Raw genomic sequence first — 57,671 nt, forward strand, 5'->3', positions numbered from 1 at the left:
GGGCGCGTTCGGCGGCCTCGAGCCACCGTCAGCGGTCTTCATCGGCGGCGGACTCACCCAACCCGGCCTGCTCGACGCGTGCCTCGCCAGCCTGCCGACGGGCGGCCGCCTCGTTGTCAACGCGGTCACCGCGGAATCCGAAGCGCTGCTGGCACAATCGCATTCGCGTCTCGGGGGCCACCTGCGACGGTTCCAGCACTACCACGGCGAGCCGCTCGGTGGCTTCACCGGATGGCGCCCGCAGATGCCGGTCACCCAGTGGTCGGTGACGAAATGACGGTGTACTTCATCGGCGCGGGCCCGGGCGCCGCCGACCTGATCACGGTCCGCGGCCAGCGGCTCCTCGAAACGTGCCCGGTGTGCCTGTACGCGGGATCGATCATGCCCGACGACCTGCTGGCGCTCTGCCCGTCCGGGGCGAACGTCATCGACACCGGCCCGCTGACACTCGAGCAGATCATCACCGAAATCGCGGACGCCGACGCCGCCGGCCACGACGTCGCGCGCCTGCATTCCGGTGACCCGTCGCTCTACAGCGCGCTCGCCGAACAATGCCGCCGGCTCGACACGCTGGGCATCGACTACGAAATCGTGCCCGGCGTACCGTCTTTCGCCGCGGCGGCGGCCGCGCTCAAGCGCGAGCTCACGGTCCCCGGTGTCGCGCAGACGGTGACGCTGACCCGGGTCGCCACGCTGTCGACGGCCATGCCGCCCGGGGAAGACCTGGGCACCCTCGCCCGCTCCGGCGCCACGCTGGTCCTGCACCTGGCCGCGGCGCAGATCGATGCCATCGTGCCGCAACTTCTCGAAGGCGGCTATCGGCCCGAAACACCCGCCGCCGTCGTGGCTTTCGCGAGTTGGCCACAACAGGTGGTGCTGCGGGGAACGCTCGCCGACATCGCTGCGCAGACGCACCGGGCCGGCATCACCAAGACGGCGGTGATCATCGTCGGCGACGTGCTGGCCGCCGAGGGATTCACCGACAGCTACCTGTATTCGGCTGGGCGGACGCGGGGGAGCGGGCACTGATGCGCGTGCTGCTGCTCGGCGGCACCGCCGAAGGTCGCGCGCTGGCGACAAACCTCTACCCGCACGTCGACATCGTCAGCTCCCTGGCGGGCCGGGTGCGCGACCCCGCGCTGCCGGTCGGCCCGGTACGCATCGGCGGCTTCGGCGGCGTCGAGGGTCTCCAGCGCTGGCTGCTCGAGGAAGGCATCGACGCCGTCATCGACGCGACCCATCCGTTCGCGGCGACCATGACCGCACACGCCGCGCGGGCGTGCGCCGAGTTACGGATCCCGCACCTGGTGCTGGCCCGCCCGGCGTGGGAGCCTGGCGATGCGATCGTCGTCGAATCCGACACCCAGGCGGCCGAAACCGTTGCAAAGGAAGGCTTCTCGCGGGTGTTCCTCACCACCGGACGTTCGGGGACGAGGGCCTTCGCGGGCAGCAACGCGTGGTTTTTGATCCGAGCCGTCACCGAACCCGATCCCGCGTCGCTGCCCCACCGTCACCAGCTGCTGCTATCCCGCGGCCCGTACCACTACGACGGCGAGGTCGCCGTGCTGCGGGAGCACCGCATCGACGCCTTGGTCACCAAGAACAGCGGAGGAAACATGACGCGGGCGAAAGTGGACGCCGCGGCGGCATTGAGCGTTCCGGTGGTGATGGTGGCCCGGCCGCCGCTGCCGGCCGGGGTGAGCGTGGTGGGCAGCGTCGAGCAAGCCGTCGAATGGCTGACGGGACTGAATTAGCCGGTCAGGTCGTCGCGCTCGGCGTCGGCGGCCAGCAGCGCGTCGCGGGCGCGTGCCACCCGGGATCGGATCGTGCCCACCGGGCAGCCGCACACCGCTGCTGCGTCGGCATAGGACAGCCCGAGCAACTGGGTGAGCAACAAGGCTTCTCGTTGCTCGGCGGTGAGGTTCGCGATCATCGTGGTGACCTCGACCAGGTCTTCGAAACCGCGTGCGTGACGATCGCCGCGCAGAACGAGCTCCGGGTCGGCGCCGAGGGCGGCGCGGGGCCGCGACCGAACGTGGCGGATGTGATCGGCCACGACGCGGCGCGCGATGGAAAGCAGCCAGGTCCGGGCGCTCGAGCGCCCGGAGAACCGCTCGATGGCGCCGATCGCGCGCAAGAACGTCTCTTGGGTCAGGTCGTCGGCACTGCCCGCGTCCGACAGATATGCCACGAACCGCCACACGTCTTGCTGGGTGGCTTTGATGAAAGCCTCGAGCGCCCTGTCGTTCCCGCGCGCGGCTGCCAATGCGAGCTCGGTAACGGCCTCGTCATCGCTGGGCGCGATCATGGCGAACCACCTTTGTCTCGCGGGCTCATCGAGTCTACGACGACCCGTCGTAGCTGCGGCGGCGGGGTCGGAAGCCGATCGGTTGATGGGCCACAGGTGACCGCGCCCTCGTGCGGCGGGCGGCTCTGCCGGCCAGACGGCATCGTCGGTTGCCCCGGACGCGCCCGCTCTGTCCGACCTCACCCGTTCCCGCGCCACCAGTAACGCGAAGGCAAGGCCCAGCAACAGCGGCATGTGACTGGCGATACGCGTCGCGGTGACCTCGCCGGCGAAGGCGTCGACGACCACGTAGCTCAGGAGCGCGACCGAATAGACGCCCGTAATCGCCGCCACCCCAATCGCGGCGACGGGCCAGATGCCGGCGGCCACCATCGCCAGCCCCAGCGCCAGCAACCAGGCGGTGGACTCGTGCATCAGATGTTCGCCGGACATCGCGCCATGCATATGGCTCGACACCATCCCGAAGTCGATGCCGCCGATTTGCGCGGCGGCGATCCCCACCTGGAACAAGCCGACACCGATGAGGCCCCAGCGCCGGTAGTGCTTGCGCAGCCAACGCATCCTGCGCTGGCGCCCGGAGGATTCCTCGCCGATGCTCGCCATGATCTGCGCAACCAGGTCGGGCCCGTCGCCCGGCTCAACGCCGGCCAGCCGGCGGGTCTGGGCCGCGGCGCCGATCAGCCAGGTGCGGCAACGCCGGCACGATTCGAGATGAGCGTCGACCTGCTGCGCGAGCACCTGGGGACGCTCGCCGTCCAGTCGAGCCGAAAGCGCCTCACGCGCCGCGTCACACCGCATCCCTGCATCGTTGCGCATGCCCGGTTCGGGTGCAAAGAGCATTCGAGACGGACCGCCGGGAACTAATCCGTCCGGCAAACCGACCACTGAACATCAGCAGCGCCAGCCCACCTTTGACATTCACCGAAGAGGTATTCGTGCCCGAAGGCCCCCGACGATGACCACCCCGATCTGGATCGCCTTCCCCCCGGAAGTGCACTCGACCTTGCTCAGCAGCGGTCCCGGAGCCGGACCGCTGCTCGCCGCCGCCGCGACGTGGTCCTCGATGAGCGGCCAATACGCCGAGGCCGCAGCGGAACTCGGCGCGCTGCTGGGCGCCGTGCAGGGCGGTGCGTGGGAAGGCTCCAGCGCCGAACAGTACGTCGCGGCCCACGCGCCGTACCTGGCCTGGCTGCAGGAGAGCTCCGCCACCAGCGCGACCGCGGCCGCGTTGCACGAAACGGCGGCCGGCGCGTACACCGCGGCGGTGGCCGCCATGCCGACGATGCCCGAGCTCGCGGCGAACCATGCGACCCACGCGGCGCTAGTGGCAACGAACTTCTTCGGCATCAACACCGTTCCGATCGCGGTGAACGAGGCAGACTACGCGCGCATGTGGGTGCAGGCCGCCACGACGATGACCACGTATCAGGTGGCGGCCGAATCCAGCCTCGCGGCGGTCCCGGCCAGCACGCCCGCACCGCCGATCGTGGCTCCGGGCGCGGAGGCGAGCGTGGCGACCGCGCACGCCGCCGTCACCCAGCAGCAAGCCACCCAGACCTATCCGTCCTGGCAGGACCAGCTCACCGCATGGCTGCAGCAGTACACCAGGAATTTCGCCTGGCCGGTGTCCAAGGACCTCAACCCCGGCGGCTGGCCGTTCCCACCGGTGCCGTTCGTCAACGGCCTCGCCTCGTTCTTCGGTCAGCTGGGATTCTCGCCGGCCCTTTCCAGCGCGCTCGGCTGGGCGATCTTCCACACGCTGATGATCTTCTGGCCGTTCATGCAGGCCGCCATCCAGATGGCCGTCGTGTTGGCGCCGATGGTCGTGTCCGTCCTGGGCGCCGCCGCGGCCGGCGGCGCGGCGGCGGCGGTCACCGCGGTGAGCGTCGCGGCCCCGCTCTCGGTCACCGCGCCGCTGCCCGCGCCCGCGGCCTCCCCGGCGGCGTCCGCGCCGGCTCCGGCCATCACCACCGCTCCGGCGAGCGTGAGCAACGCCCCGACGATGTCCAACACCCCCGCGTCGACCGTGGCCACACCCGCCGGGGGTGGACCGGCCGGCGGGGGACCCGGGGTGGGCTTCGGGCCGACGGCCACGGACGGCATCGGCGCGGGTATGTCGGACGCCCTGTACGCCGCGGCGCTGTCGGGGCTGGCGGCCCGCGGCAGCGCCACCGGCCGGGCGCGGCGCACGGCCGAGGAGCCCGCCCCCGACGACGTCGATGCGCCGGAGGCGGCCGCGGCGGCCGCAGGGGCCAAGAGGAAGGCGCGGGCGCGACGACGCCGCGCCGGTACCGCCACCGACCGCGCCTACCGCTACGAATTCATGGATCTCGAACAGGATTTGGATGCCGACGAGGATGGCTTCGACGCCGTGCGCGCCTCTCCCGAGGACGGGGGGCCGCTCGGATTCGCCGGGGCCGCAGCGAGATCCGGTGTCAGCCAACCGGCCGGGCTGGCGACGCTGACCCGCGGCGGGCTGGGCGACGGCCCCGCCATGCCGATGATGCCCAGCAGCTGGGGTGGCGACACCTAGCCGACGGGATACCGCCGCGGCGTGAACACCCGGTCGCCGGAATCACCCGGGTACCACTGCGTTTGGGAGGAACCGACGATCAGCAGGCAGCGCATGTCCACCTCGGCGGGATCCAGGTCGGCCAGCCGCACCACGCGCACATCCTCGTCGGGGCCGGAAACGTTGCGGCCGACCACCACCGGCGTCCCGGGTTCGCGGTGTTCCAAGAGCAGGTCCCGCATCGCGGCAACCTGCCACGTCCGGGTCTTGGAGGCCGGGTTGTAGATGGCCAGCACGAGGTCGGCGGCGGCCGCGGCGGCCAACCGCTCGGCGATGATCTCCCACGGCTTGAGCCGGTCGGACAGCGAGATCACCGCGTAGTCGTGGCCCAGGGGAGCCCCGACTCGGCTGGCGACGGCCTGCGCGGCGGTCATCGCCGGAATGACCCGCACCTGCACTCCCGGCCATTCCTTGGCCTCTTCCAATACGGCGGTGGCCATCGCGAAGACCCCGGGATCGCCCGATGACACCACCGCGACGGACCGTCCCTGCTCGGCCAGCGCGCAGGCCAGGCGGGCGCGAGCGGGTTCGTCGGTGTTGTCGCTGGGATGACGCCGCTGGCCGTCGCGAACCGGGACGCGGGCCAGGTAGCCGCCGTAGCCGATGAGGTCGGTGGCGGCGGCCAGCTCGCGCCGGCTCTGCGGCGTCATCCAATCGGCGTCGCCGGGCCCCAGGCCCACCACCGCGACGCCGCCGGCCGGCGAAGGCTGCCGCCCACGCCGCCCACCCGGCAGCATGGCCAGCGAGAAGTACGGCACGCCCGCCTCGTCGACGTCGGCGGCGGGCAGGATACGCTGCCCGGCCGTGCTGGCCCGCTCGACGTAATACGCGTCGTCGAGCTGTCCGGAAGCCGAAAGAGCTTCGCGCACAGCGTGATACGAGCGACCGAGCTTCAGCACCACGGCGGCGTCGGCGTCGGCGAGGCGGCGGGTCAGCTCGGCGACGGGCAGGGTGCCCGGCAGCACCGAGAGCACCTCGTCACCGGCGACCAAGGGGGTCGCGATCGCCGCGGAGGCGGCGCTCACCGACGTCACACCCGGCACGATGACGGCGTCGAACCGCTCCGTCAGCCGGGTGTGCAGATGCATATACGAGCTGTAGAACAGCGGATCACCCTCCGCGAGCAGCGCCACATTGCGGCCCGCGTCGAGGTGGGCGGCGATGCGTGCGGCGGCCTCGACGTAGAAGTCCTCGAGCGCGCCGGCGTAGCCGCCGGGATGGTCGGTCACCTCGGTGGTCACCGGGTAGATCAGGTGCTCCTCGATCTGGCCAGGCCGCAGATAGGGCTCGGCGATGCCGCGCGCGATGCTGCGGCCGTGCCGGGCGCTGTGGTAGGCCACCACGTCGGCCTCGCCGATCACCCGGGCCGCCTTGACGGTGACCAGCTCCGGGTCGCCGGGCCCCAGGCCGACGCCCCAGAGCGTGCCTCTCCGATTGGCCTCAGCGGTCATTCGCGGTCGCTCGCGATCGCGTTGACGGCGGCTGCGGCCATCGCGCTGCCGCCGCGGCGGCCCCGCACCACCAGATACGACATCCCGCGGGGACGGTCGATGAGCTCCTGTTTGGACTGTGCCGAACCGACGAACCCCACCGGGCCGCCGAGCACGCCGGCCGGCGGCGGCACCCCTTCGTCGATCAGCTCGAGCAGCCGGAACAGGGCGGTTGGCGCGTTGCCGATCGCCAGCACGGCGCCCGACAGCCGGTCGGACCACAGCTCCACCCCGGCGGCCGACCGGGTAGTGTGCCGGCGCGCCGCCAGCTCCGGGGCGCGCGGGTCGGCCACCAGCGACACCACCTCGTTGCCGGCGGGCAGCCGCGCACCGGTGATCCCGGCCGCCACCATCGACGAATCGCACAGCACCGGGGCGCCGTCGCGCAGGGCGGCGCCGACCCGGTCGACGACATCGTCGGTGAACGCGACGTGCTCGGCGACGTCGACCTGCCCGCAGGTGTGGATCAACCGGACCACCACGCGCGCGACGTCGTCCGGGAACCGGGCCAGGTCGGCTTCGGCGCGGATAGTCGCGAACGACTGGCGGTAGATCTCCGCCGCGTCGCGGATGTAGTCGAGCACCCGATTACCCTAAGGTTTTGGCGGCGACCCGCTGCGCCCGGCTTCGCCGCGCTGGCGATCGCCGCGAAGCTGGCGGTATCCGTCGCCGGTCGCCAGTAGCACCTCACCGGCGAGCGGGCTGCCGCAGGCGCGGTCGCAGCCGACGAAGTGACGATGCACTCCCGAATCCGCGTCCAGCGCGCGGGCGGCGTCGGCCCGGACATCGGCGGCCGCGTGCGCGCACCCGGGGCTGCCGGTGCAGGCGCTGACGTTGAGCCAGGGTGAGTTCTCGTCGAACACCAGACCCAACGGCGCCAGCACCCGCAGCGCGACGTCGGCGACGGCCTCGTCGAGATCACACACCAGCACCGACCGCCACGGCGTGATCACCACCGGCGCCTCGATCGCCGCCAGGTACTCCGCGACGCGGGCGGGCAGCACCCCCAGCGGCACCGCAGCGCCGAGCGCCACTCGGCCCTCTGAACCGGGCCGGTCCTGGTTGATCCAGCCCACCGGCGGCCGGGTGACCGCGGGGAAGGGGGCGGCGCCGAGTTCGACGTCGGGCAGCAGGCTGGCGATATCGTCCAATTCCTTGATGCGCCAAGCGGTTCCACGCGTGGCCGCAAAGCGCGTCGCGATGACGACCAGCGTCTCGACCACCTCGTCGGCGCTGAGCCGGACACCGGTGTCGCGCCCGGCCAGCAGCAGCGCGCAGCCCTCGGGGAACGCGTGCACGCCGACGTCGGCGCACAGGCCCGACACGTCGCCGCGCCCGTCGTCCAAGCCGAACCAGAACCGGCCGCCGAGCCCGGTCAGGCCGGGTTCGGCGCAGATCGCCGCGTCCAGTTCGGCCACCCACGGCCGCACGTCGGCATTGCCGCCGGCCCGGCCGGACAGCGGGGACGCCACGATGTTGCGGACCCGCTCGTGCGTCTCCGAGGGCAACAGGCCGGCCCGGGCGATCGCCTGCGCCGCCGCCGCCACGTCGGTGATTCCACGCACCTGCAGGTTGCCCCGCGCGGTGAGCTCCAGCGTCGCCGAACCGTGTTCGCTGGACACCCGCGCCAACGCGGCGAGTTGAGCGGCCGTCAGCGCACCGCCGGGCAGCCGGATCCGCGCCAGGGCGCCGTCGGCCGCCCGGTGCACCTGCAGCGCGCCCGGGCAGGCGTCGCTGTCGCGCGTCCTGGCCACCCGTCCACGGTACGGGCCAGGGTGCCCAAGGACAGCGCGAAGGTTTACGCCCGGGAATACTCGGGCCGTGCGGACAGTGGAGTACGCCCGGGGACGTTTCGCCGATGTCTACGGCGACCCGACGCAACCGACGGTGCTGATGTGGCATGGCATGCAGACCGACGCCCGCGGCGCCTTCCGTCCGCTCGCCGGCATGCTCGCGCGGCGCGGCGCGGCGGTGGTGGCACCGGACTGGAACTCCCACGCCGACGACGGCGGGCGCGCAGACCTGCTGCGATCGTTGGACTTCGCCCGGCAGCGCGCGGGCGATGGCAACGCGATCGTCCTCGTCGGGTGGTCGATGGGAGGTGTCGCCGCGGCGGCGGTCACCCTCGGCGGCGACGCGCGATTGGCGCACACCGTTTGCCTCGCGGGCGCCTTCATGGTCCCGGACCCGATCTTCGGTCGTCGCGTGACGGAGGGCCTCGCGGCGCGGCGCATCGGCACGCCGTTCACGCTGCTGCACGGGCCGGCCGACGACGTCGTCCCCGTCGCGGCCAGCAGGGACTTCGCCGCCGGCCTCCGACGGGTCGGCTGGCCGGTCGAACTGGTTGAGTTGCCGGCCGATCACGGGTCCATCGCCGGCGCCGACTATGACCGCGCCGCGGATCGCTACGAGCCGGGCACGAGCGAAGAGGCGGTGCGGGTGGCCGGTGAGGTCGCCGCCCGCATCGCGGCGACGCTGCTGTACGAATGAAGAGTGGCTGAGCCAACCATCCTGCTGCTGTCGACATCCGACACGGACCTGATCAGCGCCCGTTCCAGCGGCAAGAACTATCGGTGGGCGAACCCGTCGCGCCTGGATGAAGGCGTGGGGGCACCTCCCGCTTGCGGGGGACTGCCGGATTTGCTGGCCGGCGCCGCGATCGTCGTGGTGCGCATCCTCGGTGGCTACCGCGCGTGGCAGAGCGGTATCGACGCGGTGATCGCGAGCGGCGTGCCGACGGTGCTGGTCAGCGGCGAGCAAGCCGCCGACGCCGAGCTGACCGGCCTGTCGACCCTCGCGGCGGGCATCGCGGTGCAGGCGCACATCTACCTGGCGCACGGCGGCGTGGAGAACCTGCGCCAGCTGCACGCCTTCCTGTCCGACACCGTGCTGATGACCGGGTTCGGGTTCGGTCCGCCGGTGGTCACGCCGACCTGGGGCGAGCTGGAGCGACCCACCGCCGACGCCGGCGGTCCGATGATCGCCGTCCTGTATTACCGCGCGCAGCAGTTGGCCGGCAACACCGGCTACGTCGAGGCGCTGTGCCGGGCCATCGAGGACGCCGGGGGGCGGCCGCTGCCCGTCTACTGCGCGTCGCTGCGCACCGCCGAACCCGGACTGCTGCAACGGCTGGGTGACGCCGACGCGATGGTGGTCACCGTGCTCGCCGCCGGGGGACTGAAGCCGGCCGCGGTGTCCGCCGGTGGAGATGACGACAGCTGGAACGTCGAACACCTGGCGGCCCTGGACATTCCGATCCTGCAGGGGCTGTGCCTGACCAGCGCTCGTGCTCAGTGGAGCGAAAACGACGACGGGCTCAGCCCGCTCGACGTCGCCACCCAGGTGGCGGTGCCGGAGTTCGACGGCCGCATCATCACGGTCCCGTTCTCCTTCAAGGAGATCGACGACGACGGGTTGATCTCGTACGTCGCCGACCCGGAGCGATGCGCCCGGGTCGCGGGTCTGGCGGTCCGGCACGCCCGGCTGCGGCACGTCGCCCCCGCCGACAAGCGGGTGGCCCTGGTGTTCTCGGCCTACCCGACCAAGCACGCCCGCATCGGCAACGCGGTGGGCCTGGACACCCCGGCCAGCGCGGTCGCGCTGCTGCGCGCCATGCGCGAGCGCGGGTACCAGATCGGTGAGCTGCCCGGTGTCGAGGCCAACGACGGTGACGCCCTGATCCACGCCTTGATCGAGCGTGGTGGGCAAGACCCCGACTGGCTCACCGACGGCCAGCTGGCCGGCAATCCGATCCGGGTGTCGGCCAAGGACTATCGCGACTGGTTCTCGACGCTGCCCGCGGAGCTGACCGACGCGGTGGCGCAGCACTGGGGCCCGCCCCCCGGCGACCTCTTCGTGGATCGCACCAACGGCCCCGAGGGTGAAATCGTCATCGCCGCAATGCAAGCCGGCAACCTGGTGCTGATGGTGCAGCCACCCCGGGGTTTCGGGGAGAACCCGGTGGCGATCTACCACGACCCGGACCTGCCGCCCAGCCACCACTACCTGGCCGCCTACCACTGGCTGGACTCCGGTTTCGGCTCGCACGCGATAGTGCACCTGGGCAAGCACGGCAATCTGGAATGGCTGCCCGGCAAGACGCTGGGCATGTCGGCGGCCTGCGGATCCGACGCCGCGCTGGGCAACCTGCCGCTGGTCTACCCCTTCCTGGTCAACGACCCGGGTGAGGGCACCCAGGCCAAGCGGCGGGCGCACGCGGTGCTGGTCGACCACCTGATCCCGCCGATGGCGCGCGCCGAAACGTATGGCGACATCGCCCGTTTGGAGCAGCTGCTCGACGAGCACGCCAACGTCGCCGCGCTCGATCCCGGCAAGCTGCCCGCCATCCGTCAGCAGATCTGGACGCTGATCCGGGCCGCCAAGATGGACCACGACCTCGGCTTGACCGAGCGCCCGCCGGAGGACTCCTTCGACGACATGCTGCTGCACGTCGACGGGTGGCTCTGCGAGATCAAGGACGTGCAGATCCGCGACGGCCTGCACATCCTGGGCCAAAAGCCAACCGGTGAAGCCGAACTCGACCTGGTGCTGGCCATCCTGCGGGCCCGTCAGCTGTTCGGCGGCGAGCACGCCCTTCCCGGCCTGCGGCAGGCGTTGGGCCTGGCCGAGGACGGCACCGACGAGCGATCGGCGGTGGATGACACCGAGGCCGCAGCCCGCGAACTCGTCGCTGCGCTGCAGGCCAGCGGATGGGATCCCGACGCCGCCGAACGGATCACCGGGAACGAGGACGCGGCAAAAGTGTTGCGGTTTGCGGCCACCGAGGTGGTGCCCCGGCTCGCCGGCACCGCCGCCGAAATCGACCAGGTGCTCAACGCGCTCGACGGCCACTTCATCCCCGCCGGTCCCTCGGGCTCGCCGCTGCGTGGCCTGGTGAACGTGCTGCCCACCGGACGCAACTTCTACTCCGTCGACCCCAAGGCGGTTCCGTCGCGGCTGGCCTGGGAAGCCGGTGTGGCGCTGGCGGATTCGCTGCTGGCCCGCTACCGCAACGACCACGGGCGGTGGCCGCAATCGGTTGGGCTGTCGGTGTGGGGTACCTCGGCGATGCGCACCGCCGGCGACGATATCGCCGAAGTGCTTGCACTGCTGGGCGTTCGGCCCGTCTGGGACGACGCCTCGCGGCGCGTCGTGGGCCTCACGCCGATCCCGCCGGCCGAACTGGGCCGCCCCCGGATCGACGTCACCGTGCGGATCTCCGGCTTCTTCCGGGACGCCTTCCCGCACGTGGTGACGATGCTCGACGACGCGGTGCAATTGGTCGCCGGCCTCGACGAGCCGGCCGAGGACAACTACGTGCGCGCACACGCCCAGGCCGACCTGGCCCAGCATGGCGATCAAAGACGCTCCACCACAAGGATTTTCGGTTCCAAGCCGGGCACCTACGGGGCCGGGCTGCTGCAGCTGATCGACAGCCGCAACTGGCGCGACGACGCCGACCTGGCGCAGGTCTACACCGCGTGGGGCGGCTTCGCCTACGGCCGCGACCTGGACGGCCGCGAGGCGATCGACGACATGAATCGCCAGTACCGGCGGATCGCGGTGGCCGCCAAGAACACCGACACCCGCGAACACGACATCGCCGACTCCGATGACTACTTCCAGTACCACGGCGGCATGGTGGCCACGGTCCGGGCGCTGACCGGCCAGGCGCCGGCGGCCTATATCGGCGACAACACCCGGCCCGACGCGATCCGCACCCGCACGCTGTCCGAGGAGACCACGCGGGTGTTTCGCGCCCGCGTCGTCAATCCGCGCTGGATGGCGGCGATGCGCCGGCACGGTTACAAGGGCGCGTTCGAAATGGCGGCGACCGTGGACTATCTGTTCGGGTACGACGCGACCGCCGGGGTGATGGCCGACTGGATGTACGAACAGCTCACCGAGCGCTACGTGCTGGATCCCGAGAACCGGAAGTTCATGGCCGAATCCAACCCGTGGGCGCTGCACGGCATGGCCGAACGGCTGCTGGAGGCCGCCGGCCGCGGCATGTGGGAACAGCCGCAGCCCGACACCCTCGCCCGGCTGCGCCAGGCGCTGTTGGAAACCGAAGGCGACCTGGAGGGCTAGTTCCCCTGGCGAGCAGACGCAGAATCGCACGCGAAGGCACCTTCCGATGCGATTCTGCGTCTGCTCGCCGGACCGGCGTCAGATGAAGTCCGATCCGCCGTCGACGTTTACGGTCGCCCCGGTGACATAGCCGTTTCGCCGCGACACCAGGTAGGCGGTGACGGAAGCGACCTCTTCGGGAAGTCCGGCACGCCCGAGGTCGCAGGGCTGGTGAAAGTTGTTGTCGATCCAGGTCATGACGTCGACCGGATCGGTGGCGTCGAGGCCATCGGCGGCCAGGATGTCCTTGAGGGCCTCCGTGAAGCTGGCCGTCACGATGGTTCCCGGGCACACACAGTTGACCAGAATGTCGTCCTTGGCAAGGCTCTTCGAGAGGTTCTTGGTGACGCTGGCCAGTGCGGCCTTCGATGCGGTGTAGGCGACGATGCGCGGGTTCTGCCGTTGAATCGAGTGTGCGGACAGCGTCACGATGCGCGCCCAGTCGGCGGAGCGCAACAGCGGCAACGAGGCGCGGATCGATCGCACAGCCGACATCGTGCCAAGGGTGAACGCCTCTTCCCATTGGGCGTCGTCCATCTGCTCGAAATAGCCGTCGCCCGGGCCGATCGTGTGAACCAGGCTGTTGAGGTGGCCCCAGCGCTCCGAGACGGCCGTGAAGGCGTCAGCGATGGACTCGGCGTCGGCCATATCCACGCTGATCCCCACGGCGTCGGGAGCGCCAGCCTGGCGCAGCGATTCCACCGCGGCGTCGAGCGCCCCTCTGCCACGAGCCATCACGGCCACCCGGGCCCCCTCGGCCGCGAGGGTTTCGGCGATGGCCAGTCCCATACCCTTACTGCCGCCGGTGACCACGGCCGTCGAGCCGGTGAAACCCAGGTCCATCGATACTCCTTCGGTCAGTCGGTTGAGCAGACTTGATCGACCGCTTCGGGTGCCACGCCCAACGCACGCAGGCAGAAGCGGAGGGCGTCTGCGCGGACTTTGTCACGGTCGCAATTTCCGGTCCGCCACTGCCGGTTGGTGCTCGCCCACACCACACCGTGGATGAACTCGGCGTCGGTCACCGGGTCGATGCGGCGGAACACCCCGGCCTGCTGTCCGCGCTGCAGCACTGCGCTGAGCGGCTTGAGCATTTCCGCGTATGCGGGCTGGACCAGCCCGGGCGAGGCGAAGGTCTGCGATTGAGCTTCCAGCGACAGCCGCCGCAGATCGGATTTGATGTTCTCGTCGAACGCAAGGTCGAGTCGCCCGTCGATCCACGCCGCGACGGCTTCGATCTCTGTTGCGGCGGCCGACATTCGGCGTTGCAGTCGCCGCCGTTCCGCGCGCGCGGTATCGAGGAACACCGCGGCCACCAGCTCATCCTTGGAGTCGAAATGCCGATAGAAGGCGCGGGTGCTCAACTTGGCGCGGTCCAGCACCGCGGCAATGCTCAATCCGCGAACTCCCTGCTCGCGCAGCGTTGTTGACGCGGCTACCAGAATCTCGCGGCGCACCGCCGGGTCCGGGTCCAGCTTGTCGCGTCGCCGCGCCCGGGGAGCGCTCATCGGCTCAGGCGGTTGCATCGTAGGCGGCGAGGTAGTCCGCAAATCGCTCACGGACCCCTGCGGCTGTGAGGCCATATGCGGCCAGGTCATAGTCGTGCGCACCACGAGAGCCGGGTTGGTGCCCTTCCGCCCACTGCTTGACCGAGTCTGTGGTGCCGTCGGTAAAGCTCAAACCCAGGCGCTCATAACTGGATTGCAACGTGCGCACCGGATCAGCTTGCAGATCCGCGAACGAGACGTCGGCGAACCGGTCGTCACCCACCCGGCTGCGGAAATCCATTGCCCGCCGCACAGCTTCGACCCAGCTGTCCAGCTGTTCGGCGCCGAGCTCGTTGGCGTCGTTGCGGTCGCTGCTCCAGCTGCGCACGTACTGGATCAGGCTGCATACCGAGCCCATCACCTTGGCCGGATCTCGGTGACTCCAGAGAAATTTCGCATTCGGGTAGGCCTCGACGAGTGCGTCGAGGGCGAACATGTGTACCGGGGTCTTCAGATGCCACAGCGTCGGCGGGCAATGCCACTGCAACAGCTTGAGGACCCGTCGGTGAAAGGTGTACGTCTCGCGCATGTCGCATTCCATCAGCCATGCCAGGTATCCCGGGGCGCGCACTGCTCCGTCAAAGTGGAAGGTGCGAAAGCTCATTCCCATCAGATCCTGGCATTCGGTCGCGGCCGTCGGCTCCGAGTTGTACAGCGTCCTCATCAACGGGAACATGTCGTCGAGCATCTTCAGCCCCGCCTCGGCCTGCGCGATCCGCGGATCGACGTGTTGGGTGGCGCTCTCCGGCGGGGGTGTGGGCGCCTGCGACTCCCACATCCGCAGCGACCGGAATTGCGGATCGGCGGCCACCAGTTGGCTCAATGCCGTGGTGCCGGTGCGGGGTAATCCGATCACGAAGACGGGTCCGTCAATCACCTCGTCGTCGATCTCGGGATGTTGTCGATAGGTGTCCTCGACCTTCAGGCGCTGAATCAACGCGTTGCTGATCGTCGCGTGCTGGATGACCTGGCCGATGTCGTTGAGGCCCGCCTCGGTGTTCAGCGCGTCGACGATGCGTTCGAGCCCCGCACGGTAGTACGAGGATCCGAAATCGTCGAGACCGGTTGCGGCACGGGCGCCGGCCTCCAACTCGTCGGCGTCAAACATCGTTATCCGAACCTTTCGCGCACGGCGCTGCGGCGCGCGGCGATCACCGACGCACGCTCTCGGGGTGTGACGGTCGCGGTGTCCGGGGGCAGGTGGGCAGGTATGTCGCCGAACGGCACGACGAGCGTCGACGGCGTCGGCGCGGTCTCGGTGCGCACGCAGCGCAGGATGATGGGGCCGTTGCTGTGGCCTGCGGTGTCAAGCCAATTCGCGACGCCGGGGTCTTCCGAGCACAGCACCACACGCACCAAGCCGTCGGAGTCCACCGCCGCCTGATGAGCGTTCAGGCTGGACTGGTGGCGCCCGTAATGGATCGTCTCCCACCACGGATTGCCGATAGAGAAGCTCCAGTAGAGGCCTTGTGGCGGCTCGACTTCCACGATGAGCGCCTCGTCCGGGCGCAGCTCCCACCGACCGATCACCGGCCGGTTCTCCGCGGCCGCCCCCATCGCGGTGCGGTCGATCGGCGGCAAGAACCCGTTCGTCGGCGCCGCGGCACCGAATTGCAGAAAGAACGCCAGGTTGTCTTTGACGAAGTCGCCGAGGGCAACCAACTGTCGCGACACCGCCACCGCGGCGTCGACCGAACGGTGCTCGGCGCCAACCCCGTCGCCGACTCGCTCGATGTGCAGCGATGAAGCCACTTCGGTGTCCCAGTCGTAGAAGAAGTGCCGCACCGTCAACGTGGGATTGTCACCTTCGATCCGCATCCAATTGCCCGGTCGTTCGTCAGGCGACAGCGAGACCTCGAAGTTGCCGTCGGCGTCCACCTCGAGTTCGTCGACCAGTGCGTTGGCCGTTGCGGCGACGCCGTTCATCGTCTGCAGCCCGACGTAGCGTGCGGTGCCTCGATTCCCGAACAGTCGGTAACTGTCTCCGCCGCGCAGCACGGCGCGGGTGTAAATGCAGTCGGGGCATTCCATTCCCCAGGTCACGAGGTCGTCGGTGCTGGTGGGCCGGACAGACAGGATCGGGTCGGTGTCGAACCGCAGCACCTCATCGATACCCGCGGTGAGCAGCACGAGCAGGTGGCGCATTCCCGCGGCGAGATCGAGTCGATTGCGACTGGCCGGATCCGATTGCACGATCTGTGCTGCGTCGCGGAGCCGTGTCTGCAGATATGACCACGCCTGGGAGAGGTCCGCATTGTCGTCGTCGGATCCCGAGAGCGCTGCCTCGGCGATCGAGAACGGCAGCCACGTCATCGGGTTCTTCGGATCGCTCATGCGTTTCCCCACTCCGGTCGCGGCTGCATGCGCTTAAACGAAAACAATGTTTTCACTTAAGGGCTGACTATTGCAGCTGACGTCTGAGAATGTCAACGTCGCCGAGTAGGTTGGTACCGTGACGCCCACCTTCGCCGATCTCGCCAAGGCGCAATACATTCTGCTGACCACTTTCACCAAGGACGGCAGGCCCAAGCCGACGCCGATCTGGGCCGCGGCGGACAAGGACCGGTTACTGGTCATCACCCAGGAAAGGTCGTGGAAGGTCAAGCGGATCCGCAACACTCCGCGGGTCACGCTGGCCACCTGCACCATGCAGGGCCGCCCGACCAGCGAGGCCGCCGAAGGCACCGCCGCCATCCTCGACAAGTCGCACACCGCCACGGTCTATGACGCGATCGGCAAGCGTTACGGCGTGATGGGCAAGGTGTTCAACGTCTTCAGCAAGCTACGCGGCGGCATGGAGAACAACGTCGGTCTCGAGCTCAGGGTGGCGCAGGCCTGACCCTGCGGGGCGCCGCGTTGGTGGGCGACGACGGGGTGGCGGAACGCGCTACGTTCCGGCCGCCAGATGCTCGCCGAAGAAGGCGAAGACGCGGCCCCACGCGTCCTCGGTGGCCGCGCGGTCGTAGCCGAAGCCGGTGATGCGAAGCAGCGGCTGGGCGGGCAATTCGTTGGCGAAGCTGTGCCCGACTCCGGGGTAGACCTTGACGTCGGCGGTGATGTTCTTGCGGGCGACGGTCGCGCGCAGTTTCTCGGGCGCGCCCCGGCCCAGCGGGTCGCGGGCGCCGAAGCTGGCCACGATGGGGCACGCCCCGTCGAGGGTCTCGTCGAGGTGCCGCGGCAGGGGAGCGCCGTAGAACGGCGCGGAGGCACCGAAACCCTTGGGCGCCATCACGAGTGCGAACTGGCCGCCCATGCAGAAACCCGCGATGCCGACCTGGCCGCAACATTCGGGCATGGACTTCAGGTGATCGCGGGCGGCCAGGATGTCGTCGAGGGCGCGGCCGCGCTGCGTCTGCAGCTCCTTCATGACCCGGGTGATGCAGCGGATGCGCCCGCCCCGCGCGTACATGTTCGGCGTGATCGCCACGTAGCCGGCCTGAGCGATGCGCTTGTTGGTCGACTCTTTGTCCCTGCCGTAGCCGAACGCGTCGTGGACCACCACCACGCCGGGCCACGGGCCCTGACCGGTGGGCAGGTCCAGCAGCGCGTCGATCGGTCCATCCGGGGTGTCGATCTCAATCGTCGTCATATCGTCATCTAACTGCAATCGGCCCGGACGCCACCATGGGAACTTCGGCTCGGCCGGCGGACGTTGGCGTGACATGTTGTCACGGCTGTTTCTCGTCTACGCCGTCGTCGAGCTGGCGGCGATCACCGCCCTGGTAGCGACGATCGGGTGGGGTTGGACGCTGCTCGTGCTGCTGGGCAGCTTCGTGCTCGGCTGGGGGCTTTTGGTGCCGATGACGGGCTCGCACCTGCTCCGCCAGATCGGGCACCTGCGGTCCGGCCTCGCCGAGCGGCGCGCGGCGGTGCGGGACGGGACGCTGGTCACGCTGGGCGCCCTGCTGGTCGTGATACCCGGACCGGTCACCACGGTGTCGGGGCTCCTGCTGCTGGTGCCGCCCGTTCGCTCGGCCGTCGGCCCGGGGTTGGCCGCTCTCGCGATGCGCGGTCTGCGGAGGCGCGTGCCGCTGCTCGCCGACACGGCGCTGTTCGGCGCCGGCGAGCGTCAGGGCGCGGCCGCGGGGGACGGCTCCCTCGACGGGTACATCGACGGCGAGGTCGTCGACGTCCGGGACATCCGGCCGCCCGCGCTGCCGAACGAGCCGGCGCGGGGCGGATTCCCGGGCCGGCCCGCCTGGGACTGACCACGGGCCCACCGGCACACGTAGCTTTGCCCTGTGAGCGAGACGTCCACCACGCTGCTGGTCAACGGCCGGGTGCACAGCCCGACCCACCCCGACGCCACCGCGATGGCGGTGCGCGGGGACGTCGTCGCGTGGCTGGGCAGCGATGACGTCGGCCGCAGCCTCTTTCCCGGCGCCGACGTCGAGGACTTGGCCGGCGGTTTCGTGGCGCCGGGCTTCGTGGACAGCCATCTCCACCTCACCGCCACCGGTTTGACGCTCAGCGGCCTGGACCTGGGCGCGGCGCGCTCGCGGGCGCAGTGCATCCAGATGGTCGCCGACCATGCGGCCGCCCACCCCGACCGGCCCGTGTGGGGGCACGGCTGGGACGAGTCGTCCTGGCCCGAGAACAGCCCGCCGCGCACGGCCGACCTCGACGCCGTCCTCGGTGACCGGCCCGCCTACCTGTCCCGGGTGGACGTCCACTCCGCGCTCGCCTCGACCGGGTTGCGCCGGCTGGTCGCGGAGCTCCCGGCGGCGGCCGGCTACACCCCCGACCGGCCGCTCACCGGTGACGCCCATCACCTGGTCCGCGCCGCTGCCCGTGGCCTGCTGACGCCCGGGCAGCTGGCGCAGGCCCGGGCGGCCGCGCTCCGGGCCGCCGCGGCCGCCGGCATCGTCGCGGTGCACGAATGCGCCGGACCCGAGATCGGCGGGCTGGACGACTGGCTGCAACTGCGGGCCCTCGATCACGGCGTCGAGGTGACCGGCTACTGGGGCGAGGCGGTGAGCACGCCCGCGCGGGCGCGCGCGCTCATCGAGGAGACCGGGGCCCGCGGGCTGGCGGGCGATCTCTTCGTCGACGGTGCGCTCGGGTCGCGCACCGCCTGGCTGCACGAGCCGTACGCCGACGCCGCGGACCGGCTCGGCACCTGCTACCTCGACCCCGACGCCATCGAGGCGCACGTCCGGGCCTGCACCGAGGCCGAGGTGACCGCGGGTTTCCACGTCATCGGCGACGCGGCCGTGTCGGCGGTGGTCACCGCCTTCGAACGGGTCGTCGCGCGGCTCGGCGCGGTGGCCGTCGCCCGGTGCGGTCACCGCCTCGAGCACGTCGAAATGGTCAGCGAGGAGCAGGCCGCCCAGCTGGGGCGATGGGGCGTCATCGCCAGCGTGCAGCCCAACTTCGACGCGTTGTGGGGCGGCGCCGACGGCATGTACGCGCGCCGCCTCGGAGCCCCACGAGCCAGCCGGCTCAACCCGCTTGCGCTGTTAGCATCCCAAGGCGTGCCCCTCGCGCTAGGTTCCGACGCCCCGGTAACGGGCCTCGACCCGTGGGCGAGCGTGCGCGCGGCGGTCAATCATCGAACCCCCGGCAGCGCGATCTCCGCGCGGGCCGCGTTCGCCGCCGCCACCCGCGGCGGCTGGCGGGCGGCCGGCGTCCAGGACGGCAGGACCGGGACGCTGGTGCCCGGCGCGCCGGCCTCCTACGCCGTCTGGGACGCCGGGGAGCTGGACGTCCACGCACCCCGCGACGCCGTCGCGCGCTGGTCGACCGATCCGCGCGCCCGGGTGCCGGCGTTACCGCGCCTGGGCCCGACCGATGCCCTGCCGCGCTGCCGTCGAACGGTGCATCGGGGCGCTGTCATCCATGGCTAGGGAGTGGTTCGGCCGACAGGACCGGCCCGGCCGGTCCGACGAACCCGGCGCGGTGGACGACGGCCCCGCGGCGCACCTGGATACCGACCCGATCAGCGACGAAGCCGAAGCCGAGCGCGACGACGAACCCGTCGACGTCCGGCCGGAGCCCGGGCCGCAACCCGAGGACGACGACGGACTCGGCGCCCCGCAGCCGGGCGCGCCACCGCTGACGGACCGCCTGGGGCGCGCGGGGCGCCGGGTGTCGGCGCGGCTGCCCGCCGTCCGGGCCGCCCTGCTGCCCCGCCTGACCCGGCTGGTGTGCGCCGTCGCGGGGGGCGTGCTGCTATTCACCAGCTTCCCGACGCTGAACTGGTGGTGGGGCGCGGTCGTCGCGGCCGCATTGCTGGCGTGGGTGCTCAAGCACCCGGCGACGACGCCGGCGGGCGGCTTGGGCTACGGGTTCCTGTTCGGGCTGGCGTTCTATCTGCCGCTGCTGCCCTGGATCAGCATGCTCGTCGGCGCTGTGCCGTGGATGGCGTTGGCGCTGACGTGTGCGCTGTTCCCCGCGCTGTTCGGGCTGTGCGCGGTGGTCGTGCGCCGGCTGCCGGGCTGGCCCGTCTGGTTCGCGCTGGTGTGGGCGGCCCAGGAATGGCTGAAGTCGGCCGTCCCGTTCGGCGGCTTCCCGTGGGGCGTGGTGGCCTTCGGCCAGGCGCAGGGCCCCTTCTTGCCGTTGGCCCAGCTCGGCGGCCCGGCGCTGCTTTCGACCGCGATCGTGCTGGTGGGGTTCAGCGCGACCGCCATCGAGCTCGAGATCGTGAAGTGGTGGCGCACCGGCAACCGGGCGCATCGCGGCGGCGACGAAGCGGCGAGAGCCGACGCGGCGCCGCCGGCCGTGGTGCTGCCCGGGGTCTGCATCTGCCTGGTCTTGTTCGCGTCCGTCGTCGTCTGGCCCCAGGTTCGCCATGCCGGCGCCGGATCGGGCGGCGAGCCGACGGTCACCGTGGCGGTGGTGCAGGGCAATGTGCCGCGGCTCGGTCTCGACTTCAACGCGCAGCGCCGGGCGGTGCTCGACAACCATGTTCGCGAGACGCTGCACCTGGCGGAGGACGTGCGCTCGGGACAGGCGCCGCAACCTCAATTCGTGATCTGGCCGGAGGACTCATCGGACATCGACCCGCTGGTGAACATCGACGCCGCGCTGGAGATATCGCAGGCCGCGACCGCGATCGGCGCGCCGATCCTGATCGGCACCGTGTCCGAGCTGCCCGGCAGCCCGCCGGAGAATCCGCAATACACCAACACCATGATCGTGTGGAACCCGGCGACCGGACCGGCCGACCGGCACGACAAGGAAATAGTGCAGCCGTTCGGCGAATACCTGCCGATGCCGTGGCTGTTCAGGCATCTCTCCAACTACGCCGACCGCGCCGGGAACATGGTGCCCCGCCCCGGCCGGGACATCGTGCACATCGCCGGGGTGCCGGTCGGGGTCGCCACCTGTTGGGAGGTGATCTTCGACCGTGTCCCGCGCAACGCGGTCCGCAACGGGGCCCAGTTGCTGGCCGTGCCCAGCAACAACGCCACCTTCAACAAGACGATGAGCGAACAGCAGTTGGGCTTCGCGAAGGTACGGGCCGTCGAGCACGATCGATACGTGGTGGTCGCCGGCACCACCGGGATCAGCGCGGTGATCGCGCCGGACGGGGCGGAGCTGGTGCGCACCGACTTCTTCCAGCCCGATTACCTGGACATTCAGGTTCGCCTGAAGACGAAGTTGACGCCGGCCACCCGCTGGGGCCCGCTGTTGCAGTGGCTCATGGTCGCGGCGGCTGGGGCGGCCATCCTGGCCGGGATACGGCACAATGGGTGGTTCCCGCGTCCGGTTCGCCGGAGGTCCGAGGCCACGGACGAATCCCCGGGCGGCGGCATGCCCCCGGGCGAAACCCCACCGGGCGAGGTTGACTCGGACACCCCGCCCGACGGGGGCGGGGACCAGACGCCGCCGGATGACGGCGGTGACTACACTCCGCTCCACGAGGGCGGCCGACGACCGTCGCGTAATTTCGGGCGACACAGAGGAGCTACATGACCACCGGCCAGCCGGCGCCCCGGGACTCGGGCAGTCGCCCCAGCGAGCGCGTCCTGGTGATCATCCCCACCTACAACGAGCTGGAGAACCTGCCGGTGATCCACCGGCGGTTGAAGGACGCGTGCCCCCACGTGCACCTGCTCATCGTCGACGACAGCAGCCCCGACGGCACCGGTGAGCTCGCCGAGGAACTGGCCGCCGCCGACGCCGGTCGCACCCACGTGATGCACCGCACCGCCAAGGACGGGCTGGGCGCGGCGTATCTGGCGGGCTTCGCCTGGGGGCTCAGCCGTGACTACTCGGTGCTGGTGGAGATGGATGCCGACGGCAGCCACGCGCCCGAACAGCTGCACCTCCTCCTGGACGCCATCGACGCCGGAGCCGATCTGGCCATCGGCTCCCGCTATGTCGAGGGCGGGTCGGTGCGAAATTGGCCGTGGCGACGCTGGGCGCTGTCGTGGACGGCCAACACCTATGCGCGGCTCGCGCTGGGTATCGGCGTCCACGACATCACCGCCGGCTACCGCGCCTACCGCCGCGAAGTTCTCGAGGCGATCGGGCTCGACGCCGTGGATTCCAAGGGTTACTGCTTCCAGATCGACCTGACGTGGCGCACGGTGTGCAACGGGTTCGTCATCGCCGAGGTGCCGATCACCTTCACCGAGCGTGAACTCGGCGTCTCGAAGATGAGCGGATCGAACATCCGCGAGGCGCTGGTCAAGGTCACCCGGTGGGGTATCGAGGGCCGCACGAGCCGCGCCGGCACCCAGCGCGCGGACAACCGCAGCTAAGCCGGCGGGATCAGCCCCGGCGGCGTGACCGGATGATTTCGAGCCGCTCCTTGAGCAGCTCTTCGAGCTCTTCGACGCTGCGCCGTTCCAGCAGCATGTCCCAGTGGGTGCGCGGCGGCTTCACCTTCTTGGGCTCGGGCAGGTCACCCTCGATCAGGGTGCCTTCCATGCCGTTGCGGCACAGCCAGGTGCCGGGGATCTCCGCATCGTCGGCGAACGGAACCTCGAACTCCTCGCCGTTCTCGGTGCGGTACCGCGCGATCTGGCGCGGCGCGAGGTCGTGGTTGCGGTCGGTCTCGTAGCTCACGGCTCCGAGACGACTGCCCCTAAGGACGCGATCAGCCATGTTGCTACTCCTCTAGGTGCTTCGAACTTGTGGGCTGCTCTTGTGGGCTGCTGTAGTGCACTTCTGTCCGCTTGGCAAACGTCGTGGCGCTCTGCGTAGTTCCCGGTTCGGTGGCCGGCGTACGCGACGCGACCTTCAATGATACCGGGATCGCCGCGCGAACCCGACTAAAGTCGGCAGGCGTGAGCCGTCGACCCCATCCGCAACCCTGTCGCTGGTGCGGTCGCGACGTGTCCGACGCGGGGATGGGACGTCGCCGCCAGTACTGCCGGCAGTCGTGCCGGCAGCGGGCGTACGAACAACGTGCCTCATTGACCAGGGGCGCCGCCGGGGCCCCATTGGCGCTGCCCCCTGACGCCGTCGTCCTGTCGGCCGACGATGCGGTCGACCTGTCCGACCGCGTCTACCAGGTGCGCTGCGCGGCCGAGGACGTCGTCACCGCCCTCGAAGAGGGAGCCCGGGCCGCCGAACTGCGCGAACTGTGCGACGTGCTGATCCGGGCCGCTCGCGCGGCCGACGGCTGGCGCCGGGCCGGTGTCTGAGCCGTCCTGACCACTGTCGATGCACGGCCGGGTACAGTCGCGCCATGGAAGGCGCGTCAGTTGTATCCCGGTCTGCCCGGGTCGGGGCAGGCCTCGGGACCCACGGGCGCAACGGCGCGTTTTCGATCCCCTTGGACAAGGCGTTCCGCACGCCGAAGCCGGTCCTCCCGTAGCAGCCGGGAGCATCGGACGTTTTGAAATCCCGTCGGAGTTGGCGATACTCACCAGCGACATTCTTGGGCCGGAGCGGCACGACATCGCATCGTGCGGCAATTTCCGTGACTCGGCGAGAGTCGCATCAGGGCAGCTGACGGCCATGTTAGGCGAGAGGTATTGATGGTGGATCAACTCCAGCATGCGACCGAAGCGCTACGTAAAGCGCTGGTCCAGGTCGAACGCCTGAAACGCACCAACCGTGCGCTGCTGGAGCGGTCGAGCGAGCCGATCGCGATCGTCGGGATGTCCTGCCGTTTCCCCGGCGGAGTCCAGACACCGGAAGACCTGTGGCGGATGGTCGCCGACGGCCGCGACGTGATCACGGACTTTCCCACCGATCGCGGCTGGGACCTGGCGAGCCTGTACGACCCGGACCCCGACGCGCGCCACAAGACATACGCGAAGACCGGTGGATTCGTCGACGGTGTCGCCGACTTCGATCCGGCCTTCTTCGGCATCGCCCCGAGCGAGGCGCTCGCGATGGACCCGCAGCATCGGATGCTGCTGGAGCTGTCCTGGGAGGCGCTGGAGCGGGGCGGGATCGATCCCAGCGGGCTGCGAGGCAGCGCGACCGGTGTGTTCGCCGGCCTCATCGTCCAGGGCTACGGCATGCTCGCCGAGGAGATCGAGGGCTACCGGCTAACCGGCATGACCTCCAGCGTCGCCTCCGGCCGGGTGTCGTACGTGCTGGGGCTCGAGGGTCCGGCGGTGTCGGTGGACACGGCATGTTCGTCGTCGTTGGTCGCCTTGCACATGGCGGTGCAGTCGCTGCGTTCGGGGGAGTGCGACCTGGCGCTGGCCGGCGGCGCGACCGTCAACGCCACCCCGACGGTCTTTGTCGAATTCAGCCGTCACCGCGGGCTGGCCCCCGACGGCCGGTCCAAGGCCTACGCCGGAGCGGCCGACGGCGTCGGCTGGTCGGAGGGCGGCGCGATGCTGGTCGTCGAGCGGCTCTCCGACGCCCGGCGTTTGGGTCATCCGGTGCTGGCGCTGGTGCGCGGATCGGCGGTCAACCAGGACGGTGCGTCGAATGGGTTGACCGCGCCGAACGGCCCGTCGCAGCAGCGGGTGGTGCGTGCCGCGCTGGCCAATGCCGGCCTGTCGGCGGCCGACGTGGACGTGGTGGAAGGCCACGGCACGGGCACCACGCTGGGTGACCCCATCGAGGCGCAGGCGTTGCTGGCGACCTACGGGCAGGACCGGTCCGAGCCGCTCTGGCTGGGGTCGATCAAGTCGAACATGGGCCACACCCAGGCCGCGGCGGGTGTGGCCGGCGTGATCAAGATGGTTCAGGGCATGCGCCACGAAATGCTGCCGGCGACATTGCATGTGGACGTACCCAGCCCGCACGTCGACTGGTCGGCGGGATCGGTGTCGTTGCTGACCGAGGCGCAGCCCTGGCCTGCTGGGAGCCGGGTGCAACGCGCCGGCGTGTCCTCGTTCGGGATCAGCGGCACCAACGCACACGTGATCATCGAAGCGGCCCCCGCGCCCGAGCCGCGCGAGGACCACCCGAAACCCGTGGTCGTACCGTGGGCGGTGTCGGCGAAATCCTTGTCGGCGTTGAGGTCTCAGGCTGCCCGGCTGGCCGCGCATGTTCGCGCGCACGATGAGCTGGACGTCGCCGACGTGGCCTGGTCGCTGGCGGGCCGCGCGACCTTCGAGCATCGGGCCGTCGTCGTCGGTGGCGACCGGGACCGGTTGCTGGCGGGGCTGGACGAGCTGGCCGGCGACGATCTGGCGGGGTCGGTCATTCAGGGCAGCGCGGCACCGGCCGGCAAGAACGTCTTCGTGTTCCCCGGGCAGGGTTCCCAATGGCTTGGCATGGGCGTCGAGTTGCTGGACACCGCACCGGTTTTCGCCCAGCAGATCGACGCGTGCGCGGAAGCGTTCGCCGAATTCGTCGACTGGTCGCTGATCGACGTCCTGCGCGGCGCGCCCGGTGCTCCTGGTATGGATCGCGTGGACGTGGTCCAGCCGGTGCTGTTCGCGGTGATGGTGTCGCTGGCCGAACTGTGGAAATCGGTCGGGGTCAACCCGGATGCGGTGATCGGCCATTCACAGGGGGAGATCGCCGCCGCGTATGTCGCCGGCGCGCTGTCGCTGCGCGACGCCGCTCGGGTGGTCACGCTGCGCAGCAAGTTGCTGCGGTCACTGGCGCACCCCGGGGGCATGCTGTCGATCGCCTGCAGCACCGAGCGGGCGCGGGAGTTGTTGGCGCCCTACGGCAACCGTGTCAGCATCGCGGCCGTCAACGGCCCGTCGGCGGTGGTGGTATCGGGTGAGGTGGCCGCGCTGGAGGAACTCGTCGGCTTCTGCGCCGACCTCGAGCTGCGCACCCGCCGGATCGATGTGGACTATGCGTCCCACTCGGTCGAGGTCGAGGCCATCCGTGACGAGCTGGTCCAGGCTCTGGACGGTATCGAACCGAACTCCTGCCGCGTCGCCTTCTTCTCCACGGTGACCGGGAATCGTTTGGACACCGCAGGTTTGGACGCCGCCTACTGGTATCGCAACATCCGGCAGACCGTGCAGTTCGACCAGGCGGTGCGCGCCGCCTGCGAGCACGGGTACCGCACGTTCGTCGAATCCAGTCCGCATCCCGCGCTGATCGCCGGCATCGAAGACACCTGCAACGACTGCACCTCCGGCGACTCCGAGGCGATCGTCGTTCCCACCCTCGGGCGCGATGACGGCGGCCTCGGGCGATTCCTGACGTCGGCCGCCGCCGCGTTCGTGGCGGGGGTGAGCGTGAACTGGCGCGGCCTCCTGGCCGGCGCGAGCTTCGTGGAACTGCCGACGTACGCCTTTGACCGGCGCCGGTTTTGGCTGTCGGGTGAGGGTATGGCGGCCGACGCCACGGGCCTGGGGCTGGGCACCAGCGAGCACGCGTTGCTCAGCGCGGTCGTGGAGTTGCCCGCGTCGGGTGGGGTGTTGCTGACGGGTCGGCTGTCACCCAGCCTGCAGGGCTGGCTGGCCGATCACGCGGTCTCCGGGGCCGCGGTGTTCCCGGGTGCGGGGTTCGTCGAGTTGGCGATCCGGGCCGGCGACCAGGTCGGCTGTTCGGTGGTCGACGAACTGACGCTACAGGCGCCGCTGATGCTGCCCGCCGGCAGTTCGGTTGCCGTGCAAGTGGTTGTCGGTCCCGGCGAAGAGTCGGGACGGCGCGGAGTCTCGGTGTTCTCCCGCGCCGACGCCGGTTCGGGGTGGGTGTGCCACGCGGAGGGTGTGTTGAGCTCCCGCTCGATCGAGCCGAGCGCCGACCTGGCGGTGTGGCCGCCCGAGGGCGCGGTCGCGGTGGACGTGGCCGACGGTTACGACCGGTTGGCCGCCCACGGATACGGCTACGGCCCGGCGTTCCGGGGGTTGACCGCGACGTGGATCCGCGGCGACGAGGTGTTCGCCGAGGTGCGGCTGCCCGATGCGGCCGGAGGCGTCGGTGGCTTCGGAGTGCACCCCGCGTTGCTCGACGCGGCGATGCACGCCGTCATCATGGCGCAACAGGCGGCGGGCCAGCCCGTCGACGTGATGCTGCCCTTCTCGTGGCAGGACGTTTCGTTGCACGCCGCGGGTGCGACCGCGGTACGCGCCCGCATCGCGCCGGCGAACCCACCTGCCGGCGGCGGCGCCACCGCGATCTCGATCGAGCTCGCCGACGGTCTCGGTTTACCGGTGTTGTCGGTGGGTGCAATGGTGGCCCGCCCGGTCAGCGAGCGACAGTTGCGCGCGGCGGTGTCGAGTTCTGGCCCCGAGCGACTGTTCGAGGTGGCGTGGTCGCCGGCGACCGCGGCGGCGGCGACCGGCCCCGCACCGTCCTACGAGGTACTGGAATCTGTGTCCTCCGAACAGGATCCGCTCACCGCAACGTACGAGCGCACCCATCGGGCACTGGCCGCGGTGCAGGCGTGGCTGACCGAACGCGACTCCGGGGTGCTGATCGTGGCGACTCGCGGCGCCGTGGGATTGCCGGGGGAGGACATCAGCGACCTGCCCGGCGCGGCGGTGTGGGGTCTGGTTCGTTCGGCGCAAGCGGAGCACCCCGGCCGCGTTGTCCTGGTGGATTCCGATGTGCCACTGGACGATCCGGCCGCCGCGTCGGTGCTCGCGGTGGGGGAGCCGCAGGTGCTGCTACGGGCCGGCCGGCTCTACACGGCGCGGGTGCGGCCCAGCCGCGCAGCCGACGATCTCTTGGTGCCCCCGGCCGACGGGCCCTGGCGTCTGGGTATCGGCAACGCCGGCACCTTCGAAAACCTGCGGCTGGAGCCGGTTCCCAACGCCGACGCGCCGCTGGAGCCCGGTCAGGTGCGGGTGGCGCTGCGCGCCATCGCGGCCAACTTCCGCGACATCATGATCACCCTGGGCATGTTCACCCACGACGCCCTGCTCGGCGGTGAAGGCGCCGGCGTGGTGACCGAGGTCGGTCCGGGCGTCACCGAATTCGCCGTCGGCGACTCGGTTTACGGGTTCTTCCCCGACGGCAGCGGCACGCTGGTCCCCGGCGACGTGCGCCTGCTGCAGCCGATGCCCGCGGACTGGTCCTACGCCGAGGCCGCCGCCATCTCGGCCGTCTTCACGACCGCGTACATGGCGTTCGTGCACCTGGCCGATGTCAAGCCGGGTCAACGCGTGCTGGTGCACGCCGCGGCCGGCGGTGTCGGCATGGCCGCGGTCCAGTTGGGCCGGCACTTGGGTCTGGAGATCTTCGCGACGGCCAGCAAGGGCAAGTGGGACACGTTGCGGGCCATGGGCTTCGACGAGGACCACATCGCGGATTCGCGCAGCCTCGAGTTCGAGGACAAGTTCCGGGCGGTGACGGGTAGGACCGGCAGGGCCGGAATGGATGTGGTGCTGGATTCGCTGGCCGGCGACTTCGTGGACGCCTCGCTGCGGCTGGTCGCGCCTGGCGGTGTGTTCCTGGAGATGGGCAAGACCGACATCCGCGACCCCGGCGTAATCGCCCAGGAATATCCGGGCGTGCGCTACCGCGCCTTCGATCTTTTCGAGCCCGGCCGTCCCCGGATGCACCAGTGGATGATCGAGTTGGCCGGCCTGTTCGACGCCGGCGTGCTCGAGCCATTGCCGGTGACCACGTTCGACATCCGGCGCGCCCGTGCGGCGTTGCGGTATCTGAGCCAGGCGCGCCACATCGGCAAGGTCGTCATGACTTTGCCTTCCGGGCCGGGTGGCGCGGAGGTGGCGGGCACCGTGCTGATCACGGGCGGGACCGGAATGGCGGGTTCGACGCTGGCCCGCCACCTGGTGACGCACCACGGGGTGCAGAGCCTGGTGTTGTTGAGCCGCAGCGGTCCCGACGCGCCTGGCGCGGCCGAGCTGATCGCCGAGCTGGAGGAAGCCGGAGCCCGGGTGCGCGCGGTCGCGTGCGACGCCGCGGACCGCCAAGCCCTGGGCTCGGTGATCGGCGACATCCCGGCGAGCCACCCACTCACCGGGGTGGTCCATGCCGCCGGCGTGCTCGACGACGCGGTGGTCACGTCGTTGACCCCGGAGCGCGTGGATGCCGTGTTGCGCGCCAAGGTCGATGCCGCCTGGAACCTGCACGAGCTCACCCGCGACCTCGACCTGTCGGTGTTCGTCATGTTTTCCTCGATGGCCGGGCTGGTCGGGTCTTCGGGGCAGGCCAACTACGCGGCGGCCAACTGCTTCCTGGACGCGCTGGCCGCGCACCGGCGCGCCCACGGGTTGCCGGCGGTCTCGCTGGGCTGGGGGCTGTGGGACCAGGCCAGCGCTATGACCGGCGGGCTGGACGCCGCCGACCTCGCCCGGCTCGGCCGCGACGGCATCCTGGCCTTGTCGTCGGACGAGGCGATGGAGTTGTTCGACACGGCGCTGATCGTCGACGAGCCGTTCCTGGCGCCCGCCCGGATCGATCTGAGCGCGTTGCGCGCCCACGCCGCCGCGGTGCCACCCATGTTCGCCGACCTGGTCAACACGCCGGCGCGGCGCCAGGTCGACGACTCGCTGGCCGCCGCGAAGTCGAAATCGGCGCTGGCGCACCGCCTGCACGGGCTGCCCGAGCCCGAGCAACACGCCGTGCTGCTCGATCTGGTCCGCTCGCACATCGCCACCGTCTTGGGCAACACCACGCCGGAGGCGATCGACCCGGACAAGGCGTTCCAGGACTTGGGCTTCGATTCCCTGACCGCGGTCGAAATGCGTAACCGGCTGAAAACCGCGACGGGTCTGGCGCTTTCACCCACCCTCATCTTCGACTACCCGACACCGAACGGCCTGGCGGGCTACATCCGCGGCGAACTCGCCGGGGTGCCACAGGAAATCGCGCCCACCCCGGTGGTTCGGGCCGTCGGCGACGACCCGATCGTGATCGTCGGGATGGCGTGTCGCTATCCGGGCGGGGTGAATTCGCCCGACGACCTGTGGCAGATGCTCGTCGAGCGCCGCGACGTGCTCTCGGCCTTTCCCACCGACCGCGGCTGGGACCTGGCGGGCATCTACAACCCGGATCCCGACGTCCCGGGCACCTGCTATACCCGCACCGGCGGCTTCGTGGACGGTGTCGCGGACTTCGACCCCGCCTTCTTCGGCATCGCGCCCAGCGAGGCGCTGGCGATGGATCCCCAGCAGCGGATGTTCCTCGAGCTGTCGTGGGAAGCGTTGGAGCGGGCCGGAATCGAACCCGGCGCGTTGCGCGGCAGCGCCACCGGCATGTTCGCCGGGGTCTACACCCAGGGTTACGGCATGGGCGCGGCCCCGGCCGCGGAGGGCTTCCGCCTGACCGGGCAGTCGTCGAGTGTGGCGTCGGGCCGGGTGTCCTACGTGCTGGGGCTCGAGGGTCCGGCGGTGTCGGTGGACACGGCGTGCTCGTCGTCGTTGGTGGCGCTGCACATGGCGGCGCAGTCGTTGCGTTCGGGGGAGTGCGATCTGGCGCTGGCCGGCGGCGTCACCGTCAACGCCACGCCCGACATCTTCGTGGAGTTCAGCCGCATGCGCGGGCTGTCCGCCGACGGCCGCTGCAAGGCGTACGCGGGGGCCGCCGACGGCACCGGATTCTCCGAGGGCGGCGGCATGCTCGTGGTCGAGCGCCTCTCGGACGCGCAGCGGCTCGGCCATCCCGTGCTCGCCGTGGTGCGCGGATCGGCCATCAATCAGGACGGCGCCTCCAACGGATTGACCGCGCCCAACGGCCCGTCGCAGCAGCGGGTGGTGCGCGCGGCTCTGGCCAGTGCCGGATTGTCCGCGGCCGAGGTCGACGTGGTCGAAGGCCACGGCACGGGAACCACGTTGGGCGATCCCATCGAGGCCCAGGCGCTGCTGGCCACCTACGGGCAGGACCGCTCCGAGCCGCTCCGGTTGGGGTCGATCAAGTCGAACATCGGCCACACGCAGGCCGCCGCCGGCGTGGCCGGTGTGATCAAGATGGTGCTCGCGATGCGCCACGGCCTGTTGCCGGCGACGCTGCACGTCGACGAGCCCAGCCCGCACGTCGACTGGTCGGTGGGATCGGTGGAGCTGCTCACCGAGCCGCAGCAATGGCCGGCGGACCGCGCACGCCGGGCGGGCGTGTCGTCGTTCGGCATCAGCGGCACCAACGCGCATGTGATCATCGAGGCCGCACCCGTCGAGTCCGCGCCGGTCGTGGAACGCGGCACACTGCCGGTTGTGCCCTTGGCGGTGTCGGCGAAGTCGTTGGCGGCGTTGAGTTCCCAAGCCGGTCGGCTCGCCGAGCACCTACGCCGGCGCGCTGAGCTCGAGGTCGGCGATGTGGCATGGTCGCTGGCGGGCCGGTCGAACTTCGAGCACCGGGCCGTCGTCGTCGGTGGGGATCGTGACGAGTTGCTCGCCGGGCTCGATGGGTTGGCCGCCGGTGAGGCCGGGTCGGTCCTGCAGGGCACGGCGACGCCGGCCGGCAAGACCGTGTTCGTCTTCCCCGGCCAGGGCGCCCAGACGTTGGGCATGGGGATGGGCCTGCACGGCGCCTACCCGGTGTTCGCCGAGGCGTTCGACACGGTCGTGGCGGAGCTCGACCGGCACCTGCTGCGGCCCCTGCGCGAGGTCATGTGGGGTCATGACGAAAACCTCCTGAACACCACCGAATTCGCCCAGCCGGCGTTGTTCGCGGTCGAGGTCGCCCTGTTCCGGTTGCTCGAATCGTGGGGTGTCCATCCCGACGTCGTGCTGGGCCACTCGATCGGCGAGCTGTCGGCCGCGCACGTCGCCGGCGTGCTGTCGCTGGAGAACGCGGCCGTGCTGGTGGCCGCGCGCGGTCGCTTCATGCAAGCGCTGCCGGAGGGCGGGGCGATGATCGCCGTGCAGGCCGCCGAGGAGGAGCTGCGGCCGCTGCTGGTGGACTCTGAACAAGCCGGCGTCGGCATCGCCGCCGTCAACGGGCCTGCGTCGGTGGTCATTTCCGGCGCCGAGGACGAGGTGGCCGCGATCGCGGACCGGCTGCGCGCCGACGGTCGCCGCGTCCACCGATTGGCGGTTTCCCACGCGTTCCACTCGCCGCTGATGGACCCGATGATCGACGAATTCGGCACGGTCGCAGCCGGACTGGCCGTCGGCAAGCCGGTGATCCCGATCGTGTCGAACGTGACCGGAGAGCTGGCGGCCGACGACTTCGCCTCGGCGGCCTATTGGAAACGGCACATTCGCGAGGCGGTGCGGTTCGCCGACAGCGTGCGCCTGGTGCATTCGGCCGGCGGAAACCGCTTCCTCGAGGTCGGCCCCGCCAGCGGGCTGACGGCGTCCATCGAGGAAACGCTTCCCGATGCTCCCGTGATCACCATGTCGGCGCTGCGCAAGGACCGCCCCGAACCGGTGAGCCTGACCCGCGCGGTCGCGCAGGGATTCGTCGCCGGGATGGACGTGGACTGGCGCGCGGCCATCGGGGGTGCCGGATTCACGGGCACTTTCGTGGAGCTGCCCACCTATGCCTTCGAGCGCCGGCGGTTCTGGCTCTCCGGCGGCGCCGCCGCGGTCGACGCCGCGGGTCTGGGGCTCGCGCCCGGCGAGCACCCGCTGCTGGGCGCGGTGGTGGAGCTGCCGGCGTCCGGCGGGGTGGTGCTGACGGGCCGGTTGTCGCCCGGCGCGCAGGGCTGGCTGGCCGACCACGCCGTCGGCGGCGTCGTGCTGTTCCCCGGCGCGGGATTCGTCGAGCTGGCGATCCGCGCCGGCGACGAAATGGGCTGCGGCGTGGTCGACGAGCTGAACCTGGCCGCGCCTCTGGTGTTGCCCGGTTCGGGCTCGGTCGCGGTGCAGGTCGTGGTCGGCGGTGCCGACGACTCGGGTGCCCGTGCCGTGTCGGTCTTTTCGCGTGCCGACGCGGGTGCGGGTTGGTCGTTGCACGCCGAGGGCGTGCTGCGCGCCGGGTCGGTGCAGCCGAGCGCGGACCTGTCGGTGTGGCCCCCGGTGGGTGCGACCCCGGTCGACGTCGGGGACGGATATGAGCGGCTGGGCGACCGCGGGTACGGGTACGGGCCCGCGTTCCGCGGCCTGACCTCGATGTGGCGCCGCGGCGACGAGGTTTTCGCGGAGGTGACCCTGCCGGCGGACGCCGGGGTCTCGGTGGCCGGGTTCGGCGTCCACCCGGTGATGCTCGACGCCGCATTGCACGCGGTGATCTTGACCTCCGACGGTGACGAGCTCCCCGAAGGCTCGATGCTGGTGCCGTTCTCGTGGCAGCGGGTGTCGCTGCACGCGGCGGGCGCCACGGCGGTGCGGGCGCGGATCGTGCCGGTGAGTGATTCGGCGGTGTCGATCGAACTCGCCGACGGATTGGGGCTGCCGGTGCTCTCGGTGGGCTCGATGGTGGCCCGGCCGGTGACCGATCAGCAACTGCTGGCGGCGGTCTCGAATTCGGGACCGGACCGGCTCTTCGAGGTCATCTGGTCCGCTCAGCGGTCGACATCGGTGCAGCCCGTCTCGGTATCCGCGTGGGGTGCAACGGAATCCGACGATGCCGCGGCGCAACCCGCGGCGGTGGTGTTCGAGTCGGCGCCGGTGGCCGGCGATGTCGTCGCCGATGTCTACGCGGCCACCCGCGCGGTGCTGCCGGTGCTGCAGTCCTGGCTGGCCCGCGAAGGGGCCGGCACCCTGGTGGTGGCGACCCGCGGCGCGATGGCGTTGCCGGGCGAGGACGTCACCGACCTTGCGGGCGCGGCGGTGTGGGGCCTGGTGCGTTCGGCGCAGACCGAACACCCCGGCCGGATCGTCCTGGTCGACACCGATGGCAGGTTGGACGACGAGTCCGTCGCCGCGGCCTTGTCGGCCGGTGAGCCGCAGGTAGTGCTGCGCGGCTCCACGGTGTACACCGCCCGGGTGCACGGCAGTCGCGCCGTCGGCGGTCTGCTGGTGCCCCCGGCCGACGGGCCGTGGCGTCTGGGCATGAGCAGTCCGGGCACCTTCGAGAATCTGCGGCTGGAACGCATCCCGGACGCCGACGCCCCGCTGGGCGGCGGACAGGTTCGCGTTGCGCTGTCGGCCTTGGCCGCCAACTTCCGCGACGTGATGATCGCGCTGGGGCTGTACCCGGATCCGGATGCCGTCATGGGTATCGAGGCGTCCGGTGTGGTCGTCGAGGTCGGCCCGGAAACCGGCTCGGGCGAGCGACGGTTCGCCGTCGGCGACCGCGTGATGGGCCTGTTTCCCGACGGCACCGGAACCATCGCCAGGACCGATCAGCGCTTGCTGGCCAAGGTGCCGACCGGCTGGTCGCACACGGCGGCCGCGACGACCACGGTCGTGTTCGCCACCGCCTTCTACGCGCTGGTGGACCTGGCCGCGGCCAAGCGGGGCCAGCGGGTGCTGGTGCACGCCGCCGCCGGTGGGGTCGGCATGGCCGCGGTCCAGCTGGCCCGCCACCTGGGAATGGAAGTGTTCGCGACCGCCAGCCGCGGCAAGTGGGAAACCTTGCGGCGCATGGGCTTTGACGACGACCACATCGCGGATTCCCGCAGCCTGGACTTCGAGGGCAAGTTCCGGGCGGTCACCGGTGGGCGCGGCGTGGACCTGGTGCTGGATTCGCTGTCCGGCGACTTCGTGGATGCCTCCCTGCGACTCGTCGCCCCCGGCGGCGTGTTCCTGGAGATGGGCAAGACCGACATGCGCGAGCCGGAGGCCGTCGCCCGGGAGCACCCCGGCGTGCGCTACCGCGCCTTCGATCTTTTCGAGGCCGGGCCGGACCGCATCGCGCAGATCCTCGACGAGCTGGTCGCCCTGTTCGGCGACGACGTGCTACGGCCGTTGCCGGTGACCAGGTTTGACGTACGGCGTGCGCCGGCAGCGTTGCGGTATCTGAGCCAGGCCCGCCACGTGGGCAAGGTCGTGATGACGCTGCCCGATGCCTGGTCGGCCGGCACGGTGCTGATCACCGGTGCCACCGGGATGGCGGGTTCGGCGTTGGCCCGCCACGTCGTGACCCGCCACCACGCACACAATTTGGTGTTGGTGAGCCGGCGTGGTCTGGATGCGCCGGGCGCCGCGGAACTGGTGACGGAGCTCAGCGCTGCCGGCGCCCAGGTGCAGGTGGTGGCCTGCGATGCGGCCGATCGGGAGGCACTGGCCAAGGTGATCGCCGATATCCCGGTGCAGCGGCCGCTGTCGGGCGTGATCCACGCCGCCGGTGTGCTCGACGACGCGGTGATTTCCTCGCTCACCCCGGAGCGCGTGGCGGCGGTGCTGCGGGCCAAGGTCGATGCGGCGTGGAACCTGCACGAGCTGACCCGCGAGCTGGATGTGGCGGCGTTCGTGATGTTTTCGTCGATGGCGGGATTGGCGGGCGCCTCGGGGCAGGCCAACTACGCGGCGGCCAACTCGTTCCTGGACGGGTTGGCGGTGTACCGGCGCACACGGGGGTTGCCGGCGATGTCACTGGCCTGGGGCCTGTGGGATCAGGCCAGCGGCATGACCGGCGCGCTGGGTGCCGCCGATCGCGCCCGGTTCGGCCGCGACGGGATCGTCGCGATGTCCTCGGACGAGGCGCTCGAGCTGCTGGACACCGCCCTGATCGTCGACGAGCCGTTCCTGTTGCCCGCCCACATCGACCGGGCCGCACTGCGGGTCAAGTTCGACGGCGGAACGCTGCCGCCGATGTTCGTCGATCTGATCAACGCGCCGACCCGGCGCCAGGTCGACGATTCGCTGGCCGCGGCGAAGTCGAAATCGGCCCTGCTGCAGCGGCTGGAGGGGCTGCCCGAGGACGAGCAGCAGGCGGTACTGCTGGACTTGGTGCGGTCCAACATCGCCACCGTGCTGGGCAACTCCAGCCCCGAGTCCATCGATCCGGACCGGGCGTTCCAGGAGTTGGGCTTCGACTCGCTGACCGCGGTCGAGATGCGCAACCGGCTGAAATCGGCCACCGGCCTGGCGCTGTCGCCCACGCTGATCTTCGATTACCCGAACTCCGCCGCGCTGGCCGGTTACATGCACCGAGAACTCGTCGGCGCATCCGAGCAGCAGAGTCCCGTGGCCGCGCCCGGGGAAGCCGAGATACAGCGCGCGGTGGGATCGATTCCGGTCAAGCGCCTGCGGCAGGCCGGGGTGCTGGAGCTGTTGCTGGCGTTGGCGAACGAGGACGGTAACGGGCAACCGGCCGCCGAGGTGACCTCCGAGAAGGACATCGCGGACATGGATCTCGAGGACCTGGTCAACGCCGCGCTGATGGACGACGACGAATAATCATGGTCTTGGGCAGGGGCGCTCAGTGAGAATCGCCGTCACCGGGGCCGGCGGCGTGCTCGGCCGGGGTCTGACGTCCCGCTTGCTCAGCCAGGGCCACGACGTCGTCGGGATCTCCCGGCACCGGCCCGAAAGCTGGCCGAGTGCCGCCGAATTCGTCGCGGGCGACATCCGGGATGCCGGCGCGGTCAGCCGCGCGGTCGCCGGCGCCGACGTCGTCGCGCACTGTGCCTGGGTGAACAGCCCGGGCGCCGGGGCCCGCATCGGCGACCAGGTCAACATCGGTGGCACGGCCAACGTGCTGCACGCGATGGCCCGGACCGGTGCCGGCAGGATCGTCTTCGCGTCGTCGGCACATGTTTACGGCGGCGGAGACGCGCCGAAGACCGAGCACGACGCGAGAACGCCGGTGACTGCCGACGGACAGTACAAGGCCCGGGTCGAGCAGATGCTCGAGGAATCGGACCTGGAATGGGTCGCGATCCGCTCCGCGCTCATCCTCGGCCGAAGCGTCGACAACTGGGTGCGTCGGCTGCTGGCGCTGCCCGGCTTCCCCGACGGGTCGGCCGACCGTCTCATGCAGGTCGTCCACCTCGACGATGCGCTTCGGCTGTTCAACCGTGCGCTGGTGGACACCGAAATCGGCAGTGGCCCAGTCAACCTCGCCGCCCCCGGTGAGCTGACCTTCCGGCGGGTCGCCGCGGCGCTCGGCCGCCCCGTCGTGCGGTTGGGCTTCGAACTGGCCGAGCTGCGACTGGTGCACGGCGCCGCGTTCATGGATACCGCGCGGCTGCGCGAGCAGTGGGGATTCCGGCCCGCGTGGAGCTCCGGCGAATGTGTCGAAGACTTCGCGCTCGCGGTGCGCGGCCGGGTCACCGTGGGTAAGCGGGTGGTGTCGCTGCCATGGCGGATGGCCACCATCGCTGACCTCCCGTCGGTTGACGCGCCTTCCGAGGATGGGGTGAAACCCGAATGGGCCGGCCCGCCAGGGGATAACGGGGAATTCGACACCCCGATCGATCCGCGCTTCCCGACCTTTCTCGCGACCAATCTGTCGGAGGCGCTGCCCGGCCCGTTCTCGCCGGCGTCGGCCTCGGTGACCGTGCGGGGGCTGCGCGCTGGCGGCGTGGCCATCGCCGAGCGGCTACGCCCCGGCGGCATCGTCCAGCGTGAAATCGCCATGCGCACCGTCGCCGTCTTCGCCCACCGGCTCTACGGGGCGATCACGTCGGCGCATTTCATGGCCGAGACGGTGCCGTTCGCCAAGCCCTCGACCATCGTCAGCAACAGCGGATTCTTCGGGCCCAGCATGGCGTCGTTGCCGGTCTTCGGTGCGCAGCGTGCACGCTCCGAAACCAGTCGGATCCGCAAGCAACTGCGGACCATTCGCAACATCGGGGTGTTCGGTGTCAACCTCATCGGCCTGTCCGCCGGCGCGCCCAGGGACACCCAGGAGTTCGTTGCCGATGTTGATCGCCTCGAACTCCTGGCCGACGACGTCACCCGGCTGGACGATCGTCGGCTGCTCAGCCTGATCTCGCTGGCGCGCGACGATGTGGTGCACGGCTGGGTGCTGGCGTCGGCGTCGTTCATGCTGTGCGCCGCGTTCAACGTCCTGCTGCGCGGCGCGTGTGGGCGAGACACCGCAGCGCCGGCCGGACCGGAATTGGTCAGCGCACGATCCGTCGAGGCAATGCAGCGGTTGGTGGTTGCCGCCCAACGTGATCCGGCCGTGACAGCGCTGCTGGCCGAACCGGGAGATCGGCTGGGCAAGCTGGCGGTCGAGGCGCCGGAGTTTCACGCCGCCGTACTGGCCGAGCTGACGCTGATCGGGCATCGCGGCCCGGCCGAACTCGAGATGCTGTCGATCAGCTACGCCGACGATCCCGAGCTGCTCGTCCGGATGGTGACCAAAGCGATGAGCGCTCCTCCCGCGCCCCAGCCGCGGCGCCCCCGGATTCCGCTGCACGCCAAGCCGATTGCGCGGCTGGCCGCGCGCCAACTCCGCGACCGCGAAGTCCGTCGCGACAAGGTCGTGCGGGCCAACTGGGTGCTGCGCAACCTGATGCGCGAGTACGGGCGCAGGTTGGCCGAGGCCGGAATCCTCGGCGCCGCCGATGATGTGTTCTACCTGCTCGTCGATGAGCTCGACGCGTTGCCGACCGACGTCGGGACGGTGGTTGCCCGCCGCCGTGCCGAACAACGCCGGTTGGTCGCCGTGGTTCCGCCCACGGTGTTCAGCGGGAGCTGGCAACCAATCACGACGACGTCGGCGGCTCTCACCAGCGGGGAAACCCTGCATGGTGTCGGGGTGTGCGGCGGGAAGGTACGCGGCCGCGTGCGCATCGTGCGCCCCGAAACCATCGACGATCTGCAGCCCGGCGAGATCCTCGTCGCCGAGGTCACCGACGTCGGGTACACCGCGGCCTTCTGCTACGCCGCTGCCGTGGTGACCGAACTCGGCGGCCCGATGTCGCACGCCGCGGTGGTGGCCCGCGAATTCGGGTTCCCCTGTGTGGTCGACGTGCAGGGGGCCACCAAGTTGTTGCCGCCCGGCGCCCTGGTCGAGGTGGACGGTACCTCGGGCGAAATCCGGGTGCTCCAACTGTCCAACGGGGACAACCCGTCACCGTCGGCGAGCGACCCGGGGCCCAACGTCGCGCATTAGCGGGCTCACTTGGTGTCGCCGGCTACCGGCCGCTCACGCTCCAAACCCCGACAGCACAAGTGGTTTTCGTATGAACGCCACTACTCTCATCGGCGTGTCCGGGCGGGCCGAATCCGTCGGAAACGCTTCTGCAGGGTGTCAGCACCCAGGACCGCCGGTATGGCGAGGAGCGCGGCCAGCAGGCCGATCCACGACGGGCCGGTCTGGCCGAGAAGGTGGGCCAGGGGCGGCAGGTAAAGGAACGCCACCAGCATGCCGACCTCGGCCCCGACGGCGACCAACAGCAGCCGGTTGGCCCGCCGGCGGAGTGCCCACACTGGCCGCGTGGTGCTGCGACACGCGAAGGCGTTGGCCACCTGCCCGAATACCACGGCGGTGAACGCGGCGCCCGAGGCGGCCAGCAACGCCGAACCATGCGGGAAGGGCGCGCCCGGACGCCAGCCGAGGGCGAGCATCGCGACGACGAAGGCGACCAGTTCCGCGGCGGCCTCGGCGGGGCCCAGCACCCCGAACGCGCGACCGAACAGGGTGCGGTCGAGCAGGTGCCGGCGCGTCGGGGGCCGATCGAGAACATGCGCGCCGGCCGGCTCGGCGCCCAGGGCCAAGGCCGGCAGGACATCGGTGCCGATGTCGAGAGCCAGGACCTGCAGCACCCCGATCGCGAGGGGGAATACCCCCGCGCTGAGGGCCCAGACGACGAACGGGGCGAGCTCGGCCACGTTGTCGGTGAGGTGGTAGGTGAGGAATCGGCGCAGGTTGGCGAAGGTGGCTCGGCCCTGTTCGACCGCGGCGACGATGGTGCCGAAGTCGTCGTCGAGCAGCACCAAGTCGGCGGCCTCGCGGGCCACGTCGGTGCCGGAACGGCCCATTGCCACGCCGATCGCGGCCTCGCGCAGCGCCGGGGCGTCGTTGACGCCGTCGCCGGTCATCGCCACGACATGGCCGCGGTGACGCAACGCTTGGGCGATCCGCAGCTTGTCTTCCGGCGTGACCCGGGCGACGACGACCCCGTCGTTGTCGAGCAGCGCACCCAGCTCCGCATCGTCGCTGGGCAGATCGTGTCCCGTCACCACAAACTGGTCCGGACCCAGGAGGCCCACTTCGACGGCGATGGCCCGCGCGGTGTCGGGATGATCGCCGGTCACCATGGCCACCCGGATGCCGGCGCGACGGCAGGCGGCCAATGCGGCGGCCGCGCCCTGGCGCGGCGGGTCTTCCAGCGCAATCAGCCCCAGCAAGGTGAGGTCCCGCTCCGCGTCGGAGTCGGATTCGGGCGTTTCGCCGGTGAGCTCGCGCGCGGCGACCGCCAGCACGCGCAGGCCGCGGCGAGCCAGCGCCCGCAGGGTGTCGGTCGCTGCGGGCGGAACGGTGCAGCGCGGAAAGACCGTGTCGGGAGCACCCTTGACGAACACCATGTTCCCGGCGACCACGGACATGCGGCGCCGACGGGTGTCGAACGGAAACCTCGCCACGTCCGGGGTCCGGTGGGCATCGTCGTCGGCGTTGATGCCGACCCGGCGTGCGAAAGCATCCAGCGCCGCCTCCATGGGATCCCCGTGCGCTACCCAGCGACCGTCCTTTTCGCTCACGCGACCAGACGAGCAGCGCACGGCGACGCGGGCCAGATCCCGGAGAGCGGCCTCGCTGCCCGTGCAGTGCACCGTGGCCGTCGGCTCGTAGCCGTTGCCGTCGATGGTGGCGGTCCCGTCTGGCATCCACACCTCGACGACCGACATCTCGTTGCGGGTCAGGGTGCCCGTCTTGTCGGTGCAGATGAACGTGGTCGAGCCCAGCGTCTCCACAGCCTCCAGATCCCGCACCAGTGCGTGTCGGCCGGCCATGCGCTGCGCGCCCATCGCCAGCGACAGGGTGACGGTGGGCAGCAGACCACACGGCACCACGGCCACCGTGACTCCGACCGCGAACAGAAACCCGGCGGAGGGCGGCGTGCCGAGCAGTAGCGCGACGCCGAAGAAGACCGCTCCCACGGCCACCGCGACGGCAGCAATGAGGCGTGACACCCGGTCGAGTTCTTTGCGCAGCGGGGTCGGCGCGGGCCGCTGCGCCTGGGTCAGGCCGGCGATCCCCGCCAGCCTGGTGCGCTGTCCGGTCGCCTCGACCGTGGCCCGGCCTTCCCCTTCGACCACGAAACAACCCGCAGCCACGCTCTCACCGACCCCCGGATGCTCGGGCACACTCTCTCCGGTCAGCGCCGAGGTGTCCACCGCCAGCGCGTGCACAACGTCCAGACGTAGGTCCGCCGAGATGCGATCGCCCTCGGCGAGCAGCACCACATCACCGATCACCAAGTCTTCGACCGGTATCTGCCGGCGCACCCTGTCGCGGATGACGGTGGCGCGCCGTGGCAGGAGCTCACCCAACCGTTCCGACGCGTGCTCCGCACGTTGTTCCTGAGCGAACGCGAACAGCCCGTTGAGCACGATCACGACGAAAACCGCCAGACCCAGTTGCGGCATCCCCGCGATGAATGCCAGGCCGCCGGCCACCCAGAACAACAGCGCGAAAAAGTGCACCATCTCAGCGAGCAGCCGTCGCCAAGCCGGCATTCTGCGCGGTGCGGGCAGCCGGTTCGGACCCTCCGCGTGCAATCGTGCGGCAGCCTGCTCCGAGGTCAAGCCCAGCCGCGCCGGCGCGGATCCCGTCACGCTCACTGCACCGACCGCCCTACCGGTCCGGCCGGATGACCGCCATCACACACCGCGCCGGCGCTCGCCGGTGCGGCCGTTCAGCGGTCGCCGTCGTACCCACCCCACCGCGATGCTCACCGCGATCACGCACAAGACCGACGCCACCACCACGCCCGCAACCCCCAGAGCGATCATCTCGACCGTTCCCATGGCCCCTCCTGTCCCTCACCAAGCCAGCGAAAACGACCTGGGTTCCGGGGGATAGGGCCCAACGTCACACCCGGGATGGCAACGGGCCTGAATATCAGTCGATCACTCAGGGTGCGGGGAAGCGTGCTGTTGAGCCGCCTGGCGAGCGAGCCGCTCGTTGTGGATCCTGACCAGTTCGCGGAATCCGAGCCGGTGATACTTCGGTATCGGCTGGATGCCCCACACGTCTTGCGCGGTGGCCTTGCCCTCGGCGCCCTCCGGCGGTCCGAACGGCGGGTACGGGTACTTGCACTCCAGCGTGTCGTTGGAGTAGCGAATCTTCAGCAGCTCGCTGCAGATTTCGGTGAGGCTCAGGGTGGGGTAGCCGTAATACACGGCCATGAACGGCAACGTGAAGGCGCCTTCGATGACCAACGCCACCAGGCACACCAAAACGGCACGCTTGATCCATTTGTGCATGCGCGCGTAGTACGGCGTGGTCCCCGGCTCGAGGGCCGCGGCCGGGTCTTTTCCCTCGGTAGGCGCGGGTGCGGTCATAGCATTACTCCTTAAACCTGTTCAGTCGGAGAAGATTTCGCGGTTAACCGTGTGCAGGTACGGGATCGCCAGGAAGGGGGTGATGTAGAAGATGTCGTAGAGCCACCAGCCGACGACCGGAAACACCACCCCGGCGTAGCGGACGTCGGCGAACATGGTCATGTTGAAGACGTAGGCGGACCAGATCACCACGCCCATCCAGCAGGTGACGACCATCCACTGATGGCCCCACCGCTTCATCTGCAAGAATCCGATCGCGGCGGCCACCCGCATCGAGAACACCGTGAGGATCAGCCCCGCCACGTAAGCCTTTTCGCCGGGCCCCGCCGCGCCGCCGACCCACAGCTCGTTGTAATGCCAGAAGTAGCCGGCATCAAACATGTTGCCCCAGCCGACCATCAGCACCCGGTTGATCAGCGTGTGGTTGGCGACCAGGTCCAGGGCCCAGCCCAGGCTGTTGAGCATGCCGTCGATCAGCACCAGATAGCCGATCAGGGTGACGATCATGGGCCGGACCGAGAGGCCGGCGCGCAGGGCTTGGCGCTGCAGCCAGACCCCGCGCATGAAGACGGGAAATCCGATCAGCCCCGGCGCCCACATGCCCATCAGCGCGGCGCCGACGATCATCCATTTGTCGGCGCGGCGCTGTGCCCGGCGGGACTCGTCGTGGTGATCCTCGAGGCTGACCGGGCCGGCCGCCTGCGCGGCAACGGGATTCATAGATCCCACCACCCTCGGGCGAACGACATGTACAGCTGGACGCCGAACATCACCAGCAAGTAGCCGTAGATGAATATCTGGAAGACGATGAGCGCCCGTTTGCGCTTCTTTTCCTGTTGGTCCATGCCGGGTTCCCGTCCTAGAGCCGTGCGTGAGGGGTGTTCGTGGTGGCGAGGCTGGCCGCCGCGACTTCACGTAGACCATCGGTGACCGCGCCGTCGGTGCTCAATGGCGCGAGTATGCAGGCGTCGGCCGCATCCAATTCGGTTGCGCCGGCGGCGATCAAATGCGCGGCCGCGACCAACACCCTGGTCGACGGCGGCTCGAAGTGAAAGGCTTCGTCGGCGGTGCGGATCGCCACGGCGCAGTCGACCAGCCGCCGTGCCGTCTCGATCGGAATTCCGGCTTCGCCGACGATCACTTCGGCCTCGCGGTCGGGTGGCAGATACCTCATCGCGAGGGTGACGAACCGCTGCCGGAAGGACGGTTTGAGCTCCTTGAGCGAGCTGCGATATGCCGGGTTGTAGGAACACACCAGCATGAACTCCGCCGGCGCCGCGACGACTTCGCCGGCTCGGTCCAGGTACAGCGATCGCCGGTGATCGGTGAGCGAATGCAGGATGGCCAAGGAGTCGTGGCGAGCTTCGACGACTTCGTCGAGGTAGCAGATGGCCCCGGCCTTGACGGCCCGGGTCAGCGGGCCATCGGTCCAGATAACGTCGCCGCCCCGCACCACGAAGCGGCCGACGAGGTCGGCGCTGGTGAGATCGTCGTGGCAACTGACGGTGACGACCGGTCGCTGCAACAGCACGCCCATGTGCTCGACGAAACGGGTCTTGCCGCAACCGGTCGGGCCGGTGAGCATCACGGGCATGTGCCGGCGGAAGGCCCACTCGAACAGCTGGACTTCGTTGCCGTTGGCGAAATAGGTGTCGGCGGCGGCGTTCATGCGGCGACCAGTTCACGATGGACATGAGCCAACACCCGCGGAAGCTCCTCTACGCGTCGGATCCGTTGGGAACGTCGAGGCCCGAACACCTCGGGAAGGGGATCGACGCGGGTCGGCCCGACGCCGACGTAGTACATCGACACCCCCGCGTCCTTGGCCTCCTCGACGGCGTGCGCGGCGTCGGCCCAGGCGTACCGGCCTTCATAGCCCTCATCGGAGATCAGGCCGTCGCCGATGACGATCAGTAGCCGCCGCTCGGAGGGCTGCGCCAGGAGTCGGCTCGTCAAATGGCGTAGCGGTGCACCGAGTCTGGTGTATCCGCGGGTGGAGAGTCCGAGCCCGCTGGGAGCCACGAACCGGCGGTCCTCGAAGTCCTTCAGGCACCGGACTTCGACTCGGTGACGGGTATTGCCGGTGAATACGAAGACGCCGTGGCGTTCGCGCGCGAGCGTCATGGCGCGAGAGAGTGCGTCGGCGCAGGCCAGTTCCAGTTGAAAGATCCGGCCGCCGTGCACCCCGAGCGACGAACTACCGTCGAGCAGCACCGCCGTGGTGACGTCGCGGCTGCGGGGGAGCAACTCGCGGAACATCCTCGGTTCGTTGGCCTCGCCCGTGGCGAGGTCGATGTAGTGGTTCACGTACTGGTCGACGTCGAGGTCGGATCCGTCCTCGAGGCGGTTCGTCACCGCGCGATGGGTGTGCTCTTGGAACCACGTGCGTAGGTCAACGCCCACGGGCACCGGCTCCGGACGGCGGGGGTGCCGGGCGTCGGCACGCTCGATGACGGCGACGTGGTCCCGCAGGAACCGCTGAGTCCAGATGTTCCATTCGGGATACGGGATTCCGGGCCGATGTTCGGGCGTGACGTCGAGATCGTTGTCCTGCGGCCGGCTCGGGGGCGGGAGGTTGGGGTTGGCGACGCCCCCGTCGCCGCCGACGGGAACCGAGTACGGCCGCGGGAGGCGCTTTTGCGTTGTCGTCCAAGGCATCCTGCCGAAGCTTCGTCGCAACCTGTCGGCCACGCCCTGCGGCATCGTGTACGCCGGTGGCAGATCGCCCAGCAGGGGAGGAATCGCCAGCGCCCGCTGCGTGGCCGCCACCGCGACTGCCCGGTTGAGCATCTGTTCGGCTGTCAGATCGCCGGGTTCGGGATGGATTTCCGGGAGTTGCCGCTGCAGCTCGGGGAGCAGACCCGGCCACCGGGACGCTATCCAGCCGAACGCGACGCCGGCCTCGACGAGCGTCAACGCACGCAATTCCCTGGCGGTGAGCTCGTTCAGGCGATATTCGGTGATGCGTTCCTTGGACGGCGAACACTGCAGGGCCACACCGCATGTCAGGGTTCTGCGGGTCCAATCGGGCGGCGCGGGGTAGGGGACATGGACGAATGTGAGCGCTGAGTTCAACCCGAATACACGGCGCTCTCCGGTGAGGAGCCGGGCGCCCTCGCGGCGTTGGTCGCTGAGCGCGACGGCCGTGACGGAGCAACTCCGCTCCAGCGCCATCGCGCGGGAATCTTCAGCCATCGGACCGAACCCCTGCGTTCCGGCGGCCCGGTCCGGTGTTCAGAACGTGCCGATGTTGGAGAACAGCCAATACCAGAACCAGATGATCAGCCCGGTGCCGCCCCATGCAGCGACATAGCGAAGGATCTCCCACAGATAGTCCACGACTTGCCCTCCTTGGTGACGCGCACTTGGCCACGCGCTGTGCGAATCCGACTTGTGGTCTGTCCCGCCCAACAGGGCGTCGACATACTCTCTGAGACAACGAGATTCCGCCGGGTTGATCGGCTGGGCGGCCGGTCATCGGCTGGCGGGAAGGGGCAGCGAACAGTTTCTCCCGCATTTCAGTCGGCGAAGAGTTCGCGGTTGACGGTGTGCAGATAGGGGATGGCCAGGAAGGGGGTGATGTAGAAGATGTCGTAGAGCCACCAGCCGACCACCGGCAACACGACCCCTGCGAAGCGCACGTCGGCGAACATGGTCATGTTGAAGACGTAGCCGATCCAGATCACCACGCCCATCCAGCAGGTGACGACCATCCACTGATGGCCCCACCGCTTCATCTGCAGAAAGCCGATGGCCGCGGCGATGCGCATCGTGAACACCGTCAGGATCAGCCCGACTTCCCAGGCTTTTTCACCGGGGCCCGCAGCGCCGCCGACCCACAGTTCGTTGTAGTGCCAGAAGTAACCGGCGTCGAACATGTTGCCCCAGCCGTTGAGCAGCACGCGGGCCAGCAGCGTGTGGTTTGCCACCAGGTCGAGCGCCCAGCCCACGGTATTGATGGCGGCGTCGATGATGACCAGATAGCCCAGCAACGTGACCAGCATCGGCCGCACGGAGAGGCCATCTCGTAGGGCCCGGCGCAGCAACCGGACTCCCCAGAGAAAAAGCGGCAAGCCGAAGACGCCCAGGGCCGCGGTGCCGATCAGGAGGCTGCCGGAGATGAGCCATTTGTCGGCCTGACGCTGCGCCGCATGCGACCGTTCCATGTGCTCGTCGATCGTCAGACCCGTTGCGGCAGCGGCGGCGCCGTCGCGTGAACGGTCGGCTGTGCCAACGCCCGCATTGCGCTGGTGCAGCTTCGGCGGATTCACGGACCCCTCCCCGTCATCAACGCTGATTGGATCGGCGTGAGCACTATAACAGGCTGACTGCAGTCAGCAGAAGATGTCGAGTTGGTCGTTCCGCATTGAGGACCGGCTCTTGCACGTCGTTGTGCTTATGCGGTGGTCATGCGCCATAACGCTGAGTACGGCCCACAAGCCGGCCGTACGCGTCGGCTCGCCGGAGGAAAACTGCTGACAGCAGTCAGAGCCCGGGGACGGTCCGTCAGGGCTGCAGGCTGCGCAATGTCCTCGCAACGTAGTCTTCGAGCAAGGTGTGACCGCCGGGCCAATGGTTGGTGGTGACCAACAGGGCGTAGAGGCCCAGCAGGAAGAACACCGCGCTGTTCATCGGATTGACGTCCGGATCGGTCTCGCCGCGGTCTTGAGCCTGCGCGATCTCTTGGGCGACCAAGACGATCAAGGGATGATCCCGCCCATCCTCGGACTGCGGCCGGGTTTGGGAGAAGTGCAGCGCGAGAAAGTCATTGAAGAGCAGATCACCCAGGCGGCGCTCCAAGCCGACCACCAGGCGGACCGCCTCCCGCAATGCGGAAGCGAGATCGTGCTTGGATTTCAGGAATTGGGCGAACTGCTTGGCGATCCGGTCCTCTTCACGGCGTTCCAGCTCCAGCAGCACGTGCTCCTTGGTGGGGAAGTGGAAGAAGAAGGTGCCGTGGGCGACTCCGGCCGCGGCCACGATGGCGCTGACGTCGGCCTCAGCCATGCCGGCGCGGGCGAATTCGGCGATCGCGGCGCCCATTAAGCGCTCCCTCGTCTGCAGGCGCTTCGCTTCCCGTGCCGACAGCCGGTCCGTCACTGCCATTTCGTCCTCACCGTTGACCTGACTCGTGCGAGCCGTTGCAGGCTAGGCCCATCATTATGCCGCCTTCTCGGCAAAACAGCTTGCATTGTCTTGTCTTTGTGAAGGCACGCTCATCGCCGAAAACTCTCGTCACCCGAAATCGTTGACTTTAGTCAGCATAATTCTTAAATTGAACCGCGCCCGCCACGCACGATCGAAGGAGCCCGGCATGGCACTGGAGCAGTTCCGGCTGGATGGACTAGTCGCGATCGTCACGGGTTCAGGCAAGGGCGTCGGCGCAGGCATTGCCCGGGTATTGGCGGAGGCCGGAGCCACGGTGGTCGGCACCGCCCGCACCGAGGCGGATATCGTGGGCACGATCGAGCGTATCGAGGCCGCGGGCGGCAAGGGGCTGGCGCTCGTCGCGGACGCGATGAGCCGTCCGGACGGAGAGCGGGTCGTGAACACGGCGATGGACCGCTTCGGCCGCATCGACATTCTCGTCAACAACGTCGGGGGCTCGACCTACGCGCGGTTTCTCGACATCACCGACGAGGATTTCCGGCACACCTTCGACTGGTGCGTGACCTCCGCCTTCATCATGAGCCAGCTGGTGGCCCCCCACATGCTCAGTGCGGGGGGCGGTTCCATCATCAACATCTCGTCGGGCTCGGCGCGGTTCGGCATCCGGGCACTGGCCGCGTATTGCGTTGCCAAGGGCGGGCTGGAAGCGCTTACCCGCGCGATGGCACAGGAACTCGCGCCGAAGATTCGTGTCAACGCCATCGCCCTGGGGTCATTCGCCACCGACGGCCTGAAGGGCAGCCTGGATTTGATGCCAGGGTCGTTGGAGAAGATGCTGGAGGCCACGCCGCTGCACCGGCTGGGTGACGTCGAGGATCTCGGGCGGCTCGCGGTGTATCTGTGCACTCGGGATTGTTATGCGACCAACGCCACCTTCCACATCGACGGCGGCATCGACTCCAACAATTCGCCGCTGCCGATACCCGATTACTGACCCGCCCCGCGACCGGACGCGCGATGATGGGCCATCACCCGCCGTTGGAAGGACTAGGGCAACCGTGCGCAGAGTCATTCAATTCTCCACCGGCAATGTGGGCCGGCATTCGTTGCGGGCCATCATCGGCAGGCCGGACCTCGAACTGGTCGGCGTGCACGCCGCAAGCCCGGAGAAGGTCGGTCAGGACGCGGCGCGGCTGTGCGGCCTGGACGAACCGACCGGCGTCGTTGCCACCGACGACATCGACGCGCTGGTGGCCCTCGCCGCTGACTGCGTGGTTTACACGTCTCAGGGCGAAACTCGGCCGATGGAAGCCATTGAACAGATGGCCGCGTTCCTTGCTGCGGGCACCAATGTCGTCGGCACGTCGATGGTGTGGCTGGTAACGCCGCGCCATGCCGAGGATTGGTTGCGCGAGCCGTTGGCACAGGCCTGTGCGGCCGGTAACACTTCGCTTTACGTCAACGGCATCGACCCCGGTTTCTCCGGCGATACGTTGGTGCACTCGGCGGCCAGCCTGACCGCCCGGATCGATTCGATCACGGTGCAGGAGATCTTCGATTACGGGAACTATGACGATGCCGAGTTCACCGGTGCTGCAATGGGCTTCGGAACCACGGCCGACGACGACTCCCCGATGATGTTTCTGCCGGGAGTGATCGTGTCGATGTGGGGAGGTCAGGTCCGTGGCCTGGCGGACCATCTCGGCATCAAACTCGACAACGTGCGCCAACGCGTCGAGCCCTGGTACACGCCGGAGCGCATCGAATGCACGATGATGACGGTGGAGCCGGGGCAGATGGCCGCGGTGCGGTTTGCCACGGAGGGGGTGCTCGGTGGTGAGCCGGTGATCACGCTCGAGCACGTGACCAGACTTACCCAGGCGGCGGCGCCCGACTGGGAGTTCCCGCCCGAGGGGCACACCGGCGTACACCGCGTCGTCGTGGAGGGCGAACCCCGGGTGGAAATCAACACCCACGTTTCCCATCCGGTGCTGGATTCCACGGACGCCGGCTGCATCGCCACGGCGGCACGGGCCGTCAATGCCATCGACTGGGTGTGCCGCGCGCCGCAAGGACTGATCGGCGTGGAAGACATCCCGCCGTCCGCGGCGATGCGGGGCCTGATGTGGCGCGAGCAGTAGCCGCGATGACCACCAGCCGAATCACCTACAGTGGCCAGCTATTCGGCTCTGTGGTGTAACGCAGGGCCGCGGCGGGAGGCAGCGGCCGCCGTTCGTTGACCGATATCGCATCGACTACGAGGGCGACGTAACGTCGCCAGCCGCCGCTGCCCTCATCCATGGTCGACAGCACGCTATAGAGCATCGCGACCAGGCGGGGCAGGTCATCGGTGACCAGGTCGGCACGGATGCTGCCGGCAAGCTGACCTTTGCGGAGGAGGTCGCCCAGCGCTTCGTTGAGTGCAACCGAGATATCGGCCGAAAGCGCCCCCGACCGGTGCGCGGCCGTCAACAGGTTGTGTTCGCGGGCCCCCAGGGAGATCGCTGCTTCGATCAGTTGGGTGAGGCCGCTCAGCGGATCCTTGGCGTGGCGGGCCGTGTGGATCACCGGCGTGAGGTCCTCGGCGATGCTTTGATCCAGGGCGGCCCGAACCAGGTCGGCCTTCGCCGGGAACCTGCGGTAGAGGGTTCGCTCACCGACGCCGGCCCGCCGCGCGACCGCCTCCACCGGCGCATCGGGCCCCAACTCGCCGTAGACCTCGCGTGCCGCGCGCAGAATGCGCTCGACGTTGCGTGCCGCGTCCGCCCGCAACGGCCGGTCCTCAACCGCGGTCATGCTGACAGCCTAACTGACAGTTGACTGCCAACAAGGGGAGCTTTACGCTCTACAACTGGCAGGTACCTGACACTTAATGGGAAAGATGGCTGATGTCAATATCTTTCGAGGCTTCCGAATCGAGCCCTGAAGCGGATCTTCCTGTGTTGCCCGTCCCGCGGCCGACGCATTGCCCGCTCGCGGCCCCGCCCGCGTTCGCGGAGTGGCGTGAACAGCCCGGCCTGCGCCGGGCGATGTTCCAGGGCAACCCGGTCTGGGTGATCAGCCGCTACCACGACATCAGGGCCGCGCTGGTCGATCCGCGCTTGTCCGCGAAGACCATTCCGGATTCGATCCTCCCGACCGATGCCGACAACAAGGTCGCGGTGATGTTCGCGCGGATTGACGATCCCGAGCATCACCGGTTGCGGCGCATGATGACGAGCAACTTCACCTTCCGGCGTTGCGAATCGATGCGGCCGCACATTCAGGACATGGTCGACCACTATCTCGGCCAGATGATCGCCAACGGTGCGCCGGCCGATCTGGTGCGTGAATTCGCCTTACCCGTGCCGTCAATGGTGATCGCGCTGCTGCTCGGGGTGCCGCCCGAAGACCTCGAAATCTTCCAGCACAACACCACGAGGGGGCTTGACCAGAAATCTACCGACGAGGAAAAGGGCCAGGCGTTCGGGGCCATGTACGCCTACATCGAGGAGCTGGTGGAACGCAAAGCCCGTGAACCCGGCGACGACTTGATCAGCCACCTGCTCACCGAATACGTGGCAAAAGGCCAACTGGACCACACGACCACGGCCATGAACAGCGTGATCATGATGCAGGCGGGCCACGAGACCACCGCCAACATGATCTCGTTGGGAACGGTTGCGCTGCTGGAACACCCCGACGTGTTCGAGCGACTCGGGCAGACGGACGACCCGGCGGTCATCGCGAACACCGTCGAAGAGCTCATGCGCTACCTCACCATCGTGCACAGCCAGGTCGATCGCGTGGCGGCCGAAGATCTGATGATCGGTGGTCAGCTGATTCGCGCCGGGGAGTACGTCATGATGAACCTGCTCGCCGGGAACTGGGACGCCGAATTCGCCGACAACCCCGAATCCTTCGACGCCGATCGAAACACGCGCGGGCACTTGGGCTTCGGTTACGGCGTGCATCAATGCATCGGAGCGAACCTGGCCCGCGTCGAGATGCAGGTCGCGTTCGCCACGCTGGCCCGCCGACTACCCGGGCTCAAACTCGCGGTGCCGCCGGAGGAATTGAGGTTCAAAGAGGCCCACATCTACGGCATGAAGGAACTTCCGGTGACCTGGTGAAGGCGATGAGGTTCGACGGGCAGGTCGCCGTGATCACCGGCGCGGGCGGCGGCCTGGGTAGGCATTACGCACTGCTGCTGGCCTCCCGTGGCGCGCGCGTCGTGGTCAACGACATCGGCGGATCGGTGGCTGGAAGTGGCGCCGACATCGAGCCCGCGAGCGTCACCGCGGCCGAGATCCGCCGGCAAGGCGGCGAGGCTGTCGCCGACGGTCACAGCGTGACCAGTCCGGAAGGCGCAGCGGCGATTATCGACACCGCCCTGCGCACCTGGGGGCGGGTGGACATCCTGATCAACAACGCGGGCATCGTCGGCGACGCGCCGTTCGAAGACATGACCGCGGATCGGCTCGAACCCCTCCTCGAGGTCCACCTGAACGGCGCGTTCTACGTCACCAGGCCAGCCTGGAAAGTCATGTGCGAGCAGAGGTATGGTCGCATCCTGAACACCTGCTCGGCCGCCGGAATCCTTGGCGCCGAAGGCATGAGCAACTACGGAGCGGCCAAGACCGGCTTGATCGGTTTGACCCGCGTGCTGGCCGCCGAAGGGGCCGAGCACGGCATCAAGGTCAATGCCATTGCGCCGATCGCCTACACGCGGATGCTGACGCACTCGCTCGAGAGCGTGGGCCAGCAGGATGCCCCCGCTGCGCGGGCGGTACTGGATGATCTTGTGGGCCAATACCTTCAGCGGCTGGACCCCGCGCGGGTCGCGCCAGTTGCGGCCTTCCTGACGCACCGGGATTGCCCGGTCTCCGGAGAGATCTACACGGCGGGCGCCGGACACGTCGCGCGCTTCTTCATCGGCAGGACAACGGGCTTCTATGACCCGGAGCTGTCGATCGAGGATGTGCGTGATCATCTCGACGAGGTCCGCGACGAGGCCGGCTACACGGTTCCCCGCGGTCCGGGCGAGGAGATGGCTGAGCTGTTCGCGACCATCGCCGACCGGACACTCAGCAGGTGAACGCCGTGCCGACGCCGTCCGGGGCGGGCGCCGGCCGTAGACAGCCGAACGGCTCGATGCCCGCGGGACTGAATCGTGCCGCCGACTGGTGCGCGTAGTTCACGCAATACAGCCCGGTCGGATCGGCACGGCAGCGGTCGTCGCCGAATGACAACGAATCGCCGCCGGCCAGCTCGGGCCCGTTGCCGTTGATGAACGGACCGGGGTCTCCGCGCGACGCGCCGACCTGGAGGTTCACGCCGTCGAAGGTCACCCAGCCGCCCTGCCAGTCGCCGTAGGACGTCGGCGGGGCCGGCGGCGGATTGGTCAGGCTCACCAGGCACAGCAGGGCGGCACCAGTGTGCTTGGAGTCCGTCAGGCAGGAGACTTTGCCCCCTGCCGCCGTGAAGGCGATGTCGTCACCAAGCGCGGTGGTGGCGCCGTCGCGGACCGCGTTGTGAAAGTGACCCGGATCCGCGGGATGGGCCGCCTCGATCCAGGCGATCACCGCGGAGATCGGTGCCCCGGCCTGCGGCGCCGCCGAGGGGGCCGGCGGTGTGCCTGCGGGGGCAGTGGCCGAAGCGCCCCCGGATGTCCGAGTGTGCTGTGCCTGGCCGCCGACCGTGTGGGAACACCCGGCGACCAGTAACGACGCTGCCAGCAGCGCGGCAATCCGCATCCAGTCAGGCTAACCGCCACGCGGTGAAAATAAGGCGCTGCGCGCGCGTTACGCCCGTCATGTCCGCTAACGTCGGGTTATGCACCAGCGCACTGTGCGCGCACGCACGACGATCGGCACCGTGGAAGGCTTCACCCGCGACGGTGTCCACCGCTGGCGATCCATTCCCTACGCGCGGCCACCGGTCGGGCCCCTGCGGTTACGGGCCCCCCAGCCGGCGCAACCGTGGTCGGGTGTGCGGCATTGCCACGGCTTCGCCAACTGTGCACCCCAGCAGCGGCGCTACACCATGCTCGGGGTGGGCCGTTACCAGCCGATGGGGGAGGACTGCCTCACGCTGAACGTCGTCACCCCCGAGGCGCCGGCCGAACACCCGCTGCCCGTCATGGTTTTCATTCATGGCGGTGGCTACATACTGGGCAGCTCGGCCACGCCGCTGTACGACGGAGCGGCGCTGGCGCGCCGCGGGTGTGTGTACGTATCGGTGAACTACCGGCTCGGCGCGCTGGGTTGCCTGGACCTGTCGTCGCTTTCGACCCCCGACATCACCATCGACGGCAACCTGTTCCTGCGCGACCTGGTGATGGCGCTGCGCTGGGTGAAAGACAACATCTCCGCGTTCGGCGGTGACCCGGACAAGGTCACGATCTTCGGGGAAAGCGCCGGGGCGCACATCACCGCCACCCTGTTGGCGGTGCCGGCCGCCGAAGGGTTGTTCGCCCGCGCCATCGCGGAAAGCCCCGCCTCCGGAATGGTTCGGTCGCGAGAGACGGCCGCGGAATTCGCGACGCGATTCGCCGCGATCCTGGGCGCTCGTCCGCAGGACGCCGCGGAGGCGCTGATGCAGGCGTCCCCGGCGCAACTGGTGGACGCCCAGCATCGGCTGATCGACCAGGGCATGGAGGACAGGCTCGGCGCCTTCCCGATCGGCCCGGTCGCCGGTGACGACGTCGTGCCGCTCGATCCCGTCGAGGCGATGCGGGCCGGTAGCGCGCACCGGGTCCCGCTCATCGTGGGCACCAACGCCGAAGAGGGCCGCCTGTTCACCCGCTTCCTCAAGATGCTGCCGACCAATCAGGCGATGATCGAGGAGCTGCTGGCCGACACGGAACCGGCTGCTCGCGAACGCATCACCGCCGCCTACCCCGATTACCCCGCGCCCTCGGCGTGCATCCAGCTCGGCGGTGACTTCGCGTTCGGCTCGGCGGCCTGGCAGATCGCCGAGGCGCACAGCGCCCACGCGCCCACCTACCTGTACCGGTACGACTACGCGCCACGCACGCTGCGCTGGTCGGGCCTGGGCGCCACCCACGCCACCGAGTTGCTGGCCGTCTTCGACGTCTACCGCACCCGATTCGGCGCGCTGTTGACCGCCGCCGCCGATCGCCGCGCCGCGCTGCGGGTCAGTAACCAGGTACAACGGCGGTGGCGGGCCTTCAGCCACTCCGGTGCGCCGGGCGACGACTGGCCCACCTACACCACCGCCGACCGTGCCGTGATGGTCTTCGACCGCAGGAGCCGCGTCGAGTTCGATCCACATCCGCACCGCCGGATTGCCTGGGATGGCTTCTCCCTGGCGCGGTGACCTGGCACGCTGACCCCATGCATGCCGACATCGCACAAGTCATCGAACGACCCGGAGACCTCACTGCCGAATGGCTGACCGCGGCGATCGGCGCCGGACCCGTCGCCGACTTCTCGGTGGAGCGCATCGGCACCGGGCAGATGAGCGAGTGCTACCGCATCCGTCTCGACTACGCCGACGGCGCGGCGGGCCCCGACCGGCCCGAGTCCGTGGTGCTCAAGGTGGCGGCCACCGACCCTGTGAGTCGGCAGACGGGGCTGGCCCTGGGCCTCTACGAACGGGAGGTGCGGTTTTACGGCGACATAGCGCCACGGCTGGGCGGGCCGATAGCGCCGTGCTATCACGCCGCCGTCGATACCTCCACCGGTGCGTTCGATCTGCTGTTGGGTGATGCCGGGCCGGCGGTCGTAGGAGACGAAATCGCCGGCGCGACAGCCGAACAGGCGCACCTGTGCGTCGTCGAGCTGGGACGGCTGCACGGCCCACTGCTCGGCGACACCGCGCTGGCCGAAGCGCCGTGGCTGAACCGCGATTCACCGCTCAACCAGGCGATGATCGCGCCGCTGTACGCCGGGTTCGTCGACCGCTACGGCGACCAGATCGCGCCGGAGCACCGCGTGGTGTGCGAACGCCTGGTCGCGTCCTTCGACGGATACCTGGCCCAGGAGGCGGCACCCGACCGCGTCCAGGGCCTGATGCACGGCGACTACCGGTTGGACAACCTGCTGTTCGGGACGGCCGGGGCCGACCGTCCGTTGACGGTCGTCGATTGGCAGACGGTGTCCTGGGGTCCGGCCCTGACCGACCTGTCGTACTTCCTGGGCTGCGCGCTGCCGACCCAGGATCGCCGGGAGCACTACGACGCGTTTCTGCGCGCCTACCACCGGGCGCTGGGGCCGTCGGCACCCCTGTCGCTCGCCGACGTGGCCGAAGGCGTGCGCCGGCAAAGCTTTTTCGGCGTGATGATGGCGATCGTGTCCTCGATGCTGGTGGAACGTACCGAGCGCGGCGACCGGATGTTCATGACGATGCTGCAACGACACTGCGATCATGTGCTCGACACGGACGCGCTGGCGACGCTGCCCGTCGCGCAGACGCCCGAACCCCTGCGGCCTTCGGAGGCCGACGAACTCGCGCACGCCCCGACCGCCGAGCCGCTCTGGAGCGAAAGCTGGTACGCCGACTTCGCCGATGCGGCACAGGGATTGGGTGGCTGGTTTCGCCTCGGCCTGATCGCCAACGAGCAGACGGCGTGGGTGCACGCGCTGCTGTGCGGTCCGGACATGCCGACCGTGGCCGTGGACGTGCGGGTGCCGCTGCCGGCGGACCCGTGGGTATTGGGCACGGACTCCTTCGAACTCGGCCATGCCGCGACGGCGCCGCTGCAGGCCTACCGCCTCGACCTGCGAGCGCGGGCTCAGGCCTACCCCGATCCGTCGGCGTTGTTGCGCGGCGAGGCCGGCACCCCGGTCGAGATGACGATGAACCTGGTGTGGGACACCGACGGCGTCCCCTACAAGTACCGCATGACCACCCGGTATGAGATCCCTTGCCGGGTCTCGGGCACGGTCACCGTCGGCGACACCGGCTACCGGGTCGAGTCGGTTCCCGGCCAGCGCGACCATTCCTGGGGTGTGCGCGACTGGTGGAGCATGGACTGGATGTGGAGCGCGCTGCACCTCGATGACGGCACCCACCTGCACGGGGTGAACATCCGCATTCCCGGCGCGCCGGCCTTCAGCATCGGCTACGCGCAGGGCGCGGACGGCGGCGTCACCGAACTGCAGACCGTCGACTCACGAGAGTCCTTCGGCGCCAACGGCTTACCGCTGAACGCCACGCTGACCCTGGAGCCCGGCGACATCACCGCCGACGTCAACGTGTGCGGGCACGCGCCGGTACGCCTGACCGCGACCGACGGGCGGGTCAGCCAGTTTCCGCGGGCCTGGGCCACGGTCGCGACGGCCGACGGCCGACGCGGGGTCGGCTGGGTGGAGTGGAACCGCAACCTTCCCGCAGAAACCGAGTGAGCGGACCCGCGCCCGTCGTGGTGATGGGTGTCTCGGGTTCGGGCAAGTCGACCGTGGGAACAGCACTCGCGCAACGCTTGCGAGTTCCCTTCGTCGACGCCGACACGCTGCACCCGCGGGCCAACATCGCCAAGATGGCGGCCGGTGAGCCACTCGACGACGATGACCGCTTTCCGTGGCTGGACCGGGTCGGCGAGTGGTTGGCCGCACACCGCCGCGGCGGCGTGGTGAGTTGCTCGGCGCTCAAGCGCAAATACCGCGACCAACTGCGCGGGCACTGCCCGCGGGTCGAGTTCCTCCACCTCGCGGGTTCACCGGCACTGATCAGCGGCCGACTGGCCACCCGGACGGGTCACTTCATGCCGGCCGCGCTGTTGCGCTCGCAATTCGACGCGCTCGAGCCGCTCGCCGCCGACGAGTCCGGCGTGACCGTCGACGCCGGCCGGGAGGTCGACGCGATCATCGACGCGTTCCTGTCGGGCCGGACGCCCTAGCCGGCGGGCGATCCGCTCAGGAGGAAAGCTTGCGGTGACCGGTCTTGACCTGCTCACCGAGTCGCTCGCGGGCGGTGTCCGCCAGGTAGCCACCGCGAGCGCGGGCGGTCTCGGCCAGGTAGCTGCCACGCGCGCGGGCGGTG

At 69.6% G+C, this 57,671-nt stretch carries 41 protein-coding genes and 2 pseudogenes (2 of these 43 only partly in view); 20 read left to right on the top strand and 23 right to left on the bottom strand.

The annotated features are described in order from the left end of the window. The 3 genes in view from cbiE to U8D42_RS07840 are tightly spaced (each overlapping or abutting the next) and all read left to right on the top strand, a layout consistent with a single transcriptional unit that may run on beyond the window. Window positions 1-277 carry the final stretch of a precorrin-6y C5,15-methyltransferase (decarboxylating) subunit CbiE gene (gene cbiE / locus U8D42_RS07830; RefSeq protein ID WP_322860620.1) on the top strand. Its footprint begins 896 nt before the window's first position, so only the last 277 of its 1,173 coding nucleotides appear in the window; its start codon lies beyond the left edge, outside the window; its stop codon occupies window positions 275-277. Then, window positions 274-1,029, top strand: a complete 756-nt coding sequence (gene cobM / locus U8D42_RS07835) for a precorrin-4 C(11)-methyltransferase (RefSeq protein ID WP_322860621.1) — start codon at window positions 274-276, stop codon at window positions 1,027-1,029. Before cbiE ends, cobM begins: the two co-directional genes overlap by 4 nt. Further along, window positions 1,029-1,754 (top strand): cobalt-precorrin-6A reductase, encoded by a 726-nt coding sequence (locus U8D42_RS07840; RefSeq protein ID WP_322860622.1) that lies wholly within the window; start codon window positions 1,029-1,031, stop codon window positions 1,752-1,754. The genes cobM and U8D42_RS07840 overlap by 1 nt, the downstream gene beginning before the upstream one ends. On the opposite strand, the gene sigC is transcribed toward U8D42_RS07840, so the two are convergent. Both sigC and U8D42_RS07850 read right to left on the bottom strand, forming a co-directional pair. Then, the gene (sigC, locus tag U8D42_RS07845; protein ID WP_244275501.1) at window positions 1,751-2,308 is read right to left on the bottom strand and encodes an RNA polymerase sigma factor SigC; all 558 of its coding nucleotides are present in this window, start codon (window positions 2,306-2,308) and stop codon (window positions 1,751-1,753) included. The two genes, U8D42_RS07840 and sigC, sit on opposite strands and share 4 nt — an antisense overlap. Window positions 2,309-2,518: 210 nt before the next feature. Further along, window positions 2,519-3,148, bottom strand: a pseudogene (locus tag U8D42_RS07850) (DUF2275 domain-containing protein); the annotation flags it as partial. 115 nt (window positions 3,149-3,263) lie between these two features. Between U8D42_RS07850 and U8D42_RS07855 the strand changes: the two are divergent. After that, window positions 3,264-4,841, top strand: coding sequence for a PPE family protein (locus U8D42_RS07855; RefSeq protein ID WP_322860623.1), 1,578 nt, complete (start codon window positions 3,264-3,266; stop codon window positions 4,839-4,841). On the opposite strand, the gene U8D42_RS07860 is transcribed toward U8D42_RS07855, so the two are convergent. Genes U8D42_RS07860 through cobG form a run of 3 tightly spaced genes read right to left on the bottom strand, consistent with a single transcriptional unit; the run spans window position 4,838 to window position 8,124 of the window. Beyond that, entirely contained in the window at window positions 4,838-6,331 is a 1,494-nt protein-coding gene (locus U8D42_RS07860) for a precorrin-2 C(20)-methyltransferase (RefSeq protein ID WP_322860624.1), read from the bottom strand. The two genes, U8D42_RS07855 and U8D42_RS07860, sit on opposite strands and share 4 nt — an antisense overlap. Further along, the gene (locus U8D42_RS07865) at window positions 6,328-6,954 is read right to left on the bottom strand and encodes a precorrin-8X methylmutase (protein ID WP_085239848.1); all 627 of its coding nucleotides are present in this window, start codon (window positions 6,952-6,954) and stop codon (window positions 6,328-6,330) included. The genes U8D42_RS07860 and U8D42_RS07865 overlap by 4 nt, the downstream gene beginning before the upstream one ends. Before the next feature lie 9 nt (window positions 6,955-6,963). Continuing rightward, window positions 6,964-8,124, bottom strand: coding sequence for a precorrin-3B synthase (gene cobG / locus U8D42_RS07870; protein WP_322860625.1), 1,161 nt, complete (start codon window positions 8,122-8,124; stop codon window positions 6,964-6,966). Window positions 8,125-8,191: 67 nt separating this feature from the next. Between cobG and U8D42_RS07875 the strand changes: the two genes are divergently transcribed. Continuing rightward, window positions 8,192-8,860, top strand: a complete 669-nt coding sequence (locus tag U8D42_RS07875; protein ID WP_322860626.1) for an alpha/beta hydrolase family protein — start codon at window positions 8,192-8,194, stop codon at window positions 8,858-8,860. A gap of 3 nt (window positions 8,861-8,863) precedes the next feature. Continuing rightward, window positions 8,864-12,460: a cobaltochelatase subunit CobN gene (gene cobN, locus U8D42_RS07880; RefSeq protein WP_322860627.1), complete on the top strand. Its 3,597-nt coding sequence runs from the start codon at window positions 8,864-8,866 to the stop codon at window positions 12,458-12,460. A gap of 78 nt (window positions 12,461-12,538) precedes the next feature. Here the strand turns inward: cobN and U8D42_RS07885 are convergent, their stop codons facing one another. From U8D42_RS07885 to U8D42_RS07900, 4 genes are read right to left on the bottom strand one after another with little or no spacing between them, the layout of a single operon-like run. Further along, window positions 12,539-13,342, bottom strand: a complete 804-nt coding sequence (locus U8D42_RS07885; RefSeq protein ID WP_322860628.1) for an SDR family NAD(P)-dependent oxidoreductase — start codon at window positions 13,340-13,342, stop codon at window positions 12,539-12,541. A 14-nt stretch (window positions 13,343-13,356) separates the two neighbouring features. Next, window positions 13,357-14,007 carry a TetR/AcrR family transcriptional regulator gene (locus tag U8D42_RS07890; RefSeq protein ID WP_085239854.1) on the bottom strand — a complete coding sequence of 217 codons (651 nt, stop codon included), beginning with the start codon at window positions 14,005-14,007 and terminating at the stop codon, window positions 13,357-13,359. Between the two features lie 4 nt (window positions 14,008-14,011). After that, a complete protein-coding gene (locus U8D42_RS07895) occupies window positions 14,012-15,154 on the bottom strand; it encodes a sulfotransferase family protein (protein WP_322860629.1) in 1,143 nt (380 codons plus the stop codon). Between the two features lie 2 nt (window positions 15,155-15,156). Then, window positions 15,157-16,380 (bottom strand): DUF1214 domain-containing protein, encoded by a 1,224-nt coding sequence (locus U8D42_RS07900; RefSeq protein WP_322860630.1) that lies wholly within the window; start codon window positions 16,378-16,380, stop codon window positions 15,157-15,159. 118 nt (window positions 16,381-16,498) lie between these two features. Between U8D42_RS07900 and U8D42_RS07905 the strand changes: the two genes are divergently transcribed. Further along, window positions 16,499-16,885, top strand: a complete 387-nt coding sequence (locus tag U8D42_RS07905; RefSeq protein WP_085239856.1) for a PPOX class F420-dependent oxidoreductase — start codon at window positions 16,499-16,501, stop codon at window positions 16,883-16,885. Between the two features lie 48 nt (window positions 16,886-16,933). Here the strand turns inward: U8D42_RS07905 and U8D42_RS07910 are convergent, their stop codons facing one another. Next, entirely contained in the window at window positions 16,934-17,635 is a 702-nt protein-coding gene (locus tag U8D42_RS07910) for a dienelactone hydrolase family protein (protein ID WP_322860631.1), read from the bottom strand. A gap of 73 nt (window positions 17,636-17,708) precedes the next feature. Between U8D42_RS07910 and U8D42_RS07915 the strand changes: the two genes are divergently transcribed. From U8D42_RS07915 to lnt, 3 genes and pseudogenes are all read left to right on the top strand, one after another. Then, window positions 17,709-18,254: an FxsA family protein gene (locus tag U8D42_RS07915; RefSeq protein ID WP_322860632.1), complete on the top strand. Its 546-nt coding sequence runs from the start codon at window positions 17,709-17,711 to the stop codon at window positions 18,252-18,254. A 105-nt stretch (window positions 18,255-18,359) separates the two neighbouring features. Then, a complete protein-coding gene (locus U8D42_RS07920; protein WP_322860722.1) occupies window positions 18,360-19,892 on the top strand; it encodes an amidohydrolase in 1,533 nt (510 codons plus the stop codon). Beyond that, window positions 19,885-22,754: pseudogene (gene lnt, locus U8D42_RS07925) on the top strand (apolipoprotein N-acyltransferase). The gene U8D42_RS07920 and the pseudogene lnt overlap by 8 nt, the downstream one beginning before the upstream one ends. A gap of 10 nt (window positions 22,755-22,764) precedes the next feature. Here the strand turns inward: lnt and rbpA are convergent. After that, complete coding sequence (gene rbpA / locus U8D42_RS07930; RefSeq protein WP_023364597.1) at window positions 22,765-23,100, bottom strand: RNA polymerase-binding protein RbpA; 336 nt, start codon at window positions 23,098-23,100, stop codon at window positions 22,765-22,767. A gap of 182 nt (window positions 23,101-23,282) precedes the next feature. Here rbpA and U8D42_RS07935 point away from each other — a divergent pair, with 182 nt between their 5' ends. The 3 genes from U8D42_RS07935 to U8D42_RS07945 all read left to right on the top strand — a co-directional run bounded on the left by U8D42_RS07935 (window position 23,283) and on the right by U8D42_RS07945 (window position 39,180). After that, on the top strand, window positions 23,283-23,642 hold the full coding sequence (locus U8D42_RS07935) for a hypothetical protein (protein WP_085239862.1): 360 nt from the start codon (window positions 23,283-23,285) through the stop codon (window positions 23,640-23,642). Between the two features lie 336 nt (window positions 23,643-23,978). Further along, window positions 23,979-36,512, top strand: a complete 12,534-nt coding sequence (locus tag U8D42_RS07940; protein ID WP_322860633.1) for a type I polyketide synthase — start codon at window positions 23,979-23,981, stop codon at window positions 36,510-36,512. 25 nt (window positions 36,513-36,537) lie between these two features. Continuing rightward, window positions 36,538-39,180: a sugar epimerase family protein gene (locus tag U8D42_RS07945; RefSeq protein WP_322860634.1), complete on the top strand. Its 2,643-nt coding sequence runs from the start codon at window positions 36,538-36,540 to the stop codon at window positions 39,178-39,180. Window positions 39,181-39,266: 86 nt separating this feature from the next. Here U8D42_RS07945 and U8D42_RS07950 read toward each other — a convergent pair whose 3' ends face one another. From U8D42_RS07950 to U8D42_RS07990, 9 genes are all read right to left on the bottom strand, one after another. Then, a complete protein-coding gene (locus tag U8D42_RS07950; protein WP_322860635.1) occupies window positions 39,267-41,852 on the bottom strand; it encodes a cation-translocating P-type ATPase in 2,586 nt (861 codons plus the stop codon). 39 nt (window positions 41,853-41,891) lie between these two features. Beyond that, window positions 41,892-42,038: a hypothetical protein gene (locus tag U8D42_RS07955; protein WP_158089952.1), complete on the bottom strand. Its 147-nt coding sequence runs from the start codon at window positions 42,036-42,038 to the stop codon at window positions 41,892-41,894. Window positions 42,039-42,140: 102 nt separating this feature from the next. Continuing rightward, window positions 42,141-42,575: a hypothetical protein gene (locus U8D42_RS07960; RefSeq protein ID WP_322860636.1), complete on the bottom strand. Its 435-nt coding sequence runs from the start codon at window positions 42,573-42,575 to the stop codon at window positions 42,141-42,143. 21 nt (window positions 42,576-42,596) lie between these two features. Then, window positions 42,597-43,295: a hypothetical protein gene (locus U8D42_RS07965; protein ID WP_090422209.1), complete on the bottom strand. Its 699-nt coding sequence runs from the start codon at window positions 43,293-43,295 to the stop codon at window positions 42,597-42,599. After that, window positions 43,292-43,420: a hypothetical protein gene (locus U8D42_RS07970; protein WP_276327164.1), complete on the bottom strand. Its 129-nt coding sequence runs from the start codon at window positions 43,418-43,420 to the stop codon at window positions 43,292-43,294. The genes U8D42_RS07965 and U8D42_RS07970 overlap by 4 nt, the downstream gene beginning before the upstream one ends. A 14-nt stretch (window positions 43,421-43,434) precedes the next feature. Next, entirely contained in the window at window positions 43,435-44,244 is an 810-nt protein-coding gene (locus U8D42_RS07975; protein WP_322860637.1) for a CbbQ/NirQ/NorQ/GpvN family protein, read from the bottom strand. Beyond that, on the bottom strand, window positions 44,241-45,770 hold the full coding sequence (locus U8D42_RS07980) for a nitric oxide reductase activation protein NorD (RefSeq protein ID WP_322860638.1): 1,530 nt from the start codon (window positions 45,768-45,770) through the stop codon (window positions 44,241-44,243). The genes U8D42_RS07975 and U8D42_RS07980 overlap by 4 nt, the downstream gene beginning before the upstream one ends. A gap of 323 nt (window positions 45,771-46,093) precedes the next feature. Beyond that, entirely contained in the window at window positions 46,094-46,741 is a 648-nt protein-coding gene (locus U8D42_RS07985; RefSeq protein WP_211279216.1) for a hypothetical protein, read from the bottom strand. 340 nt (window positions 46,742-47,081) lie between these two features. Beyond that, the gene (locus U8D42_RS07990) at window positions 47,082-47,681 is read right to left on the bottom strand and encodes a TetR/AcrR family transcriptional regulator (protein WP_322860639.1); all 600 of its coding nucleotides are present in this window, start codon (window positions 47,679-47,681) and stop codon (window positions 47,082-47,084) included. A gap of 208 nt (window positions 47,682-47,889) precedes the next feature. On the opposite strand from U8D42_RS07990, the gene U8D42_RS07995 reads away from it, so the two are divergent. Together U8D42_RS07995 and U8D42_RS08000 are read left to right on the top strand one after the other, a co-directional pair. Next, window positions 47,890-48,678, top strand: a complete 789-nt coding sequence (locus U8D42_RS07995) for an SDR family NAD(P)-dependent oxidoreductase (RefSeq protein WP_322860640.1) — start codon at window positions 47,890-47,892, stop codon at window positions 48,676-48,678. A gap of 64 nt (window positions 48,679-48,742) precedes the next feature. Then, window positions 48,743-49,825 carry an NAD(P)H-dependent amine dehydrogenase family protein gene (locus U8D42_RS08000; RefSeq protein ID WP_322860641.1) on the top strand — a complete coding sequence of 361 codons (1,083 nt, stop codon included), beginning with the start codon at window positions 48,743-48,745 and terminating at the stop codon, window positions 49,823-49,825. Window positions 49,826-49,850: 25 nt separating this feature from the next. Here U8D42_RS08000 and U8D42_RS08005 read toward each other — a convergent pair whose 3' ends face one another. Beyond that, window positions 49,851-50,480, bottom strand: a complete 630-nt coding sequence (locus U8D42_RS08005; RefSeq protein ID WP_322860642.1) for a TetR/AcrR family transcriptional regulator — start codon at window positions 50,478-50,480, stop codon at window positions 49,851-49,853. A gap of 92 nt (window positions 50,481-50,572) precedes the next feature. Between U8D42_RS08005 and U8D42_RS08010 the strand changes: the two genes are divergently transcribed. Together U8D42_RS08010 and U8D42_RS08015 are read left to right on the top strand one after the other, a co-directional pair. Further along, a complete protein-coding gene (locus U8D42_RS08010) occupies window positions 50,573-51,796 on the top strand; it encodes a cytochrome P450 (RefSeq protein WP_322860643.1) in 1,224 nt (407 codons plus the stop codon). Next, entirely contained in the window at window positions 51,793-52,761 is a 969-nt protein-coding gene (locus U8D42_RS08015; protein WP_431523831.1) for an SDR family NAD(P)-dependent oxidoreductase, read from the top strand. Before U8D42_RS08010 ends, U8D42_RS08015 begins: the two co-directional genes overlap by 4 nt. On the opposite strand, the gene U8D42_RS08020 is transcribed toward U8D42_RS08015, so the two are convergent. Continuing rightward, window positions 52,751-53,419, bottom strand: coding sequence for a hypothetical protein (locus U8D42_RS08020; RefSeq protein ID WP_085239875.1), 669 nt, complete (start codon window positions 53,417-53,419; stop codon window positions 52,751-52,753). The genes U8D42_RS08015 and U8D42_RS08020 overlap by 11 nt on opposite strands. Before the next feature lie 79 nt (window positions 53,420-53,498). Here U8D42_RS08020 and U8D42_RS08025 point away from each other — a divergent pair, with 79 nt between their 5' ends. Genes U8D42_RS08025 through U8D42_RS08035 form a run of 3 tightly spaced genes read left to right on the top strand, consistent with a single transcriptional unit; the run spans window position 53,499 to window position 57,528 of the window. Continuing rightward, window positions 53,499-55,004 carry a carboxylesterase/lipase family protein gene (locus U8D42_RS08025; protein ID WP_090422195.1) on the top strand — a complete coding sequence of 502 codons (1,506 nt, stop codon included), beginning with the start codon at window positions 53,499-53,501 and terminating at the stop codon, window positions 55,002-55,004. Between the two features lie 17 nt (window positions 55,005-55,021). Beyond that, complete coding sequence (locus tag U8D42_RS08030) at window positions 55,022-57,034, top strand: phosphotransferase (protein WP_322860644.1); 2,013 nt, start codon at window positions 55,022-55,024, stop codon at window positions 57,032-57,034. After that, window positions 57,031-57,528 (top strand): gluconokinase, encoded by a 498-nt coding sequence (locus U8D42_RS08035; RefSeq protein ID WP_322860645.1) that lies wholly within the window; start codon window positions 57,031-57,033, stop codon window positions 57,526-57,528. Before U8D42_RS08030 ends, U8D42_RS08035 begins: the two co-directional genes overlap by 4 nt. A gap of 16 nt (window positions 57,529-57,544) precedes the next feature. Here the strand turns inward: U8D42_RS08035 and U8D42_RS08040 are convergent, their stop codons facing one another. Continuing rightward, window positions 57,545-57,671: the final stretch of a DoxX family protein gene (locus U8D42_RS08040; protein WP_322860646.1), read on the bottom strand. The gene runs 905 nt beyond the window's last position; the window shows 127 of its 1,032 coding nt (coding positions 906-1,032); the start codon falls outside the window, past its right edge — the gene reads right to left on this strand; it ends in the stop codon at window positions 57,545-57,547.

Source organism: Mycobacterium europaeum (genome assembly GCF_034555895.2).
GTDB lineage: Bacteria > Actinomycetota > Actinomycetes > Mycobacteriales > Mycobacteriaceae > Mycobacterium > Mycobacterium europaeum.

Excerpts from the sequence above, each read along its gene's own strand:
- cobM (WP_322860621.1), top strand. The coding sequence starts at position 274 with ATGACGGTGTACTTCATCGGCGCGGGCCCGGGCGCCGCCGACCTGATC.
- U8D42_RS07840 (WP_322860622.1), top strand. The coding sequence starts at position 1,029 with ATGCGCGTGCTGCTGCTCGGCGGCACCGCCGAAGGTCGCGCGCTGGCG.
- sigC (WP_244275501.1), bottom strand. The coding sequence starts at position 2,308 with ATGATCGCGCCCAGCGATGACGAGGCCGTTACCGAGCTCGCATTGGCA.
- U8D42_RS07855 (WP_322860623.1), top strand. The coding sequence starts at position 3,264 with ATGACCACCCCGATCTGGATCGCCTTCCCCCCGGAAGTGCACTCGACC.
- U8D42_RS07860 (WP_322860624.1), bottom strand. The coding sequence starts at position 6,331 with ATGACCGCTGAGGCCAATCGGAGAGGCACGCTCTGGGGCGTCGGCCTG.
- U8D42_RS07885 (WP_322860628.1), bottom strand. The coding sequence starts at position 13,342 with ATGGACCTGGGTTTCACCGGCTCGACGGCCGTGGTCACCGGCGGCAGT.
- U8D42_RS07890 (WP_085239854.1), bottom strand. The coding sequence starts at position 14,007 with ATGAGCGCTCCCCGGGCGCGGCGACGCGACAAGCTGGACCCGGACCCG.
- U8D42_RS07895 (WP_322860629.1), bottom strand. The coding sequence starts at position 15,154 with ATGTTTGACGCCGACGAGTTGGAGGCCGGCGCCCGTGCCGCAACCGGT.
- U8D42_RS07900 (WP_322860630.1), bottom strand. The coding sequence starts at position 16,380 with ATGAGCGATCCGAAGAACCCGATGACGTGGCTGCCGTTCTCGATCGCC.
- U8D42_RS07910 (WP_322860631.1), bottom strand. The coding sequence starts at position 17,635 with ATGACGACGATTGAGATCGACACCCCGGATGGACCGATCGACGCGCTG.
- U8D42_RS07915 (WP_322860632.1), top strand. The coding sequence starts at position 17,709 with ATGTTGTCACGGCTGTTTCTCGTCTACGCCGTCGTCGAGCTGGCGGCG.
- U8D42_RS07920 (WP_322860722.1), top strand. The coding sequence starts at position 18,360 with ATGGCGGTGCGCGGGGACGTCGTCGCGTGGCTGGGCAGCGATGACGTC.
- rbpA (WP_023364597.1), bottom strand. The coding sequence starts at position 23,100 with ATGGCTGATCGCGTCCTTAGGGGCAGTCGTCTCGGAGCCGTGAGCTAC.
- U8D42_RS07940 (WP_322860633.1), top strand. The coding sequence starts at position 23,979 with ATGGTGGATCAACTCCAGCATGCGACCGAAGCGCTACGTAAAGCGCTG.
- U8D42_RS07955 (WP_158089952.1), bottom strand. The coding sequence starts at position 42,038 with ATGGGAACGGTCGAGATGATCGCTCTGGGGGTTGCGGGCGTGGTGGTG.
- U8D42_RS07960 (WP_322860636.1), bottom strand. The coding sequence starts at position 42,575 with ATGACCGCACCCGCGCCTACCGAGGGAAAAGACCCGGCCGCGGCCCTC.
- U8D42_RS07965 (WP_090422209.1), bottom strand. The coding sequence starts at position 43,295 with ATGAATCCCGTTGCCGCGCAGGCGGCCGGCCCGGTCAGCCTCGAGGAT.
- U8D42_RS07970 (WP_276327164.1), bottom strand. The coding sequence starts at position 43,420 with ATGGACCAACAGGAAAAGAAGCGCAAACGGGCGCTCATCGTCTTCCAG.
- U8D42_RS07975 (WP_322860637.1), bottom strand. The coding sequence starts at position 44,244 with ATGAACGCCGCCGCCGACACCTATTTCGCCAACGGCAACGAAGTCCAG.
- U8D42_RS07980 (WP_322860638.1), bottom strand. The coding sequence starts at position 45,770 with ATGGCTGAAGATTCCCGCGCGATGGCGCTGGAGCGGAGTTGCTCCGTC.
- U8D42_RS07985 (WP_211279216.1), bottom strand. The coding sequence starts at position 46,741 with ATGGAACGGTCGCATGCGGCGCAGCGTCAGGCCGACAAATGGCTCATC.
- U8D42_RS07990 (WP_322860639.1), bottom strand. The coding sequence starts at position 47,681 with ATGGCAGTGACGGACCGGCTGTCGGCACGGGAAGCGAAGCGCCTGCAG.
- U8D42_RS07995 (WP_322860640.1), top strand. The coding sequence starts at position 47,890 with ATGGCACTGGAGCAGTTCCGGCTGGATGGACTAGTCGCGATCGTCACG.
- U8D42_RS08005 (WP_322860642.1), bottom strand. The coding sequence starts at position 50,480 with ATGACCGCGGTTGAGGACCGGCCGTTGCGGGCGGACGCGGCACGCAAC.
- U8D42_RS08010 (WP_322860643.1), top strand. The coding sequence starts at position 50,573 with ATGTCAATATCTTTCGAGGCTTCCGAATCGAGCCCTGAAGCGGATCTT.
- U8D42_RS08020 (WP_085239875.1), bottom strand. The coding sequence starts at position 53,419 with ATGCGGATTGCCGCGCTGCTGGCAGCGTCGTTACTGGTCGCCGGGTGT.
- U8D42_RS08025 (WP_090422195.1), top strand. The coding sequence starts at position 53,499 with ATGCACCAGCGCACTGTGCGCGCACGCACGACGATCGGCACCGTGGAA.
- U8D42_RS08030 (WP_322860644.1), top strand. The coding sequence starts at position 55,022 with ATGCATGCCGACATCGCACAAGTCATCGAACGACCCGGAGACCTCACT.